The sequence below is a fragment of the Kribbella sindirgiensis genome (assembly GCF_004331435.1).
Taxonomy (GTDB): Bacteria; Actinomycetota; Actinomycetes; order Propionibacteriales; family Kribbellaceae; genus Kribbella; species Kribbella sindirgiensis.
The window spans coordinates 1-54,463 of the sequence record NZ_SJKA01000030.1 but is presented as its reverse complement, the minus strand read 5'-3'; the positions used below and the strand labels follow the sequence as shown (position 1 = coordinate 54,463).

Annotated in this window: 55 protein-coding genes and 1 pseudogene (1 of these 56 cut by a window edge); 31 read left to right on the top strand and 25 right to left on the bottom strand. The window is 69.9% G+C overall.

Annotated features, from left to right (window positions below):
• Both E0H50_RS41135 and E0H50_RS41130 read right to left on the bottom strand, forming a co-directional pair.
• Positions 1-67, bottom strand: the 5' end (the start) of a protein-coding gene (locus tag E0H50_RS41135) for a universal stress protein (RefSeq protein ID WP_131296598.1). Its footprint begins 809 nt before the window's first position; only the first 67 of its 876 coding nucleotides appear in the window; its start codon is at positions 65-67; its stop codon lies off the left edge, out of view.
• Between the two features lie 13 nt (positions 68-80).
• On the bottom strand, positions 81-1,049 hold the full coding sequence (locus tag E0H50_RS41130; RefSeq protein ID WP_165547474.1) for an Acg family FMN-binding oxidoreductase: 969 nt from the start codon (positions 1,047-1,049) through the stop codon (positions 81-83).
• Positions 1,050-1,232: 183 nt separating this feature from the next.
• Here E0H50_RS41130 and E0H50_RS41125 point away from each other — a divergent pair, with 183 nt between their 5' ends.
• The 5 genes from E0H50_RS41125 to E0H50_RS41105 are packed head-to-tail and all read left to right on the top strand — an operon-like array spanning position 1,233 to position 4,429.
• On the top strand, positions 1,233-1,793 hold the full coding sequence (locus tag E0H50_RS41125; protein ID WP_238151687.1) for a hypothetical protein: 561 nt from the start codon (positions 1,233-1,235) through the stop codon (positions 1,791-1,793).
• A 17-nt stretch (positions 1,794-1,810) separates the two neighbouring features.
• Positions 1,811-2,689 carry a universal stress protein gene (locus tag E0H50_RS41120; RefSeq protein ID WP_131296596.1) on the top strand — a complete coding sequence of 293 codons (879 nt, stop codon included), beginning with the start codon at positions 1,811-1,813 and terminating at the stop codon, positions 2,687-2,689.
• Between the two features lie 10 nt (positions 2,690-2,699).
• Entirely contained in the window at positions 2,700-3,620 is a 921-nt protein-coding gene (locus tag E0H50_RS41115; RefSeq protein WP_131296595.1) for a universal stress protein, read from the top strand.
• A 13-nt stretch (positions 3,621-3,633) separates the two neighbouring features.
• Positions 3,634-4,176, top strand: coding sequence for a flavodoxin family protein (locus E0H50_RS41110; RefSeq protein WP_131296594.1), 543 nt, complete (start codon positions 3,634-3,636; stop codon positions 4,174-4,176).
• A gap of 7 nt (positions 4,177-4,183) precedes the next feature.
• Positions 4,184-4,429: an SHOCT domain-containing protein gene (locus tag E0H50_RS41105; protein WP_131296593.1), complete on the top strand. Its 246-nt coding sequence runs from the start codon at positions 4,184-4,186 to the stop codon at positions 4,427-4,429.
• A 52-nt stretch (positions 4,430-4,481) separates the two neighbouring features.
• Here E0H50_RS41105 and E0H50_RS41100 read toward each other — a convergent pair whose 3' ends face one another.
• Positions 4,482-5,123 (bottom strand): helix-turn-helix domain-containing protein, encoded by a 642-nt coding sequence (locus E0H50_RS41100; protein WP_165547473.1) that lies wholly within the window; start codon positions 5,121-5,123, stop codon positions 4,482-4,484.
• Between the two features lie 216 nt (positions 5,124-5,339).
• Here E0H50_RS41100 and E0H50_RS41095 point away from each other — a divergent pair, with 216 nt between their 5' ends.
• The gene (locus E0H50_RS41095) at positions 5,340-5,990 is read left to right on the top strand and encodes a response regulator (protein ID WP_131296591.1); all 651 of its coding nucleotides are present in this window, start codon (positions 5,340-5,342) and stop codon (positions 5,988-5,990) included.
• 41 nt (positions 5,991-6,031) lie between these two features.
• On the opposite strand, the gene E0H50_RS41090 is transcribed toward E0H50_RS41095, so the two are convergent.
• The 3 genes from E0H50_RS41090 to E0H50_RS41080 form a co-directional block, all read right to left on the bottom strand.
• Positions 6,032-6,610: a flavodoxin domain-containing protein gene (locus tag E0H50_RS41090; protein ID WP_131296590.1), complete on the bottom strand. Its 579-nt coding sequence runs from the start codon at positions 6,608-6,610 to the stop codon at positions 6,032-6,034.
• A 68-nt stretch (positions 6,611-6,678) separates the two neighbouring features.
• The gene (locus tag E0H50_RS41085; protein ID WP_131296589.1) at positions 6,679-7,497 is read right to left on the bottom strand and encodes a universal stress protein; all 819 of its coding nucleotides are present in this window, start codon (positions 7,495-7,497) and stop codon (positions 6,679-6,681) included.
• Positions 7,490-9,898 carry a phosphoketolase family protein gene (locus E0H50_RS41080; protein WP_131296588.1) on the bottom strand — a complete coding sequence of 803 codons (2,409 nt, stop codon included), beginning with the start codon at positions 9,896-9,898 and terminating at the stop codon, positions 7,490-7,492. Before E0H50_RS41080 ends, E0H50_RS41085 begins: the two co-directional genes overlap by 8 nt.
• A gap of 174 nt (positions 9,899-10,072) precedes the next feature.
• On the opposite strand from E0H50_RS41080, the gene ppdK reads away from it, so the two are divergent.
• A complete protein-coding gene (gene ppdK, locus E0H50_RS41075) occupies positions 10,073-12,787 on the top strand; it encodes a pyruvate, phosphate dikinase (RefSeq protein ID WP_131296587.1) in 2,715 nt (904 codons plus the stop codon).
• 97 nt (positions 12,788-12,884) lie between these two features.
• Complete coding sequence (locus tag E0H50_RS41070; protein WP_131296586.1) at positions 12,885-15,572, top strand: bifunctional acetate--CoA ligase family protein/GNAT family N-acetyltransferase; 2,688 nt, start codon at positions 12,885-12,887, stop codon at positions 15,570-15,572.
• A gap of 11 nt (positions 15,573-15,583) precedes the next feature.
• On the opposite strand, the gene E0H50_RS41065 is transcribed toward E0H50_RS41070, so the two are convergent.
• The 4 genes from E0H50_RS41065 to E0H50_RS41050 form a co-directional block, all read right to left on the bottom strand.
• Complete coding sequence (locus E0H50_RS41065) at positions 15,584-15,934, bottom strand: hypothetical protein (RefSeq protein WP_131296585.1); 351 nt, start codon at positions 15,932-15,934, stop codon at positions 15,584-15,586.
• Positions 15,931-16,905 carry an Acg family FMN-binding oxidoreductase gene (locus tag E0H50_RS41060; RefSeq protein ID WP_131296584.1) on the bottom strand — a complete coding sequence of 325 codons (975 nt, stop codon included), beginning with the start codon at positions 16,903-16,905 and terminating at the stop codon, positions 15,931-15,933. The genes E0H50_RS41065 and E0H50_RS41060 overlap by 4 nt, the downstream gene beginning before the upstream one ends.
• A gap of 77 nt (positions 16,906-16,982) precedes the next feature.
• The gene (locus tag E0H50_RS41055; protein ID WP_202868563.1) at positions 16,983-18,665 is read right to left on the bottom strand and encodes a GAF domain-containing sensor histidine kinase; all 1,683 of its coding nucleotides are present in this window, start codon (positions 18,663-18,665) and stop codon (positions 16,983-16,985) included.
• A 110-nt stretch (positions 18,666-18,775) separates the two neighbouring features.
• On the bottom strand, positions 18,776-19,222 hold the full coding sequence (locus tag E0H50_RS41050) for a pyridoxamine 5'-phosphate oxidase family protein (protein ID WP_202868562.1): 447 nt from the start codon (positions 19,220-19,222) through the stop codon (positions 18,776-18,778).
• A 166-nt stretch (positions 19,223-19,388) separates the two neighbouring features.
• Here E0H50_RS41050 and E0H50_RS41045 point away from each other — a divergent pair, with 166 nt between their 5' ends.
• From E0H50_RS41045 to E0H50_RS41015, 7 genes are all read left to right on the top strand, one after another.
• On the top strand, positions 19,389-19,982 hold the full coding sequence (locus E0H50_RS41045) for a hypothetical protein (protein ID WP_131296583.1): 594 nt from the start codon (positions 19,389-19,391) through the stop codon (positions 19,980-19,982).
• A gap of 96 nt (positions 19,983-20,078) precedes the next feature.
• Entirely contained in the window at positions 20,079-20,780 is a 702-nt protein-coding gene (locus E0H50_RS41040; RefSeq protein WP_165547472.1) for a CBS domain-containing protein, read from the top strand.
• 187 nt (positions 20,781-20,967) lie between these two features.
• The gene (locus E0H50_RS41035; RefSeq protein WP_165547471.1) at positions 20,968-22,053 is read left to right on the top strand and encodes a DUF3048 domain-containing protein; all 1,086 of its coding nucleotides are present in this window, start codon (positions 20,968-20,970) and stop codon (positions 22,051-22,053) included.
• Positions 22,054-22,170: 117 nt separating this feature from the next.
• A complete protein-coding gene (locus tag E0H50_RS41030) occupies positions 22,171-23,121 on the top strand; it encodes an ABC transporter ATP-binding protein (RefSeq protein ID WP_131296580.1) in 951 nt (316 codons plus the stop codon).
• A 2-nt stretch (positions 23,122-23,123) separates the two neighbouring features.
• Positions 23,124-24,287: an ABC transporter permease gene (locus E0H50_RS41025; RefSeq protein WP_131296579.1), complete on the top strand. Its 1,164-nt coding sequence runs from the start codon at positions 23,124-23,126 to the stop codon at positions 24,285-24,287.
• On the top strand, positions 24,284-25,447 hold the full coding sequence (locus E0H50_RS41020; RefSeq protein WP_131296578.1) for an ABC transporter permease: 1,164 nt from the start codon (positions 24,284-24,286) through the stop codon (positions 25,445-25,447). Before E0H50_RS41025 ends, E0H50_RS41020 begins: the two co-directional genes overlap by 4 nt.
• Before the next feature lie 51 nt (positions 25,448-25,498).
• A complete protein-coding gene (locus E0H50_RS41015) occupies positions 25,499-26,260 on the top strand; it encodes an esterase/lipase family protein (RefSeq protein ID WP_131296577.1) in 762 nt (253 codons plus the stop codon).
• Between the two features lie 56 nt (positions 26,261-26,316).
• On the opposite strand, the gene E0H50_RS41010 is transcribed toward E0H50_RS41015, so the two are convergent.
• Together E0H50_RS41010 and E0H50_RS41005 are read right to left on the bottom strand one after the other, a co-directional pair.
• On the bottom strand, positions 26,317-26,814 hold the full coding sequence (locus E0H50_RS41010) for a flavodoxin domain-containing protein (protein WP_131296576.1): 498 nt from the start codon (positions 26,812-26,814) through the stop codon (positions 26,317-26,319).
• A gap of 16 nt (positions 26,815-26,830) precedes the next feature.
• Positions 26,831-27,724: a hypothetical protein gene (locus E0H50_RS41005; protein WP_131296575.1), complete on the bottom strand. Its 894-nt coding sequence runs from the start codon at positions 27,722-27,724 to the stop codon at positions 26,831-26,833.
• Positions 27,725-27,929: 205 nt separating this feature from the next.
• On the opposite strand from E0H50_RS41005, the gene E0H50_RS44670 reads away from it, so the two are divergent.
• The gene (locus E0H50_RS44670; protein WP_131296574.1) at positions 27,930-28,913 is read left to right on the top strand and encodes an ATP-binding cassette domain-containing protein; all 984 of its coding nucleotides are present in this window, start codon (positions 27,930-27,932) and stop codon (positions 28,911-28,913) included.
• 22 nt (positions 28,914-28,935) lie between these two features.
• Positions 28,936-29,091: a hypothetical protein gene (locus E0H50_RS43345; RefSeq protein WP_165547470.1), complete on the top strand. Its 156-nt coding sequence runs from the start codon at positions 28,936-28,938 to the stop codon at positions 29,089-29,091.
• On the opposite strand, the gene E0H50_RS40990 is transcribed toward E0H50_RS43345, so the two are convergent.
• The 5 genes from E0H50_RS40990 to E0H50_RS40970 all read right to left on the bottom strand — a co-directional run bounded on the left by E0H50_RS40990 (position 29,033) and on the right by E0H50_RS40970 (position 34,633).
• Positions 29,033-31,579 (bottom strand): cation-translocating P-type ATPase, encoded by a 2,547-nt coding sequence (locus tag E0H50_RS40990; protein WP_131296572.1) that lies wholly within the window; start codon positions 31,577-31,579, stop codon positions 29,033-29,035. The genes E0H50_RS43345 and E0H50_RS40990 overlap by 59 nt on opposite strands.
• Positions 31,580-31,607: 28 nt before the next feature.
• Positions 31,608-31,928 (bottom strand): hypothetical protein, encoded by a 321-nt coding sequence (locus tag E0H50_RS40985; RefSeq protein ID WP_131296571.1) that lies wholly within the window; start codon positions 31,926-31,928, stop codon positions 31,608-31,610.
• 115 nt (positions 31,929-32,043) lie between these two features.
• Positions 32,044-32,661, bottom strand: a complete 618-nt coding sequence (locus E0H50_RS40980) for a glycerophosphodiester phosphodiesterase (protein WP_202868561.1) — start codon at positions 32,659-32,661, stop codon at positions 32,044-32,046.
• The gene (locus E0H50_RS40975; RefSeq protein WP_131296570.1) at positions 32,658-33,557 is read right to left on the bottom strand and encodes a lysylphosphatidylglycerol synthase transmembrane domain-containing protein; all 900 of its coding nucleotides are present in this window, start codon (positions 33,555-33,557) and stop codon (positions 32,658-32,660) included. The genes E0H50_RS40980 and E0H50_RS40975 overlap by 4 nt, the downstream gene beginning before the upstream one ends.
• 65 nt (positions 33,558-33,622) lie before the next feature.
• Complete coding sequence (locus E0H50_RS40970) at positions 33,623-34,633, bottom strand: lysylphosphatidylglycerol synthase transmembrane domain-containing protein (protein ID WP_165547469.1); 1,011 nt, start codon at positions 34,631-34,633, stop codon at positions 33,623-33,625.
• Between the two features lie 167 nt (positions 34,634-34,800).
• Between E0H50_RS40970 and E0H50_RS40965 the strand changes: the two genes are divergently transcribed.
• Genes E0H50_RS40965 through E0H50_RS40950 form a run of 4 tightly spaced genes read left to right on the top strand, consistent with a single transcriptional unit; the run spans position 34,801 to position 37,338 of the window.
• Entirely contained in the window at positions 34,801-35,226 is a 426-nt protein-coding gene (locus E0H50_RS40965; protein ID WP_202868560.1) for an Hsp20/alpha crystallin family protein, read from the top strand.
• Between the two features lie 56 nt (positions 35,227-35,282).
• A complete protein-coding gene (gene sqr, locus E0H50_RS40960) occupies positions 35,283-36,512 on the top strand; it encodes a type III sulfide quinone reductase, selenoprotein subtype (protein WP_131296568.1) in 1,230 nt (409 codons plus the stop codon).
• Positions 36,509-36,802, top strand: a complete 294-nt coding sequence (locus tag E0H50_RS40955; RefSeq protein ID WP_131296567.1) for a TusE/DsrC/DsvC family sulfur relay protein — start codon at positions 36,509-36,511, stop codon at positions 36,800-36,802. Before sqr ends, E0H50_RS40955 begins: the two co-directional genes overlap by 4 nt.
• Positions 36,803-36,816: 14 nt before the next feature.
• Positions 36,817-37,338, top strand: coding sequence for a DsrE/DsrF/DrsH-like family protein (locus E0H50_RS40950; RefSeq protein WP_238151686.1), 522 nt, complete (start codon positions 36,817-36,819; stop codon positions 37,336-37,338).
• 23 nt (positions 37,339-37,361) lie between these two features.
• On the opposite strand, the gene E0H50_RS40945 is transcribed toward E0H50_RS40950, so the two are convergent.
• From E0H50_RS40945 to ppk2, 7 genes are all read right to left on the bottom strand, one after another.
• Positions 37,362-38,804 carry a WS/DGAT/MGAT family O-acyltransferase gene (locus E0H50_RS40945; RefSeq protein ID WP_131296566.1) on the bottom strand — a complete coding sequence of 481 codons (1,443 nt, stop codon included), beginning with the start codon at positions 38,802-38,804 and terminating at the stop codon, positions 37,362-37,364.
• Positions 38,801-39,676, bottom strand: a complete 876-nt coding sequence (locus E0H50_RS40940; protein WP_131296565.1) for a 2-oxo acid dehydrogenase subunit E2 — start codon at positions 39,674-39,676, stop codon at positions 38,801-38,803. Before E0H50_RS40940 ends, E0H50_RS40945 begins: the two co-directional genes overlap by 4 nt.
• A complete protein-coding gene (locus tag E0H50_RS40935; protein ID WP_131296564.1) occupies positions 39,651-41,597 on the bottom strand; it encodes a neutral/alkaline ceramidase in 1,947 nt (648 codons plus the stop codon). The genes E0H50_RS40940 and E0H50_RS40935 overlap by 26 nt, the downstream gene beginning before the upstream one ends.
• Positions 41,597-41,995 (bottom strand): hypothetical protein, encoded by a 399-nt coding sequence (locus tag E0H50_RS40930; RefSeq protein WP_131296563.1) that lies wholly within the window; start codon positions 41,993-41,995, stop codon positions 41,597-41,599. The genes E0H50_RS40935 and E0H50_RS40930 overlap by 1 nt, the downstream gene beginning before the upstream one ends.
• A gap of 1 nt (position 41,996) precedes the next feature.
• Complete coding sequence (locus tag E0H50_RS40925) at positions 41,997-42,779, bottom strand: universal stress protein (protein WP_131296562.1); 783 nt, start codon at positions 42,777-42,779, stop codon at positions 41,997-41,999.
• Positions 42,776-43,579 (bottom strand): 2-oxo acid dehydrogenase subunit E2, encoded by an 804-nt coding sequence (locus tag E0H50_RS40920; RefSeq protein ID WP_131296561.1) that lies wholly within the window; start codon positions 43,577-43,579, stop codon positions 42,776-42,778. Before E0H50_RS40920 ends, E0H50_RS40925 begins: the two co-directional genes overlap by 4 nt.
• Positions 43,580-43,675: 96 nt before the next feature.
• Positions 43,676-44,470: a polyphosphate kinase 2 gene (ppk2, locus tag E0H50_RS40915; protein ID WP_131296560.1), complete on the bottom strand. Its 795-nt coding sequence runs from the start codon at positions 44,468-44,470 to the stop codon at positions 43,676-43,678.
• Positions 44,471-44,610: 140 nt separating this feature from the next.
• Here ppk2 and E0H50_RS40910 point away from each other — a divergent pair, with 140 nt between their 5' ends.
• The 7 genes from E0H50_RS40910 to E0H50_RS40880 are packed head-to-tail and all read left to right on the top strand — an operon-like array spanning position 44,611 to position 51,237.
• Positions 44,611-46,134 (top strand): aldehyde dehydrogenase family protein, encoded by a 1,524-nt coding sequence (locus E0H50_RS40910; protein WP_475009289.1) that lies wholly within the window; start codon positions 44,611-44,613, stop codon positions 46,132-46,134.
• 5 nt (positions 46,135-46,139) lie between these two features.
• Complete coding sequence (locus tag E0H50_RS40905) at positions 46,140-46,487, top strand: DUF779 domain-containing protein (RefSeq protein WP_131296558.1); 348 nt, start codon at positions 46,140-46,142, stop codon at positions 46,485-46,487.
• Positions 46,484-47,497, top strand: a complete 1,014-nt coding sequence (locus E0H50_RS40900; RefSeq protein ID WP_131296557.1) for a zinc-dependent alcohol dehydrogenase — start codon at positions 46,484-46,486, stop codon at positions 47,495-47,497. The genes E0H50_RS40905 and E0H50_RS40900 overlap by 4 nt, the downstream gene beginning before the upstream one ends.
• A gap of 12 nt (positions 47,498-47,509) precedes the next feature.
• Positions 47,510-48,592 (top strand): Rossmann-fold NAD(P)-binding domain-containing protein, encoded by a 1,083-nt coding sequence (locus tag E0H50_RS40895; RefSeq protein ID WP_131296556.1) that lies wholly within the window; start codon positions 47,510-47,512, stop codon positions 48,590-48,592.
• Positions 48,589-48,867, top strand: a complete 279-nt coding sequence (locus E0H50_RS40890; protein WP_131296555.1) for a proton-translocating transhydrogenase family protein — start codon at positions 48,589-48,591, stop codon at positions 48,865-48,867. The genes E0H50_RS40895 and E0H50_RS40890 overlap by 4 nt, the downstream gene beginning before the upstream one ends.
• Complete coding sequence (locus tag E0H50_RS40885; protein ID WP_131296554.1) at positions 48,864-50,261, top strand: NAD(P)(+) transhydrogenase (Re/Si-specific) subunit beta; 1,398 nt, start codon at positions 48,864-48,866, stop codon at positions 50,259-50,261. Before E0H50_RS40890 ends, E0H50_RS40885 begins: the two co-directional genes overlap by 4 nt.
• Before the next feature lie 10 nt (positions 50,262-50,271).
• Positions 50,272-51,237 (top strand): Acg family FMN-binding oxidoreductase, encoded by a 966-nt coding sequence (locus E0H50_RS40880; protein ID WP_131296553.1) that lies wholly within the window; start codon positions 50,272-50,274, stop codon positions 51,235-51,237.
• A gap of 144 nt (positions 51,238-51,381) precedes the next feature.
• Here E0H50_RS40880 and E0H50_RS40875 read toward each other — a convergent pair whose 3' ends face one another.
• Positions 51,382-52,215, bottom strand: coding sequence for a sigma 54 modulation/S30EA ribosomal C-terminal domain-containing protein (locus E0H50_RS40875; protein WP_165547468.1), 834 nt, complete (start codon positions 52,213-52,215; stop codon positions 51,382-51,384).
• A 143-nt stretch (positions 52,216-52,358) separates the two neighbouring features.
• Here E0H50_RS40875 and E0H50_RS40870 point away from each other — a divergent pair, with 143 nt between their 5' ends.
• From E0H50_RS40870 to E0H50_RS40860, 3 genes and pseudogenes are all read left to right on the top strand, one after another.
• A complete protein-coding gene (locus tag E0H50_RS40870) occupies positions 52,359-53,228 on the top strand; it encodes a universal stress protein (protein WP_131296551.1) in 870 nt (289 codons plus the stop codon).
• Positions 53,229-53,334: 106 nt separating this feature from the next.
• Positions 53,335-54,186, top strand: a complete 852-nt coding sequence (locus tag E0H50_RS40865; protein WP_202868559.1) for a hypothetical protein — start codon at positions 53,335-53,337, stop codon at positions 54,184-54,186.
• Between the two features lie 19 nt (positions 54,187-54,205).
• Positions 54,206-54,463: pseudogene (locus E0H50_RS40860) on the top strand (fructose-bisphosphate aldolase); the annotation flags it as partial.

The window sequence follows — 54,463 nt, the reverse complement described above, 5'->3', positions numbered from 1 at the left end:
GCAGAGCGCTCTGGCTGCCGGTCGAGCCGTCGTAGCCGACGACGATCGGAGCAGGCTGCTTGGTCATGGAATCCCCTTGTCTAGAACCATCGGTCGAAGGAATCGCGCCAGTCCCGGCGACCGGTGTGGCCGTTGGACTGGGCGGGGTAACCGATCCGCAGCACCATCTGCGGCCATCGGCCGCCGATTACGCCGCGGACCTGAGAACGCGGTGCCGGGCGCTCGAGGAGCTGGTCGAGGAACGATGCGGCGAGCTTGTACGACGTGGCGACGAGCAGCACGCGCTGCACGGCCTGACCGGCACGGACCCAGGCGTCCTCGTCCTCGTCAGGTGTGCTCAGAACGACGATGGCCGGTGCCGTTTCGTAGACGGCCTGGCTGCGATTCGGGCTGTCGAAGCCGGCGGACAGATCGCGGACGAACGATTGCCGGACCGGCTGCGGACCGAGCGCACGCTCGGCGATCCCCTCATCCGATCGGTCACCGCCGATCCAGGTTTCCCGCTCTTGGCGGCGCTCCTCGTCGTAGAGGTCCTCGGCGTCGGTCTGCCGGAGCAAGACCTCGAGGCCGGACACGGACGCCGGTTCGAGCCAGTGCAGCTCGGTTCCTTCGGTGCAGGCGGCTTCGTCGAGTTCGCGCCGGACAGTCAGGTGGATCGGGTGGTCCAGGAGCGGCCCGCGGTACGTGTGCCGCTGCGAGACCTCGCCGTACAGGCTGCTGAGGTCGGGGACCGGTGCCTCGCGGCGGTCGAGGTAGACGCGGGCCTTGATCTCGGGCCGGGCCGGGTCGGGGTGTGTCGCGATCCGGGTCTCGTGACCGAGCATCGCGGCCGCGACACGGATGTTGAAGACCGCGGCGCCGAGACCGACGTGGGTGGCTCGACCGGAGACGTCCTCGAACTGCAGGGTGCGCTCCTCGTCGAGCAGTACGTCGACGACCGGGCCGTGGACCTCGAAGCGCCACGGCTGCGTGTTGTGCATCGACGGCGCGTGGACGGCTGCAGTCAGCAGAATGCCGATCTCGTCGTCGGTCAGTCGGTCGATCGGCATCGGTGCCTCCCTGCGTGGTTCTGGGATTCCAGCGTCGGCCCGCCGGCGGGCGGTCGGCAGCGGCATACGTCCCGGGGGCGGCGGGCCGTTCGGCACCGATGGATGGGTGACAACGGCTCTGACCGGCAGACGCCGCCGAGCCGCAGTATCGAGGTGTCGGAATCGATTGAAAGGAACGACACCATGACCACCACGCCGCACCGGCGCGATCTGCCGGCTCCCACGATGGAGCCCGATGGCGATCGGCACCCGATCATCACTACCGCGGGCGGCCGTGCACTTGCCGTGCTGCGGATCCTCTTCGGCCTGACGTTCCTGTGGGCCTTCTTCGACAAGCTGTTCGGCTTCGGCTACGCGACCCCGTCCGGCAAGGGCTGGATCGACGGCGGCGACCCGACCGCAGGCTTCCTGGGCAAGGGCACCTCCGGTCCGTTCGCGGACTTCTACCAGGGCCTGGTCGGTGACTGGTGGGTGACCCCGCTGTTCATGGTCGGCCTGGCCGGTATCGGTCTCGCGCTGACGCTCGGCATCGGGATGCGGATCGCGGCCGTCAGCGGTGCGCTGCTGTACGTGCTGATGTGGACGGCGAACCTGCCGCCGGAGAACAACCCGGTGCTGGACGACCACATCATCGGCGCCGTCACGATCGTGACACTCGCGCTGGTTGCCGCTGGCAACGTCTGGGGCTTCGGCAAGCAGTGGAGCAGCCTGGACTTCGTCCGCAAGTACCCGTGGCTCCGGTAAGTGAGGGAGTGAGCTCGATGCCCGTCAAGCCGGTCATCTACGTAGGGGTCGACGGCTCCTGGCGTGACACCGGTGCTCTGGAGTGGGCCCTGCAGGAGTCGCTGCTCCTGCAGGAGCCCCTGCAGGCGGTGCACGTGATCGACGAGCGGCTGCGCCACGTCCCCGGCTGGGAGCCGGACGCTGTCGACGACGCGTCGATGCAACTCGTCGGCGAGGTGCAGAAGTACCTCGACGACAGGCGGGGGAGGCTCGATCACGAGGCGGACCTGATGGTCGGGCCGCCGGCTCGCAAGCTGGTCGAGGCAGCCGCGGGGAGCCGGATGCTGGTGGTCGGGCGCCGCGGGCTCGGCACGTTCAAACGGTTGCTGATCGGCTCCACCTCGGAGGCGGTCGTGACCCACGCGGCGCACCTGATGGTGCCGGTGGTGATCGTGCCCGAGCACTGGAAGCCGGCCGACGGTACCGGGCCGGTAGTCGTTGCTGTCGACGACGCCGACGACAACACCGCCGCGATCGAGTTCGCGATCGCGGCAGCCGCCGAGCGGAAACTGCCGGTCCGGCTGCTGCACGTGTGGGATCTGCCGGCGATCTACAGCTGGGACGCGATGAACACCGCCGGTGTCGGCGCCGAGTGGGCCGAGAACGCCCAGCGGCACCTGGAGAACCTCGCCGCCGAGTGGCAGAACAAGTACCCGGAGACGCCGATCCAGTTCGAGGTCCGGCGCGGCCACGCGGTCGACGGTGTCGTCACCGGCGCCGAGGAGACCAACGCCCAGCTCCTGGTCGTCGGCAGCCGGAACCGCACTCGGCTGATGTCCGCCCTGCTCGGCTCGGTGACCCGAGGTGCCCTGCACCACGCGACGTGCCCACTGGCCGTCGTGCCCGTTCAAGTATGAGGTGAGAGAAATGACTGCCTGGAACCGGACCGGGCCCGTCGCGGTCGAGGTCGACGGAACCGCGGAGAACCTCCGCGTGGTGGACTACGCGGCCGCGGCGGCGTTGCGGTCCGGAGCCGAGCTCGTGCTCGTGGCGCCCTACTCGGCACACGGCTCGGCCACCCCGATGACGGCGTACGCGCCGAAGCCGCCGGCCGACCTGGCAGACGCCGCGTTGCGGATCGCCGTCGCCCATCTACGGCACCGGAACGGGTACGCGCTGGAGCTGGTGGCGGTCGCCGGCGAAGGCTCGCGATCGCGGGTGCTGGCGCACGCGGCGCGGAAGGCGCGGATGCTGGTCGTCGGACGATCCCGCAGCCGCGGGCCGCAACGGCTCGTACACACCCAGGCGAACCTGACACTGACCGCGCGGGCCGGTTGCCCGGTGGTCGTCGTACCGCTGTCCTGGAAACCGTCGCTGCTCGACCGGAAGGTTGCCGTCGGCATCGACGGTACGGCGCTGTCGGCCGAGGCGCTCGAGTTCGCCTTCGGGGAGGCGGCGGCGCGGGAGGGTGACCTGATCGTGGTGCATGCCGGGCTGCCGGCCGAGCGCGCGTTCGTCGACGAGGATCCGGAATCTTCCTGGATCAGCCGGGCCGAGTACGTGTTGTCGGAGACGCTCGCACCGTGGACCAGCCGGTTCCCGACCGTGAAGGTGACCCGGTTCCTGAGCAGCCGGCCGCCGGCCGCGGCGCTGGTGCACGAGAGCGCCGAGGTCGGCCTCGTGGTCGTCGGCGCGCACAGCGGACCGCTGCCGATCGACCCGGTGGCACGCCGGTCGACGGCCGCGATGACGTGCCCGGTCGCGATCGTCCCGCATCACCTGACCGAGCCGGAACGGGAGCACCTGCTCGTCGGCCGGCGGACCAGGTCCGTCGTCCCGGCGACCTGAGAGGAGAGGGATCATGGCTGAGACGGATCGTGCACTGATTGTGTTCGAGACGATGTTCGGCAACACCGAGCGGATCGCGCGGGCGATCCGGGACGGGCTGCGGCAGTACGTTCCGGCCGAGACGGTGCCGGTGAACCGGGCGCCCGACGTGGTGCCCGGCGACGTCCGGCTGCTCGTGGTCGGCGGGCCGACGCACGCGTTCTCGATGAGCCGGCTGTCGACGCGCCAGGGCGCGTGGCAGCAGGGCGATGTGGTGATGCCGATCGAGGTGGGGATCCGCGAGTGGCTCGACGCGCTCCAGCCGGCAGATACCGGTCGCCTGCGGGTGACGACGTTCGACACCCGGATCGCCAAGGTACGACGGCTGCCGGGCTCGGCGGCACGGTCGGCGGCGAAGGTGCTGCGCCGGAGGGGCTACCAGATGCTCAGCACGTCCGAGAGTTTCTTCGTCAGCGACACGACCGGACCGATCCGCGACGTCGAGATCGAACGCGCGCAGCGCTGGGGCGAGGAACTCGGCCGGTTGCTGACCGGTTCCGCGCGGGCCGCCGGATAGGAGGCGAATGGCGATGATGCACTCGACGGCCGCCGCGGCCTTCTGGTCGATCGCCGTGCTCGTCCTGTGGATCGCGGCGGTGGGCGGTGCGGCGTGGGCAGCGGTCCGGATGACCCGGCAGCCGCGACGGCGGCCGCCCACGCTGCCGTCCCCACTGGACATCCTCGAACGCCGGTTCGCCGCGGGCGAGATGACCCACGACGAATTCGACGAGGCCCGCGCCCGGCTCCGCGAACACGAGCTGGACGTGTGACGACACAACAGAGGGGCTCACCGGGCAGTCGGTGAGCCCCTCAGCCACGTGGTCACCAGGAGCGGATGCGGCGGCCGGTGATGCGGTGCGGTTCGATGATCATGCAGGTCTCGCGGGTGCCGCCGGCCCACGTGTCGATGTGGTCGCGGGTGGCCTCGGTCTCGGCGTCGGTCGCGGGACGGACCAGGCCGTTGACGAGAACGCTCCAGCCGTCCCGCAGGCCCTCATCGAAGAGGTCGAGCTCGAACGCGATCGGGTCCAGGTCGAACTGCGCGACCGCGCTGTCGGCGGCGGTGCGGAAGACGATCAGTTCGTCGCGGTAGCGGTAGTTGACCGGGATCACGACCACCTCGTCGATCCCGCTGTACGCGATCCGGCCGACCGAGCCGGCGCGGATCAGGACGATGCACTCCTCGCGCCGCATCGGCTCGAGGACAGGCGCCATCGGCTGCCGCGGCGGGTTCGCCGGGTGCCGCGGCCCGGTGAGCTCCTCGACGGTGAGATCGAGGGCGTGCGCCAGCCGGAGCAGCTCGGCCCCGGTCAGCGCGAAGGGCCGGCTCTCGATGTGCTCGATGCGGTCCGTGGTCAGTCCGGCGCGTTCGGCGACCTCCGCGGTCCTCAGACCGAGGGCCTGCCGGCGGTGCCGGATCCGGTGGCCGAGGCTGCTCGGCCCGCGTGCGGTCTGAGTGTCCATCGGGGTTCTGCCTTCCTCTCGAACTGTTGCTCCCAGCCAATCAGCCGGACGGCAGCGTGGGCAGGGTCCGAGGTCACTCCCGGACGGGCCGGACGGCACGCGCCGAAGGTCCCGAACTGGTCGGGACCGAGGTCCCTGGCAGTACCGTGGTGGCAGGGGCATGCTGGAGCAAGCGCCCGGCTGGGGCGGGTACTGTGTGAAGCCAAGGAGACGGCGATGACGATCAAGGTGTTCCTGCTCGACGACCACGAGGTGGTGCGACTGGGGCTGCACCAGCTGCTCGACGCGGAGCCGGATATCGAGGTCGTCGGTGACGCGGCGACCGCGGCGGAGGCGGTCGCGCGGATCCCGGCCGTACGGCCGGATGTCGCGGTGCTGGACGTGCGGCTGCCCGACGGCGACGGCATCAGCGTCTGCCGCGAGGTCCGCTCGCAGATGGACGATCCGCCGGCTTGTCTGATGCTGACGTCGTTCTCCGACGACGAGGCGCTGTTCACCGCGATCATGGCCGGTGCCGCGGGGTACTTGCTCAAGCAGATCAACGGTCGAGCGCTCATCGACGCCGTACGCCGGCTCGCGGCGGGGGAGTCGCTGCTGGATCCGTCGATGACGGCGAAGGTCCTGGAGCGGCTGCGGCACCCGGCCGAGGCGGAGGACCCGAGGTACGCGTCGTTGACCGATCAGGAGCGCCGTATCCTGGCCGAGATCGCCGAGGGCAAGACCAACCGCCAGATTGCCCAGTCCCTGTTCCTGGCCGAGAAGACCGTGAAGAACTACGTCTCGTCCCTGCTGCGCAAACTCGACCTGGAACGCCGCACCGAGGCCGCCGTCTTCGCCGTCGAACACGCCCGAAAGCAACCGCGCTAGCGCTCGTTCACGACACAGCGGGCGCCGTCGTCATCGGGGACTCAGCCGAGGAAGTGACCGGCCGGGGGCCGGGTCGCGTGCTTGCGGGACCGCGTGGTCGCGGGACGATGGTTGGTGCTGTGTTCGGGGGCCTCGACGGCGGTGCTGATGCCGGTTGCCCAGGCGCGGATCTTGGTCCAGTCGCGGGAGTCGCCGGCGAGGTCGCTGCTGGCGAGGCGTCGAGCCAGGAAGCCTCTGGCGGTGTCCGGTTCGAGGCTGCCCGCGAACGTCACCGCGGGCGTTGCCCCGATGTCTTGCGCGAGACGGCGTACGGCCGGCGGCATGTCCTGAGCCTGGTCCTTGTCCGGACCGACAGGACCGCTGTGGAACAGCCAGACCTGACGCCCGCGGAGCGCGTCGGCGTTGTGGCGGAGGAACCGTACGGCGTCCCTGCGCCACCGGCGGATGTACAGCGCGCTGCCGAGGATCACCACGTCGTACTGCGTGACGTTCTTGACCCGGTTGACGTCGAGGACGTCGACGTCGTGCCCGCGCGCCGTGAGCTCGGTGCCGATCGCCCCGGCGATGCCGGCGGTCGCGCCCGCTTTGCTTGCGTAGGCAACGAGTACCTTCTTGGACATCGGGACCTCCTTCGATCGCTCCAAGCACATCAGCCGCGCCGTCGAGGCGGAAGTGCCGAACGCCCCGGCTACGCGGGACCTTCGATGGCGGCGTGCGGGATGACCGCGACCGGGCAGGACGACTGGTGCAGCATCGTCTGGCTCACCGATCCGAGCACGAGACCGGCGAATCCTCCGCGTCCCCGCGATCCGACCACGAGCAGTTGCGCGTCGGCGGACCACTCGAGCAGCAGCTCCGACGGATGACCGGTGACCTCGATCAGCTCCGTGTCGTCCGCGAGGGCGTGCTCGCGAACACCGGCCAGGAGGTCGTGGTCGTCGTCGTCCAAGTCGTCCAGGACAGCGACGATCCGGGCGGTCAGCCCGTGCCGACGTGCGTAGTCGAGTCCGAAGTCGACCGCGGCGTCGGCGGGCCGCGAGCCGTCGTACCCGATGACGACCCGGCTCCCGGCGAGCGCGTCCTCGGTGGGCCGTACGACGACCACCGGGCAGTGCGCATGTGCGGACAGCTCGGTGCCCGACGAACTGACGACGAGCCCGAGCAGGCGTCCGGTGACGCGGCTGCCGATCACGATCAGGTCGGCGTCCCGCGACTCCGCCAGCAGTACGGCGGACGGGAAGCCGTCGACGCGGTGGCCCGTCACGGTCAGCCCTGGCTCGAACTTCCGGGCCAGTTCAACGGCGGCCGCGATGATCCGGTCGGCCTGCGCCCGGAGTCCCGGTGCGACGTCACTGGCCCCGAGCGGCACCTTGAACTCGGCCCACACGAAGGCGTGCACCAGGTGCAGCTGACCGCCTCGCCCGGCTGCTTCGGCCGCACCCCAGCGGATCGCGTTCTCGCAGTCGTCCCGGCCGTCGATGCCGACGACGATCGTGTTGCTACTCATGGCGTCCTCCACTGACGACCCAGTCTCGAATGTCGGGCAGATCTTGCAGGTTGTCGACGACGTACTGCGCGTGTTCGGCCAGCCGTGCCTCGCACCAGGCCTTCAGATCGCTCGCGCCCGGTGGTGTGCGGCGGGCGTTGTTCAGCGCGTCCATGACCAGGTGGTACCGCGAGACCCGGTTGCGTACGACCATGTCGAACGGCGTCGTGGTGGTGCCTTCCTCGATGAACCCGCGGACCCGGAACCGATCCGCGTCCGGACGCCCGTGAACGAGCTGGTGCACCGCACCTGGGTAGCCGTGAAAGGCGAAGACGACGTCCACGTGGTCGGTGAACAACTCGTTGAACAGGGTTTCGTCCATGCCGTGCGGGTGGTCGCGGTGGCGTACCAGCGACATCAGGTCGACGACGTTGACCACGCGGGTCCGGAAGTGCGGCAGCCGCTCGCGCAGGATCTGCGCCGCCGCCACCGTCTCCATCGTGACCACGTCGCCGGCGCACGCCAGCACGATGTCCGGGTCGGCGGTTCCGTCGTCGGTGCCGGCCCACGCCCACACGCCGGCGCCGCGGGCGCAGTGCGCCTCCGCCTCGTCGATCGTGAGGTACTGCAGTTGCGGCTGCTTGTCGATCACGATGAGGTTGACGTACGACGTCGAACGCAGGCAGTGGTCGGCGACCGACAGCAGACAGTTGGCGTCCGGCGGCAGGTAGACACGGCCGATGGTGCCGCGGGTGGTGATCACGTTCTGGATCAGCCCGGGGCCCTGATGGCTGAATCCGTTGTGGTCGTTGCGCCAGGCGGTCGAGGTCAGCAGGATGTTCAGGCTCGGGACGCGCGCCCGCCACGGCAGGTTCTCGGCCTCCTGGAGCCACTTGCTGTGCTGGATCGTCTGTGACGCGCTGACCATCGCGAAGGCCTCGTAGGTGGCGAACAGGCCGTGCCGGCCGGTCAGCGTGTAGCCCTCGAGCCATCCGTGGCAGTTGTGTTCCGAGAGGACCTCCATCACCCTGCCGTCGCGGGAGATGTGGTCGTCCGCGTCGGTCACCCGCTCGGCGAAGCCGCGATCGGATGCTTCGAACACGGCGCCGAGGCGGTTGCTGCTGGTCTCGTCGGGACAGAAGAGCCGGAACCGGTCGGGATTGGTGCGGTAGATGTCGCGGAGCAGTTCGCCGAGACGGCGGGTGGACTCCAGGCGGACACTGGCCGGTGCGGGTACGTCGACGGCGTAGCGACGGTGGTCGGGCAGCTCGAGGGGCCGCATCAACAGGCCCCCGTTGGAATGCGGTGTCGCGCTCATCCGCAGCGATCCCGCCGGATTGGCTCGACGGACCAGTTCGGTGGGTGACCCGTTGTCGTCGAACAGTTCTTCGGGCCGGTAGGAGCGCAGCCAGGATTCGAGCAGGCGCAGGTGATCCGGGTTCTCCCGTACGGTTGCCAGCGGCACCTGGTGAGCTCGGTAAGTGCCGGCCATCTGCACTCCGTCGACAATTTCGGGGCCGGTCCAGCCCTTAGGGGTGCGCAGCACGATCAGCGGCCAGCGTGGCCGGGTGCCGTCCCAGTCGCCACCTCGCGCCGCGGCCTGGATCGCCCGGATCCGGCCCCAGGCGTGGGCGAGTGCGGCGGCGAACCGGTGGTGCATCCCCGGCAGGTCGGCGCCCCCGACCTCGATGACGTCGTACCCGTGACCTTCGAGCAGGGACCGGACCTCGGCCGGATCCTTGCGTCCCAGCACCGTCGGTCCGGCGATCTTGGCGCCGTTGAGGTGCAGGACCGGCAGCACTGCGCCGTCCCGGGCCGGATTGATGAAGGACACGCCCTTCCAGGATCCCTCCAACGGGCCGGTCTCGGCCTCGCCGTCGCCGACCACCGCGAGTGCGATCAGGTCCGGGTTGTCCATCACGGCGCCGAACGCGTGCACGAGCACGTAGCCGAGTTCGCCGCCCTCGTGGATGGAGCCCGGTGTGGTCACCGAGACATGGCTCGGGATACCGCCCGGCGCGGAGAACTGCCGGAACAGCCGCCGCATCCCCTCGGTGTCAGTGGTGACCGCGGGGTAGGTCTCGGTGTAGGTGCCCTCGAGGTACCCGGCCGCGACCAGCGCCGGTCCACCGTGACCGGGTCCGGCGAGGTACAGCATCTGCTGGCCGGTCTCGCGAATGAGCCTGGAGGCGTGTGCGTAGATGAACGACAGACCAGGACTCGTGCCCCAGTGACCCAGCAGCCGCGGCTTGATGTCCGCGGCGGTGAGCTGCTTGTGCAGCAGCGGATTGGCCATCAGATAGATCTGCCCGATGGTCAGGTAGTTGGCGGCCCGCCACCAGGCGTCCACGCATTCCAGCTCGGCGTCGCTCAACGCCGAGACCTGGTCGGAGGTCTCGTAGAGGGAAGCGCTCTTGGGCATAGGTGATGTTCCTCGTCTCTGGCCGGCTGAGATTGATGGCACAGACATCGAATCGCGTGCGCCCTGGTGCCACCAGAGGCATCTGGCCCTGACAACGAAGGACGGCCGGCCGGGACCTTTGGCCCTGTGACGCGGTCGCTGGGCCAAGGAGCGTGGAACACGGAGGTGGCACAAATGACCGAACTACCGACGACCGGCCGCTACGTGTTCGACTTTGCCGAAGGCTCTATGGAGCAGAAGGACCTGCTCGGAGGCAAGGGGGCCAATCTCGCCGAGATGACCCGGCTGGGTCTGCCGGTCCCGCCCGGATTCACCATCGCGACGACAGCGTGTCGTGCCTATCTCGAGACCGGCGATCTGCCGGCGGGCCTGGGTGACGAGATCGCCGCGCATCTCCGCGAGCTGGAGCAGGCCATGGGTCGTCGGCTGGGTGACGCCAATGACCCGCTGCTGATCTCGGTGCGCTCCGGTGGGAAGTTCTCGATGCCCGGGATGATGGAGACGATCCTGGACATCGGACTGACCGACGAGTCGGTCCACGGGCTGGCGAAGCACTCAGGTGATGACCACTTCGCCTGGGACTCCTACCGGCGGCTCCTGCAGATGTACGCGCGCACAGTCCTCGACGTACCGGACGACCTGCTGCAGGCGGCGGTGTCCACGGAGTACGCCGAATGGGGCGTCGCGACGCCCGAGGAACTGCCGGCAGCTGCGATCGAACGCGCCTGTGTCGCGCTGAAGCAGACCATCGCCGACCACGCCGGCCGGCCGTTCCCGCAGAACCCGCTGGAGCAGCTCGACCTGGCGGTGCGCGCGGTCTTCCGCTCCTGGTCCACGCCCCGGGCCCGGCTGTACCGCCGCCAGGAGCAGATTCCGGACGACCTCGGGACAGCGGTCAACGTGATGGCGATGGTGTTCGGCAACCGCGGGCCCGAGAGTGGCACCGGTGTCGCGTTCACGCGGGACCCGGCGTCGGGTGAGCCCGGTGTGTACGGCGACTATCTTCAGGACGCTCAGGGCGAGGACGTCGTCGCCGGCGTTCGGAACACCGTTCCGCTGGCGCGCCTGGCCGAGATCGACCTGGTCAGCCATGACCGCCTGCGGACCGCGATGTCGACGCTGGAACGGCACTACCGGGACCTGTGCGACATCGAGTTCACGATCGAACGCGGCCGGCTGTGGATCCTGCAGACGCGGGTCGGCAAGCGGACCGCCGAGGCTGCCTTCCGGATCGCCGTGCAACTGGTCGACGAGGGCCTCATCACGCTCGACGAGGCGCTGCTGCGGGTCACCGGTGGCCAGCTCGGGCAGCTGATGTTTCCGCGGTTCGCCGAGCGGCACGGCGTACCGGAGCTGGCGCATGGCGTGGCGGCCTCGCCTGGCGCCGCGGTGGGCTACGCGGCCTTCGACTCAGCGGCCGCACAGCGCTTCGCGGCCGATGGCCGGCGCGTGATTCTCGTACGGCGTGAGACCAACCCTGACGATCTGCCCGGAATGCTGGCGTCCGCGGGAATCCTCACCACCCGGGGCGGCAAGACCTCGCACGCCGCGGTCGTCGCCCGGGGACTCGGGAAGACCTGCGTGTGCGGGGTGGAGACCTTGTCCGTGGACCCGGTGGCGCGGCGCGCCGAGACAGCGGCGGGTGCCGTGATCGAGGAAGGCGATCTGGTGTCCGTGGACGGGACCGCGGGCATCGTGTATCCCGGCGAGGTCCCGGTCGTCGCCTCACCGGTGGTGGAGTATTTCGACGGGCGCACTGACCTCCTGGACACGGATGAGCTGGTTCGCGCCGTGGATCGGCTGCTGCGGCACGCCGATGCTCGCCGGCGCCTGGGCGTCCACGCGAATGCCGACACACCCGCTGACGCCGCCCGTGCCCGCCGCTTCGGGGCGGAGGGCATCGGGCTCTGCCGTACGGAGCACATGTTCCTCGGTGAGCGGCGCCAGCTCGTCGAGCGGCTGGTGCTGGCCGCGAACAGCGCCGACCAGCAGGCGGTGCTCGAGGAACTGCTGCAGCTGCAACGTGCGGATTTCGCGATGATCTTCCGGGCGATGGCGGGGCTGCCGGTGACAGTGCGGCTGATCGATCCGCCGCTGCACGAGTTCCTGCCGGACCTGACCGACCTGTCGGTGCGGGTGGCCGTCGGCCAGGCCACGGCCACCCCCGACCCTGAGGCCGAGCGCCTGCTCGCGGCGGTGCGGCGGATGCACGAGAGCAACCCGATGCTCGGACTGCGCGGTGTCCGGCTGGGCATCGTGATCCCAGGCCTCTTCGCCATGCAGGCCAGGGCGATCGCCGAGGCCGCCGCCGAGGTGACGGCGGAAGGGACGGACGTCCATCCCGAGATCATGGTGCCTCTGGTGGCCGGCGAGGCGGAGCTGCAGCTCGTCCGGCGCGAGATCGAGGGCGTTCTCGCCGACGTGGCTGCGCGCACCGGTGGCCTGGTCCCGACCCGGATCGGCGCGATGATCGAGGTACCACGGGCGGCGCTGGGTGCCGAACGGATCGCCCACTCCGCCGACTTCTTCTCCTTCGGCACCAACGACCTCACGCAGCTGACGTGGGCGTTCAGTCGCGACGATGTCGAGGCGTCGATCTTCCCCCGCTACCTCGACGCTGGCATCTTCGCGGTGTCGCCGTTCGAGTCGCTGGACGTCGAGGGCGTCGGCAGGCTGGTCCGCCTCGCCGTCACCGAAGGCCGCACGGGCAATCCGGACCTCGTCATCGGCGTCTGCGGCGAGCACGGCGGCGACCCGGCGTCCATCGCCTTCTTCGCGGAGGCGGGGCTGGACTACGTCTCGTGCTCCCCGTACCGCGTTCCGGTAGCACGTCTCGAGGCGGGCCGCGCCGCCGTAGCGCCGACGGCTGCGACGAGCGACACGCGCTGATGTCTCAGAGCCGAAGGTCCCGGGCCTCGGGACCAACGGCACTAGCTCGGCCGGCCCAAGCTGCGGTGAGCTGGACGGAGTGTCGAAAGGAGCCGGGATGACGGTCGTGGAGCAGCCGGGTGCGGGTTGGGACGTACTGGCGTCGGACGGGTCGGTGGTGCGGATCCGGCCGGTGCGCGTGGACGACGAGCCGGCCCTGCGGGCCATGAACAGCCGCGTGTCGGACGAATCGATCTACCTGCGGTTCTTCGGCATCAACCGGATGATGGCCGACGAGTACACCGATCACCTCGCCACCGAGCACGACGGTCATGTCGCGCTCGTCGCGGAGCACGCCGGCGATGTCGTGGGGATCGCGAGCTACGAGAACCTGCGCAGTGGCGAGGCCGAGATGGCCTTCCTGCTGCAGGACTCGGTGCACGGCAAGGGCATTGGGACGCTGCTGCTCGAGCAGCTGGCCGCGACGGCCCGGGAGAACGGCATCCAGCGACTGCGCGCCGACACGCTCGGCGAGAACGCCAAGATGCTTCGGGTGCTCGCCGATTCCGGGTTCGAGCAGGTCCGCAGGCTCGACAGCGGCGTGGTCGAGCTGGTGCTCGACACGGCGTACCATCCACTGACCCTGGAGAAGATGGCCGACCGCGAGCGGGCGGCCGAGAACCGTTCTCTGCAACGCCTGTTCGCGCCCCGGACGGTCGCCGTGATCGGCGCCGGTCGCACGCCTGGCGGCATCGGCCACGAGGTACTGCGGAACATCGTCAGCGGTGGCTTCACCGGTACGACGTACGCCGTGAACCCGCACGCCTCGGTGATCGCCGGTGTCGCGGCGTACCCGTCGATCGGCGCGGTGCCGGACACGGTCGACCTCGCCGTGATCGCGGTTCCGGCCGAGCAGGTGGCCGATGTACTGGCGCAGTGTGGCGCGGCGGGTGCCGGGGGAGCGGTGGTACTGACGGCGGGGTTCTCCGAGCTCGGCGCGGCCGGTCGTGAGTTGCAGCGTGAGATGCTCGCGGTCGCGCGCCGGCACAGCATCCGGCTGATCGGCCCGAACTGCCTGGGCCTGGTCAACACCGCCGCGGAGATCAGCCTGAACGCGACGTTCGCCGAGGTCTCGCCCAGCCCCGGCGTACTCGCCATCGCGGCGCAGTCCGGCGCGGTCGGAATCGCTGTGCTGGAGCATGCCGGCCGGACCGGACTGGGTATCTCCGAATTCGTTTCCCTCGGCAACAAGGTCGATGTCAGCGGCAACGACGTCCTGCTGCACTGGTGGGGCGACCAACGGACCGCGGTGATCGGGCTGTACCTGGAGTCGTTCGGGAACCCGCGCAAGTTCGGTGGACTGGCCCGGATGATCGGCCGCACGAAACCGATCCTGATCGTGAAGGGCGGCCGCTCGGCGGGTGGCCGGCGCGCCGGTGCGTCGCACACGGCCGCGGCGGCGACGCCGGAGACCGCGGTGGACGCGCTGTTCGCGCAGTCCGGCGTCCTGCGGATGGACACCATCGAGGAGCTCGTCGAGACCGCCCGCGTGCTGGCGGTTCCGCCGTTGCCGCGCGGCCGCCGGCTCGCCGTGGTCGGGAACGCGGGCGGTGCAGGGATCCTCGCGGCCGATGCCGCCGGCCGGCTGGGACTCGAGCTGCCCGAACTGAGTGAGAGCGTGCAACACCGGCTGGAGGAAGCCGGTGCGGTAGCGACCGGGAACCCCGTGGATCTCGGAGCGGCCGCCTCGCCGACGAGCCTGGCCCAGGCGCTGCAGGTGATCATGGACAGTGGTGAGATCGACAGCATCGTTGTGAACTACGCCGTGACCAGAGCCGGCCGCGTCGAGGACATCTACGCCACGATCGCGGCCGCGGCGGCGCCCGCCGAGCTGCCGATCGTCGTGAACTGTGTCGGTTCGCCGCACGCCACCCCGGAGATCGCGCTGCCGGACGGGCGCCGGCTGCCGGTGTTCGCGTTCCCGGAGAGCGCCGTGCGCGCCCTGGCCCACGCCCTTCGGTATGCCGAGTGGCGTGCGCGGCCGCAGGGCGTCGTACCGGAGTTGAGTCGTGTTGACACGGCAGGAACCCGCGGAGTCGTACGGCGGTACTTCGAGCAGTCGCCCGACGGCGGCTGGGTCGACCCGCGGCAAGCGAACCAGCTGCTGCGGCGGGCCGGGATCTCGGTGATACCGGTGGCGACGGCGTCGTCTCGCGCGGAGGCGATCGCGGCAGCGGAGCAGGCCGGGTACCCGGTCGCGTTGAAGACCGCCGCGCCCGGTGTCGTGCACAAGACCGACATCGGTGGCGTGCGGATCGGCCTGGCGAATGCCGTGCAGCTGGGCAAGGCGTACGAAGAGGTCACCTCGGCTGCCGGGGATCCGCACGTGGTCGTCCAGGCCATGGCGCCGAGCGGGACCGAACTGGTCATCGGCACGGTGCGGGACCGTCTGTTCGGGCCCCTCGTGATGGCCGGCAGCGGCGGAACGCTCACCGATCTGCTGGCCGACCGGCAGTGGCGCGGCCTGCCGCTCACGGACCTGGATGCGGCCGACATGGTGCGCTCCCTGCGGTGCGCGCCGCTGCTGGCCGGTTACCGCGGCGCGGACGCTGCCGACCAGGCCGCGGTTCTGGATGTCATCCACCGGATCGCGTGGCTGGCCGAACAGGTCCCGGAGCTGGCCGAACTGGACATCAACCCGCTGGTCGCCGGCCCGTCCGGCGCCTTCGCGGTCGACGTACGGATGCGCCTGACCCCGGCCGTCCCCGAGCCCGACTGGCACGCCCGCCGGCTGCGCGAAGACTGATCAGAGGGCGGTCATCGTACGGCGGTTCGGTCGAAGCGGAGCGCCACGGTGGTGAGCGCCCGGATCGCCGCGACCGTCTCCGCGATCCTGCGGTGCGAGTCGGTGGGGTGGACGGTGCGGAACAGGTCGTTGCGAAGGTCCTCAAGGACGTCGAGGAGCTGCACGATCTCGTCGACCACGATCGCGTCGTGGGCCTGGTCGGTGGTGAGGATCGGCAGAATGCGGCCGCGGAAGGCGACCAGCGTGTGCTGGGCCTCGGCCAGGCGGCGTTCCTCCAGGAACCAGTTGTCGGTCCGGCTGGTCTCGGCGATGTCGGTGAGATCGGCCTCCCACCGGTCGATCTCCTGACGCAGTGTGGTCATGACGGCTCCTTGGGGAGGAAGTCTTCGACCGGGCGGCGGGCGGTCCCGGTGTGGGACCGGCTGTGGCCGAAGCGGATGATCATGTGGGGGTGGCCCGGGTGCCCGGTCAGACGCTGGACCTTGCGGCGCAGGTCGTCGTACTCGAGCGGCTGGTTCAGGAACGAGGCGCTGACCCCGTCCCGGGTCGCGGCGAGCAGGACCCGCTCGAGCGCGGCGCCGGCCGCCACTTGGTCGGCGGGCTCGTCGTAGTCGGTGGAGAGTACGGCGAGGTCCGGGTGTTCCTCGAAGGCCCGCTCGGAGCGCAGCCGGTCGTTCGGCCGGGTGCCGAGATCACGGACCGCGGCGGGATAGCCGGCGGACCGCGGGCCCAGCGCTGAACTCGGTACGCCGTCGCCGGGGCGCTGGCCGCCGACCCAGTGCGCGCGTTCGGCGCGTCGCTGCCAGTCGTGGATCTCGCGCAGGTCGGTGTCGAGGATCAGGTCGAGAACGGCGCGGACCTCGTCCTCGCCCAGCCAGGTCAGCTCGGCGCCCTCGGCGAACGCCGCCCGCAGGAGCCGTACGCGGACGTCCTCGGCGACCGGGATCGCGTCGGACGGATTCCGGTCCGTGTGGCGGTAGGGGATCTGGACCGCGAGGTCGCGGAGTTCCTCGTCCCGGGCGGCGGTGGGTTCGAGCACGATCCGGGCGAGCAGGTCGGGTTCTTCTCTCGGGTACGGCGCCAGCCCGAACCAGGTGCCGTACCCGAGGTTTTCGGCCGCGCACCGCAGGTTGAAGGTGGCGGCGCCGGCGGCGATCCGCATCGCGCGACCGGTCGGGTCCTCGGCGGGCAGCGTGCGGGAGCCGTCCAGGTACACGTCGATCACGTGACCCTCGACCTCGAACCGCCACGGCTGGGTGTTGTGCATGCTCGGCGCGGCCACGGCCGCCGCGAGCAGTACCTCGAGATGCGCCTTCGGCAGTTGATCAGACACGGTGTCCACCTCCGACTCCAGCTTCGCCGGAGGACGGCAGGCTGCGCCGCGGGCAAGAGTCCCGATCTGGCAGGCCGTTAGTCAGTCGGTGCGCTGAACTCCACCACGGTGCCTTGCGGGTCGTTGGCGCCGATCTGGACCGTGCCGCCGAGCGACTGCGCGCGTTCGGTCAGGTTGCGCAGACCGCTGCGCCGGGTGCTGGGCCCGATGCCGGTGCCGTCGTCCGAGACCCGCGTGACCACCTGGCCCGACCCGACCGTCACCTCGACCTTCACCTGCGAGGCGTGGGCGTGCCGGACGACGTTGGACAGCGATTCCCGGACGACGGCGAGGATCTGCGGCCGGACCGATGCCGGAACGCCGGTGTCGAGCGGGCCGGTCACGGTCAGCCGGGGACGGAACCCGAGCCCTTCGGCGTACTCCGAGACGAGCGTCTGGAGGTCGCTGCGCAGCGAACTGGAGTCCGGTGCCTGCTGCAGTTCGAAGATCGCAGCTCGCAGGTCGTGGATGGTGGTGTCGATGTCTTCGACCGCCCGGCCGAGTCGCTCCTGGTGCTCGGGGCGGGCCAGCCGGTGCATACCCTGCAGCTGCAGGCCGGTCGCGAACAGGCGCTGGATGACGAGGTCGTGCAGATCCCGGGCGATCCGGTCGCGGTCCTCGAGGACGGCGAGCATGTCGCGGTCGCGTTGCGCCTGGGCCCGCTCGAGCGCGAGCGTGGCCTGGCCGGCGAACATCCGGACCAGATCGGCCCCGTCGGCCACCCGGTTGTTCGCGCCTTGTTCCAGCGCCACGATCAGCATGCCGCCGGTGTCGGCGCCGCCGGCCGGCAGCGGAGCGATGGTCGTCCGGCCGAGCACCGCACCCTCCGGGAACTCGGTCGCACCGCCCGCGTCCTTGAGGACCTGTGCGAGGTCCTCGAGGATGACGACCTGGCCGTCGTCGGCGACGACCTGGCCCAGGATCGGAAGGCCGGCCGGAACCCGGCGGCCGACGTACCGGCCGTAGTCCGCCGGCCCGTCGACCGCGCGCACGACCAGCTCGTCGCCGTCGGTGATGAGTATTGCGGAGACATGCGCCCGGGAAATCTCGCGCGAGCGCTGCGCGATCAGCTGCAGGGCCTGGTCGGCGTCGAACTCGCCGAGCATCAGCTGGGTGATCTCGGCGTTCACCTCGTGCCAGCGCCGGCGTTGCTCGGTGTCGGCGTACAGCCGGGCGTTGTCGATCACCACTCCGGCCGCCGCGGCCAGCGCCGTGACCGTGCGCTCGTCGTCCTCGGTGAAGTCGGCGCCGCCGGTCTTCTCGGTCAGGTAAAGGTTGCCGTAGGCATGTTCCCGGGTCCGGATCGGGACACCGAGGAAGCTCTTCATCGGCGGATGGTTGGACGGGAAGCCGTACGACCGGGGGTGCTCGGCGAGATCGTGCATCCGCAGCGGCTCCGGGTGCTCGATGAGCAGACCGAGGATGCCGTGCCCCTCCGGGTACGGGCCGATGGCGGCGATCTGCTCGTGGGTCACGCCGTGGGTGATGAACCGGACCAGCCGTTTGCCGTCCGCGCCGACGACGCCGAGCGCGCCGTACTGCGCGCCGGCCAGCTCACAGGCCGCCGAGACGATGCGGTCGAGGGTGCTGTTCAGGTCCAGGTCCGCAGCGATACCGACGACGGCGTCCAGGAGCGCCCGCAGCCGCTCCTGGTACTCCATGATCTCGTCGACGCGGCCGAGCAGCTCCTGCAACAGGGCGTCAAGACGTACCCGAGACAAGCCGGCATATTCCAGCGCCCCCTCGTCCCAGGTCCCTCGTCCCACAGGTGAGTCGCCCGCCACTCGCCCAGCCTAGGGAATGGTTCGGGCAATGGGAAGCTCCTTCCGGTCTAGCCGCCTTCGCGTGGCCTCTTTCCCCAGGGCACGAGACGCCTCCCGTGCACGGACTCGACGCCCACCCGGACGAGCCGGGCGTCCTCGATCGGCAGCCAGGAGCGCACCGGCAGGGTATGGCGCAGCTCGGCGGCCTCCTCGTCGCTGACCACGGACAGATGACCGATCGCGGTGACCGTCCATCCGACGTGCCGGTCGACATCCACCTCGTCGGCCTCGAAGGCGACCACGTCGCCGCGCTCGGCGGCGCGGAACTTGTCGCCGCGCCCGGTGCTGAACACGATGGTGTCGCCGTCCAGGAGGAAGTTGACCAGCCGGACCGCGGGCAGACCGCCGTTGGTGTGCACGAGCCGTCCGACGGGCACGGAACGCAGCAGCCGAAGACACTCGGACCGGTTCACGATCTCGAGGCGTGAGTGATCGAAGTGATGTGCCATGGTCATCGAAGTGCCTTTCAAGCCGCGTATGGCCACTGTCGCCGGAGCCGCCCGGCGGGCAGTAGGGCCGAAAGTCCCGGACCACAGGGACCTCCCGGCCGGGGAACATGTCCACGCAGCGGGTGACCTTCGGCCTCTGTGCCGGTGGTGGGTGCTGCAGCACGCTGGGCAGATGAGCTTGTTCGGCAGTAGATCGGCACAATTCGCGCGGGAGCCTTGGTTCCGGCGCCATCCCGTGCCTGTGCTGTGTGTCGGGGCGGCGCTGTTCGCCTCGGTGTGGCTCCTGCGCCTGCTCGACGGCGACGCCACCGACGCGTCGACACTGCTGTTCACGCTTCCGGTCGCCCTGATCGCCGTCGCGTTCGGGCGGCGCGCCGGTCTCGCGGCAGGCGCAGTGGCCGTAGTGATGGTGGTGGCCTGGGTCGTCGCGACGGCCACCGACCTGAGCCTGGTGGGCTGGATCTCGCTGTGCGTTCCCCAGGTGTTGCTCGGAGGCCTGCTCGGCGACGCGTCGGAGCGGCTGCGTAGTGCTGACGAGGAGCGCCGCCGGCTGGAGTCAGGGGCGCTGCTGTACCGCGAGGCGATCGAGATCAACGACTCGCTGGTGCAGGGGATGGCGGCGGCGCGCTGGGCCCTGGAGGCCGGCCGGACCGAGGACGGCCTCAAGATCCTCGAGGAGACGATCGGCCAGGCCCAGGACCTGGTGTCCGACCTGATCCGCCAGGCCGGCATGGCCGGCTCGGGCCCGTCGATCCGGTCCGAGTAGGGACCTTCGGACCAGGCTGCGGGAGGAGTCGGACCCTGTGGGCCCCGGCGCCGGTGGCGTTCGGTTGTGATGACAACCGACTGTGCTGGAGGAGTCATGAGGCATCCGCTGAAGGTGTCCGATGTGATGACGCGTGACGTGATCACGGTCACGGAGGACACGCCGTACAAAGAAGTCGTGGCGTTGCTGGCCGCGCACCACATCACCGCCGTGCCGGTGATCAACGCGTACGGCGGCGTCGGCGGGGTGGTGTCCGAGACGGACCTGATCCGCAAGGAGGAGTTCCAGGGCGCACGCCGGCTCCCGTGGGCGCTGCGCTGGCGGCAGCACCAGGCCCGTTCGAGGGCCGCGGGCCTGCGGGTCGGCGAGCTGATGTCGCGTCCCGCGGTGACGATCGACCAGACCGCGACGATCCCCGAAGCGGCCAGACTGATGGCGGCCCGCGGCATCACCAGGCTGGTGGTGACCGACGGCGAGGTGCTGACCGGCATCGTGACCCGGTCCGACCTGCTGAAGGCGTTCCTCGAGCCCGACGACCGCCTCCTGCAGCGAGTCCGGCGAGAGGTCGTCGTCCACGCCCTGTGGGACGACCCGTTCGGCATCGAGCTCGCCGTCCAGGACGGCGTCGTGACGCTGTCCGGCGAGGTCGACCGGCACAGCACCGCCGAACTCGCCGAGAAGCTGACGGCCGAGGTGGACGGCGTGGTCGGCGTCGACAACCGACTCACGTGGATGTACGACGACACGATGTCGGCCCCCGCCATCCAGCCTTCGCCGGAGGTCCGGCGCCGTCCGTGAGGCCCTGTGAATCCGGGTCTTCCGGTGCTGGTAGCGCTCACAGGTGAGGACGGCGCTCCGGGCACCGGGTCGAAAGTCCCGAGTCCGGCGGGGCATGGGTCCTGGACGACTCGCGCAGGTCTGTTGGACGGCGACGACGGGGCTTTGGTCGCTGGCCGGGCGAACGACCGACCGCGAAGCTCGACGTATGAACCGTATTCGTCGTGCGCTGCAGTGGCTGTCGGGCCGTCGGGCGCGACTGGTACCGGCCGCCGTCGTGGTGGTGGCACTGGTCGCCGCCGGCGTCGGGTTCTCCCTCTGGAGGGGTGACGACGAACCGGTGCCGCCGGCCGGAACACCCACTGCGCCGGCCGGCGAAGGTCCGGTGGACATGGCCGGCCGCGCGCCCCTGACCGGCGTGCCGGCCAAGGACGCGCTCAAGCGGCCGGCCGTCACCGTCAAGATCTCGAACACCCCCGACGCGCATCCGCAGCGCGGGCTGGGTGACGCCGACATCGTGTTCGTCGAGCCGATCACCGGTGGCACCACGCGGCTCGCGGCGATCTTCCACTCCAAGCTGCCGGCTCAGGTCGGTCCGGTGCGTTCGCTGCGGCCGATGGACGCGGCGCTGATCGGACCCACCAAGGGCATCATCGCCGACACGATGGCCGATCGCTGGGTCCTGGAGTACGTCGACCGGGTCGCCGACCTCGACAATCTGGGCAGCCTGCGGGTGCCGTCCGGGACCTACCGTCTCGACGACACCAGGCGCGCGCCGAACCACGTGTTCGCGCGCCCCGGCGAACTCCTGCGGCTGAGCGATCGCAAGGCCCCACCGTCGCCGTACTTCAGCTACGCGGCCGGCCTGAACCAGTCGACCGCCCAGCGGTCCGGTACTCGGGCGGCCTCGGTCACCATCGCGTACGGCGGATCCGCGACGGCGACCTGGACCTACGACGCGGCGTCGCACCGATGGGTTCGCGCCGAGAAGTGGTCACCGCACCTGATCGAGGGCAACGGTCAGGTGGCCGCCGACAACATCGTCGTACTCACCGCCCAGCGGGACACCAGCTTCCCGAAGGCCAAGCCCACGATGACGATTCTCGACGTCTTCGACGCCTCCGGGACGCTGAAGCTCTTCACCGGCGGCAAGGTGGTCAGCGGCCGGTGGAGCAAGGGCGCCGTGAACGAACCGTTCGAGTTCACCACGGCCGACGGCAAGCCGCTGCTGCTCACCCCTGGCACGACCTGGATCGAATGCGCCCTGACCACGATGCCCGTCCAGGTCAGGTGAGCCGGCCAGGTCCGCAGCCTCGGCCAGGGCTGAAGTGCCTGTCGAGACGGGACTGGACGACCCTGGCGATCGTGCGGTGCACGTCCGGAGTATGGAGCGTGAAGGGAGGCTGCGCAGATGGCCGAGAGCACTGTTCCTGTGCTGGCGGCGTCCCGTCTCGGGAAGCGGTTCGGGGAGCGGGTTGCTGTCGACGACGTCAGTTTCGAGGTCGCGCCGGGGGAGACCTACGGTCTGCTCGGGCCGAACGGTGCCGGGAAGACGACGACGATCCGCCTGGTCTGTGGCCTGCTGCGCGCGGACGCCGGCGAGGTCCGGATCGCGGGTACGCCGGTGGGTACGACGTCGACCGCGGCGAAGCGCCGCATCGGGTACGTTCCCCAGGAGATCGCGCTGTACCCGGACCTGACGGCACGGGAGAACCTGCGGTTCTTCGGTCGGCTCTACGGACTGCGCGGTACGCCGCTGAACCGGCGCGTCGGCGAGGTGCTCGAGCTGATCGGGCTGTCGGACCGGGCCACCGACCGGGTGGAGTCGTTCTCGGGCGGGATGAAGCGGCGCCTGAACATCGGCGCCGGGCTGCTGCACGAGCCGACCCTGCTGGTCCTCGACGAGCCGACCGTCGGAGTCGATCCGCAGAGCCGGCACGCCGTGATGGAGAGCGTGCGGTCGTTCGGCGCGACGGGGATGGCCGTCCTCTACACGACGCACTACATGGAGGAAGCGGAGCGGCTGTGTGACCGGGTCGGCATCATCGACCACGGCAAGCTGGTTGCCGAGGGCACCCGTCGGGAGCTGGTCGCCAAGCTCGGTGAACGGGACCGCATTACGTTGTCCGCCGCCGGTGACCTGGGAGTGCTGGCGGATCGTTGCCGGGACCTGGCGGGCGTCGACCGCGCGGATGTGAAGGACGGAGAGGTGCAGTTGCTGGCTGCGGACGGCCGGCGGTTGCTGCCCGGCGTACTGGAGGCCGCTGAGCGGTCCGGACTGTCGCTGCGGTCGGTGGAGGTGGACGAGCCCGATCTCGAGGCGGTCTTCCTGCATCTGACCGGTACGGCGTTGCGGGAGTGAGCATGTTCGCGGCATTCGTGATCGCGGCCAAGGATCTGCGCCAGCGCTTCCGGGACCGGTCGGCACTGGTCTTGGGGTTCGTCGCGCCCGTGGCGGTCGCGGCTCTGATGAGTTTCGCGTTCTCCGGTGTGGAGTCCTTCCACGCCGATATCGCCTTGGTGGACAACGACCGGGGTCAGATCGCCGTCGCGCTGCGCGGGGCGCTGACCGGTCCGGAGCTGTCCGACGTACTGACAGTCCGGGACGCCGCCGACGACGCCGAGGCGCGCAGGATGGTGGACGCCGGCGACGCCGGCGCCGGGCTGATCATTCCGGCGGGCTTCAGCGCGGCGGCGGTCGGTGACAAGCCAATCGGCCTCCGGGTGCTGGGTAATCCGGACGAGCCGCTGCAGGCACAGGTGGCACGTGCCGTCGCCGACGCGTACGTCGCCCAGCTCAACGCGGACCGGCTGTCCGTGACCACCGCGCTGGCCGCTGGGTTCCCGGAAAGTCGTGCCGCGGAGCTCGCCGCTGCCGTGGCGAACCTGCAGCTGCCCGAATCGGTGCAGGCCCAGCCGACCGGGTATCGCCAGTTGCGGACCGCGAGCTACTACGCACCCGCGATGGGGATCATGTTCGTGCTCTTCGCGATCGGCTTCACCGCGCGGGACTACTTCACCGAGCAACGCACCGGGACGCTGGAGCGGATCGGTGCGGCGCCGGTGACGCGTGGCGTCGTACTGCTCGGCAAATCGCTCGCCGCGTTCGTCTACAGCGTCGTCAGTCTGGGCACGCTGGCGATCGTTTCGTCGTTGGCGTTCGATGCCGAGTGGGGGCCGCCGGCCGCGGCCCTCGCACTGATCCTCGCGTTCTCGGCGGTCCTGGTGGCGTTGACGGCACTGGTCGTCGCGATCGCGCGGACGGAACGCCAGGCCGACGGGCTGGCGACGATCGTCACGTTCGTGCTGCTCCTGCTCGGCGGCAACTTCGTGCTGCTCAGCCAGGCGCCGGAGATGCTGCGGCGGCTCGCCTTGCTGACGCCGAACGGGTGGGCGTTGCGCGGGTTCACCGACCTCGCGACCGGGGCCGGCGCGACCAGCGCGATCGTCCCGGTGCTGGTCATTCTCGGTATGGCGGCGCTGCTGGGGACGATCGCCGCGGTCGTCGGACAAAGGAGGCCGGCATGAGAGCCGCGCTGGCTGTTGCGGGTGTCTCGTTGCGCCGGATACTGCGGGACCGGACCGCGCTGTTCTTCATCGTGGTGCTGCCCGTCGTCATCATCACCGTCATCGGCACCGTCGTCCAGAATCCGGGTGGCTTCCGGATCGGGGTGCTGGCGAGCCAGATCTCGGGTCCGCCGCTGGCGACCAGCCTGGTCGACGAGCTGAAGTCGGTCGGGCCGCTGCACACCCTGGCCGACGAGTCGACGGCTCGTACGGCGTTGCGCCGCGGAGAGATCGACGCGGTCGTACTGGTTCCAGCAGGCTTGGACGCGGACCTGCTCGGTGGTCAGGACGTGCGGATCCCGGTGCTCGCGGGTGGCGCGGAGTCGACGCAGAGCGCCGTACGTTCTGCTGTCGCGGCCGCGGTGGCCCGGCATGCGGAACGAGTCCAGGCGGCGGCGTTCGCGGCCCGGACGACGGGGACGACCACGGCCGAGCAGTTGCCTAGGGCAACCGCGGTGCAACGGGTGACGCCACGGATCGGGATCAGCACCGAGAACGTCGCCACCGGGAGTGACTACCTGCCGCTCGGCTTCAGCTACAGCGCGCCGACGATGCTCGTGCTGTTCGTCTTCATCAACGCGCTGGCCGGCGGCGCCTCGATCATCCAGACCCGGCAGCTGGGCATCTACTCCCGGGCCCAGGCCGCGCCGATCCGCGTGCGCAGTCTGGTGCTGGGGGAGACGCTGTGCTATCTGACCTTCGCGGTGCTGCAGTCGATCCTGATCGTCGGTGTCGGTGCGTTGTTGTTCGGTGTCAGCTGGGGCAACTCGCTCGCGGCCGTCGCGCTGATCGGCACCTGGGCGCTGGTCGGTACGGGCGCCGGCATGCTCAGCGGAGCGCTGTTCAAGACACCGGACCAGGCGTCCGCGATCGGCCCGGTGATCGGCATCGCGTTCGCGATGCTCGGCGGCTGCATGTGGCCGCTGGAGATCGTCCCGGACGCGGTCCAGACGCTCGGGCACGCCACCCCGCATGCCTGGGCGATCGACGCCTGGATCACCGTCCTGTCACGGGACGGCGGCCTCGCCGACATCGCCACCGACCTCGCCGTACTCGCGGCCTTCGCGACGGCGATGCTCGGCCTCGCCTCGATCGTCCACCAACGCAGACTCACCAGCTGACAGCCCATCGGGGCCAGGAGTGCCTACACTGCGAAGAGGAGTGTGGGAGCTATGGCCACTGTAGGAAGCTGGGAGCCGTTCAACCCGCCGGCCGCGCTGCGCCGGCGAGAGATGCTTGGCTGGCTGGGGTATGTCCAAGCCGTGGGCCCGCGGGTTCCGGCCGTGGATGCCCGCCGGTCGGCGCCGGTTCCGGTACTCACCGTTCCCGGGTTCTTGACCGGCGACTGGTCGATGATCCCGCTGGCGCGACACCTTCGCCGCTCCGGGCATGCGACCTTCACGAGCGGGATGCCGCTGAACTCGGGGTGTACCGAGATGCATCTCGAGCTGCTCGAACGCCGCCTTCAGCAGGCCGTCGACGATGCGGGCCGCCCGGTGGCGCTGGTCGGGCAGAGCCGGGGCGGCACGTTGTGCCGGATGCTGGCGGTCCGGCGACCGGATCTGCTGGCCGGCGTGGTCACGTTGGCGTCGCCGCTGCTGCACCAGCTCGCGACCACGCAGGCGCTGGTCAGTCAGGTCACGCTGATGGCTCGTCTGAACGTCTGCGCCTGGCCGTGGTTGCTGACCGCGGACTGCCTCACCGGTGGCTGCGCGGAACGGACCAGCGCCTTGCTCGAGTCGCCCTGGCCTGCCGGTCTGCCGTTCGTGTCGATGTACTCACGGCAGGACGCGGTCGTCGACTGGCGCTCGTGCCTCGACCCTGCCGCCGAGCACATCGAGGTCGGCGGCACGCACAACGGGATGGGTACGGACCGGCACGTCCATCGGCTGCTCGCCGCCACACTGCGCGAGATCGGTACCCAGCGGACCTGACCGGCAACCGTTGGCCACGCCCGGACGAGGAGCTCTTCGGCGTGTGACAGCTGTCGTCAGGTGGGTTGCCGGGTGGGTTCGAGTGTTGTGGCGATCTGGTGGGCCCAGGCGCGGATCTCCTGCCAGTCGCGGGAGTCGCCGACCAGGCGTTCGAGGTCTCGGTGGTGTGTCACGGCGTCTGCTTGGAGTTCACCGGCGAGGGTCTTGACCGGAGGTGCCTGGATGAGGCGAGCGAGGCGGGCGACGTCGGGTGGGACGGGCTGCTCCTGGTGCCGGCTCGGGCCGATCGGGCCCGAGTGGAAGAGCCAGACGGGCCGGTTGCGGAGTTGGCGTTCGTGCCGCCGGAGGAAGCGGACCGCCTCGGGGCGCCACTGACCCTCGTAGATCGCGCTGCCCAGGACGACGGCACCGTACGGCGTCACGGCCTGGACCGCGCCCAGCTCCTGGACGTCGACCTGTAGTCCGGCAGCTCGGAGTTCGGACCCGACGGCGGCCGCGATGCCGGCGGTCGCGCCCATCTTCGTTGCGTAGGTGACAAGTACCTTCTTGGACATCAGACACTCCTAGGGTTCAGCAGGCGGACAGTTCCACGTGCCACTCGTCGTGCGAGTCGAGGTCGGCGGTGAACAAGACACCGCCGATGGTTCCGTCGCGGTGCGGTTCGGCTTCCTCGTGGTGCCAGACGATCGGCGGCAGTGTGGTGACGACGGCACCGCCGCGGCTGTCGCAACCGCCGTTGAGACCGTTGACGTACTGGACCAGCAGCAGCGTCTCGGCCGTCTGGCGGGAGCTCCTCGGCACCACGCTGATCGGTGGCGTTTCGCTTGCCAGGGACTTGGTGGCCGCGAGGTCCCGCTGGAAGCGGTTCGCGGCGGCGTGGCCGTTGCCGAGTTCACGCAGCAGGTCGGCAGTCGTCCGGGGCTGGAGCGGCCCGGCGAAGGCGAAGGATTGCAGGGCGTACCGACGCGAGGCGAGGTCGCTGTAGATCAGGATCGCCGCGGTCCGGAGGTCTGCCGGCAGCCCGGACGGAATCGTGCGGGCGACCGGTCGCAGGTCCGCGGCGGTCACGAGCCGAGCTGTCCTGGACGTGACGGCGGGCCAGGGTGGGCCGCTGGAGTTGATGGCGGATGCCGCGCTGCGGAGCCGGCCGTCGAGCGTCCTGGCGGCGGCGAAGAACGGTGCGAGCGCGTCAACGGCACTCGGCTCTCGAGTGGTCGGAGTTCGGGTGCTCGGCGGGGCGCTACTCGGACGCGTGGTGGTCGGCTTGGGCGTCACCGTGCTGGTGACAGTTTCGGTCGGTACGACGGGACTCGCAGGACCGCCTGCCGTGTCCTGGCGTTTCGTGATGATCGCGGTCGCGGTGACCGCGAGTGCGACCGTGACAACGACCGACACGACCACGAGCGCGATGTGCCTGCGACGATGCCGGTCCGGCCTGTCCGGGCCCGGAAGTGAGGTGCCCATACCCTCAGCGTCGCTCTGGTACGTGACTGTCTTCAGGGCCGACCGGCCCGGATCGAGCAGGTCCTACGGTCCGTGAGCGGTCGGGAGTTCAGCCGCACTGCGGCGTGCTTGTCCGGGGACTTCTGTCGGCCGGGGTCGGGCCGGACGTCTGTGGTGCGAGTCACAGCGGGAGACGGAGACTCGAACCAATCGACAGGAGGCTGTGATGAGCACGATGGGGCGCTTGGACGAGGCGGTGCGATTGACCGGTGCGTCGGCGTACGGCGCGCGGTTCACGGATCTGGTGGTGCGGTACGGCGAGGTGGTCGTGCTGACCGGCCCGAACGGGTCCGGGAAGAGCACTGTCAGCCGCGTGGTCGTCGGCGAGCTGACAGCCGCCGGCTCGGTCCACGTCCTGGGCGCGGCTCCTGTCATGGCCGACCTGAAGGGGCGGATCGGCTACCTGGTGAAGGATCTGGAGACCATGGGCTCGCTGACCTCGCGCGACGTGCTGGACATCTGCGCGGCAGTCCGAGGCTGCACCACGGCGTACGCCCAGCTGCTCGCTGACCGGATCGGCCTGGAGCTCGATCGTCCGATGGCGCAGCTGTGCCGCGGCCAGCTCCGGCGGCTCGGCATCGTCCAGGCGCTGATGCACGAACCCGAGCTGGTCGTCTTGGACGACCCGATGACCGAGCTGGACGACGAGGCCCGTCGCGTGCTCCCCGTCCTGCTGCGGGAAGCCGCCGACCGAGGTGCTGCCGTCCTGGTGACCGCGCAGGCCGAGTCCGGCGCTGGGCTGTCCGCGGACCGGATCGTGCCGTTGAGGAGAGATGATGACGTCGACAGTCGGAGCAACCAAGCGGGTGCGGAGCGAGCCGAGCCGGGCCGAGGTCTGGAGGCAGCTCGCCCGCGCGTCGTTCGCGGTGATGAGCTACGTGACGCCGGGCGGCCGGCCGCGATCGAGCGGAGTCGGCTACGCAGCCGGTTCGGGCCGGCTGTACGTCGCGGTCGCGCCGAAGAGCTGGAAAGCGTTGCAGATCCCTGCGATCGGCCAGATCGCGGTCACCGTACCGGTCCGGCGCGGTGGGGTGCTGTCGTTGCTGTTCCCGATCCCGCCGGCCACCATCAGCTTCCACGGCTGGGCGGTCGTGCACCCGCCGGGCGTCGACCCGCCGGTACCAGCGCTGGCCAGGCTCGTCCCGGCTGACCTGTTGGCGAACTGCCGCATCGTGGAGATTGTCCCGGACGGCGAATTCCGCACCTACGGCATCGGCACCTCCCTGCTGAAGCTGCTGAAGTCCCGCGACCCGGTGGCCGGTGCGGAGGTCACCGCGCGGCAGTCCGTTGGTCGTGACGTCGTCCGGCCGCTGTCCGGCGGGCGATGATCGCGAGGGCGGGAACGACCGCCAGTCCGAGTGCGACGAGGAACTGCTGTGCGCTCAGGAGTTGCAGTCCCAGCAGGTTGCGGAGCGGGGTGACGAAGAGGGGGAGGACCTGGAGCAGCAGGGCGCCGGCGACGGCGGTGTCCAGGAAGCGCGGCCGGCGGCGGGTGCCGGGGAGGCCGGGGCGGCGAAGGGCGAGGGCGACGCCGAGTTGGGCGAGGCCGAGGACGAGGTAGGCCATGGTCTGCCAGGGGCCGCCGGTGTGGTGGGTCCAGGAGGCGGCGACCAGCGTGACGATCGCGATCAGCGTGCCGGTCCAGGCGATTCGTTGCCAAAGGCCCGCGCCGAGGACCTGTTCCTGGGGCGAGCGCGGCGGTTGCCGCATCGTCTCGGGGTCGGCGGGCTCGGCGCCGATCGCCACGCCGGGGACGCCGTGCGTGAGCATGTTGATCCACAGGATCTGGGCGGGCAGCAGCGGTACGGCGAACCCGAGCAGCGGACCGACCAGCATCACGAGGACCTCGGCGAGCCCGCCGCTGAGGGCGTACCGCAGGAAGGTGCGGATGTTGGTGTAGATTCGCCGGCCCTCCTCGATCGCGGCCTCCACGGTGCCGAGGTCGTCGTCGGTGAGGACGAGGTCGGCAGCCTGGCGGGCGACCTCGGTGCCGCCCTGGCCCATCGCGACGCCGATGTCGGCGCGGCGCAACGCCGGCGCGTCGTTGACGCCGTCGCCGGTCATCGCGACGACGTGACCCGCGTCCTGCCAGGCGCTCACGATGTCGAGTTTCTGCTCCGGCCGGATGCGGGCGAACACGTGGCCGCTGGTCGGGTCCTTGCCGTCGTCGATGTCCGCGCCGGTGACGACGTCGCCGTCGTGGACGCCGATCCGGTCGGCCACCGCGAGCGCGGTGCCCGGTGCGTCGCCGGTGATCAGGAGCAGCCCGATACCGGCCCGGCCGAAGGCGGCGACCACGTCGGCGGCGTTGTGCCGGAGCGGGTCGGTGATCGCGATCAGGCCGGCTAGATGCAGCTGGTCCTCGGTGCGGGGACCGCCTGGCGACATGAGCTTGTCGGCGACGGCGAGTACGCGGTAGCCCGCCTCCGACAACTCGGCGGCGACCCCCTTCGCTCGGGTGATATCGCCGTACGGCGTGACGTCGGGGGTGAGCATCACTTCGGGTGCTCCCTTGCCGATCACGAGGATGTCGTCGCGGCCGGGCTGCTCGTGGAACGTGGTCATCCGCTTGCGGGTGCTGTCGAAGGGCACTTCGTGGGTCCGCGGGTACGCGGCCCGGTACTCGTCCGGGTCCACGGCTCCGCGGTGCGCGAGGGTGAGGAGTGCGGCCTCGGTCGGGTCGCCGATCGCCCGCCAGACGGGGTCGTCGTCGGTCGGTAGCCGCAAGGCGGCATCGTTGCACAAGGCAACGTCACGCAGCAGCCGCCGGACAGTGGCGCGATCGGCTGGACGATCAGCCAGTGGCCGGAGATCCCCGGCCGGGTCGTAGCCGGTGCCGGTAGCGATAGACCAGCCGCACTCGGTCCAGAGGCGGTCGGCCTGCATGATGCCTTGGGTGAGGGTGCCGGTCTTGTCGGTGGCGACAATGGTGACGGCGCCGAGGGTTTCGACCGCGGGGAGTTTGCGGACGACGGCAGCGCGCTGCGCCATCCGGTGGGCGCCGATCGCGAGGGCGAGAGTGACGACCGCGGGCAGGGACTCGGGTACGGCGGCCACGGTCAGGCTGACCGCGGTGACGACCATGTCCGGCAGCGGCAGCCCGCGGATCAGACCGGCGACGGCGACGATCGCGGACAGCGAGACCGCGACGATGCTCAGCACCCGGCTGAGCGAGGCGAGCCGGCGTTGCAGCGGGGTGGCTCGCGGTCGTTGGCCGGACAGGAGCGCGGCGATCTTGCCGAGTGCGCTGTTCGATCCGGTGCGGAGTGCGAGGCCTGTTCCGCGTCCGCGGGTCACGACGGTTCCGGCGTACAGCTGGTCCGCTGTGTCCTTCTCGACCGGGACGGACTCGCCCGTGAGCGTGGACTCGTCGGCCTGCAGCTGGGCCGCATCGAAGACCTGAAGATCCGCCGGTACGACGTCGCCCGCCTGGAGCAGGACGACATCGTTCGGGACGACTTCGGCCGATGCGATGAGGGTCGCGCGCCCATCGCGCCGTACGGTGGCATGCGGTGCGGCCAGCCGGCTGAGGGCGGCCAGTGCGTGTTCGGCCCGGATTTCCTGGACGACACCGACGGTTGTGTTGAGTACGACGACGACCAGGATCACTGCGAGATCGGTGAAGTCCCGAAGGCCGGCTGTGAGGACTGCGGCAGCGATGAGCAGCAGGATCATCGGATCCCGCAACTGCACGAGGACGCGCCGCCAGGCCGATGGCGGGCGGGGGGCCGGAATCGTGTTCGGCCCGTGTTCGGCCAGCGCGAGCGCGGCCTGGTCCGTGGAGAGACCGCGCGGCGAGGTCTGCTGAAGCGTCATCGGTCACCGGCCCGCGGTCGCACCGCGCTCACTTCGGGGACGACTTGGGCCGGGGGAGCGAGACCAGGGTCCAGACGACGGTGAACAGAACCACCAGCGTGACCCGGAGCCCCTCGGACCAGTCGCTGGTCCACACCGCGGTAGCCAGGACCTGGGGGAAGAACACGAGCCAGACGAGGAGCTCGACCACGATCGGCAGGTCGCGGATCCACGCGGCGAGGTCGTCGAGCTCACCGGACTGCATCAGGACGTAGAAGATGATCCACAGCCCGGTCATCCACACGAACCAGCCCTTGGAGGACGCCGGAGCCCGGCGTACCTCGGTACTGCCAATCGCTGACTTGGACATAGCGGCTCCTTCCACAGGCAGGTTCCTCAGTTCGAGCCTGTGTCAGTGCGCACCTGAGCGCATGGGCCGTTCGCCCCGCGTCGGCCGGGCCGTTGAGCGGGCCAGAGCAGGACGTTCAGAGCAGGACGATGAGGTTCTTGCCGATCACGCCGTCGACACCGAGGCGGCGGGCGTCGGCGAGGTCGGCCGCGGTGTCGACCGGCCAGGTGAAGACGACGTCGGTGGCCCGGCGCAGTTCCGTGACTGTCTCGGGAGTGAGCAGTCTCCGATGGACGCAGGCGCCGTACGCCGGTTCGCGGCGCAGCCGGGACCGCAGTCGCCGGAGTCCACGCCGGCTGCCGGCGGACAGGACGAGCCGTACGTTCGGGGCGTCTCGGAAGGCTCGCAGCATCCACCAGTGCTGAGTGCAGATGGTCGTGTCCGGCGCTGCGGCCAGCGCGGCTGCGAGCCGGCGCGCGAGTCGCGGATGGATGCCCTTGAGGTCGAGCATCAGGCGCGGATCGCCGTCGGCGGCCGCCAGCAGTTCGTGAAGTTGGAGCACGTCGCGGCGCCGGACGAGTTCGCCACGGTCCCAGAGCCACCACGGGCCGAGCGTCTTGCGGTGCCGGACTTCCAGGCGGCCGCGGTACGCGTGGACATCGGCCTCGACGAGGTCCGCGCCGCGCTCGAACGCGGTCCGGAGCGCGACGAGGTCGTTGCCCGCCCGGTGCGCGATGGCGAGCATGCGGGTCACGCGGCCCGCGATTCCGTGAACCAGCCCCGCCAGCGCAGGAACAGGAAGGTGCCGCCGATCAGCAGGGCCGGGATCCAGTACAGCAAGGCGGTCAGCGCGACCGCGCCGAACGCCTCCCGCCAGGCGATACCGATCGAGGCCAGCCCGGCGACCAGGGCTCCCTCGCGTGGGCTCGCGCCGTGGACGCCGGGCAACGCTCCGGCGATCTGACTCGCGCCGAACACCGCGACCAGTTGCAGGCCCGGCGCCGGACCGCCGACCGCGTTGATGGCTCCGAACAGCAGACCGAGAATGGTTGCCTGGTAGCCGATCGACAACAGGACTCCGAGCGCGAAGACCTTCGGCGACGGCCACGGCCAGCGACCGGTGAGGGCCGGTCGCCGACGACGTACGACGAGTGCCACGGTCAGTACGGCGGCTGCGGCCCCGAGGGCGACGGCCAATACGGTCCACGGCAGTGTCACTCCGCAGACGGCCACCGCGACGACCAGACCGACGGCGCCGACGAAGCGGTCGAGCGCGACCTCGGCCACCCCGCTGGACCGCCGTACGCCAATGGTCTCGAGCCGGTGCACCCGCCACAGGTCCGCACCGGCATGCCACGGGGAGATCAGCCCGAGAATCTCACTCTCCGCGTACGCGCGCAGATGCCAACGCCGGGTGCGGCCACTCGTCGAGATCGCGTGCCAGCGCAACGGGCACAGGATGTATTTGCCGATCGCGAAGGGCAGCAGCCCCAGCAAGGCCGGGACTACGGCGGTGTGGGGCACGCGGTCGACGTTCCACAGCGAGATGCCGACTGCCGCGATCAACGCGAAGACGCGCACGCCGCGGTGAGAGACGAGTCTGTGTACCGCCCGCGCCAGGCGCGCGAGGTGCTGTCGGCCCAAGTGCATGAGGGGTCCTTCCGGGGCCTGTCCGATGCGGAGACCATAACCGGCCGGTTCAAGGGCAGCAATCGCTACCGCCGGGCCATCAGGCCGCTCTGGGCCCGGAGACTCAGGTAGCACGCTCCGGCGAGTGGCACCGGGGCCCAGAACTGGAGGAGGCGCCAGGACAGCACCGCGAGAACGGCGGTCGGAGCGGACACCCCGAAGCCGATCAGCGTCGAGATCGCGATGCCTTCGACGACAGCGATCCCTCCCGGAGTGAGCGGGAGGGCCGAGGCGAGGTTCGCGACGCAGTACGCCAGCAGCAACGGGACCGGGCTGAGCGGTTCTCCGTAGGCGGCGAGGAACGTCCAGAGGACGGCGGCGTCGAGGAACCAGTTCAGCGGTGCCCAGACCAGGAACGCCCTGCGGACCGCGCGGTCGGCGAGCAGGTCGCGGAGCCGGAGCGCGACCGACGCGATCCACGGACGGACGCGGCGGGGGAGATGCTGGAGCAGCGATCTCAGCAGCCGCGCGGCGAAGCGCTCGAGCGCGGATCGCTCACGGACGGCGAGGACTCCGCCCGCCAACGCGACCAGCCCGATGCCGAACAGGAGCAGGTACGACGACGTGGCGTGCTGCAGGAAGAGGGCAGGGATCGAGGTCAACCAGGCCATCAGGACCAGCGCGAGCCACGAGCCGATCGCCTCGGCCGCGATGGTCGCGGTGACCTCGGTCGGTAGCGCGCCGCCGGAGACGAGCAGCCGGAACCTGAGTGCGGTCGCGGTCGCGGCACCTCCCGGTATGACGTGACTCACGCCGTACCCGGTGATGTCGGAGCGCAGGATCCACGAGAACCGCACCCGGCTCCCGGTCAGCAGCACGCGGGTGAACAGCGAGTAGCTGACCAGGCTCGCCGCCTCGAGCGCGACCGCGGCGATCACCCACAGCGGATGGAGATGGGTGACGCGGTCCAGGGACTCGCCGGCGATGGCGAGCTTCGGGAGTACGACGTACTCGACCAGCGCGACGACGATCAGTAAGGACGCCGCGGACCAGGCCCCGCGATACCGAGCCGGCCCGGACCGGGTCGAACCGTCCATCGGCCGCGCCTCTCCCATAGGACCGCACTTCCTCCCAGTTTTCCCGCGCCGATCGGCGGTCGGGCAGGGCCGAAGGTCCGGGGTGTTCCGGTGCGGAGGGCCCTGCTGTGCAGGCGCGTCGCGCGGTGAGGTGGAGGTACAAGGACGGACGACTGGAAGGAGACACGATGATGACCACGCTGCAGCACCGGGACAACCGGCGGCAGTTCGTGGACCTGTTCGACTGGGCCGAGGGCCTGCCGAACCTGTTCACGATGCCGGCCGCGATGCGGGGCGTCCGGATCGAGGAGTTCGCCGACGACGACAAGTACGTCGTGCGCGCGGAGCTGCCCGGCCTGGACCCGGCGAAGGACATCAAGGTCGAGGTCGCGAACGGGATGCTGACCATCTCCGCGACTCGTCAACAGGAGGAGCACGACGGTGGCCGCTCCGAGTTCCACTACGGCACGCTCACCCGCCGGGTGCTGCTGCCGGACGGAGCCGACGAGCAGGCGGTCGTCGCGAAGTACGCGGCCGGGATCCTCGAGGTCACCGTGCCGATCTCGGCGAAGGCTGCCGAGGCGCGCACGATCACCATCGAGCACACCGACTGACTCCCCGGCCCGGCCGGCCGCATCCGGCCGGGCCCACTTCTGGAAGGGACACGATGATGAGACGGTTGGTGATCCTGGGTGGCGGCACCGCCGGCACGGTGGTGGCCAACAAGCTGCGGCGTCGCCTGTCGCTCGACGACTGGCGGATCACGGTGATCGACCGGGACCGTGACCACCTGTACCAGCCGGGGCTGCTGTTCGTCCCGTTCGGCGGCCGGGAGGATCTGCTGAAGCGGCGCCGCCGGCTGCTGCGAAACGGCATCCAGTTGCTGATCGGCGAGGTCGCGACAGTCGACCCGGAGCGGAAGAGCGTCCGGCTCCTCGACGGCGACGTGGTCTCCTACGACTACCTCGTCATCGCCACCGGCACCAGTTCGCGACCGGAGCAGACCCCGGGGATGCTGGGAGCCGAGTGGCGGCGCAGCATCCATGACTTCTACACCTACGACGGCGCCTTCGCGCTCCGCGAGGCGCTGCAGGGATTCAGCGGCGGCCGCCTCGTCGTCCATGTCGTGGAACAGCCGATCAAGTGCCCGGTCGCGCCGCTCGAGTTCACCTTCCTCGCCGAGGCGTTCTTCCGCCGGCGGGAGATGCGGGACCAGGTGGAGCTGGTGTACGTGACGCCTCTGGACGGCGCGTTCACCAAGCCGATCGCGTCCCGGTACCTGGGCCGGCTGCTCGACGACCGCAAGATCGTGGTCGAGACCGACTTCATGGTCGAGCGTGTCGACGCGGACCGGAAGGTCCTGGTCAGCTACGACGAGCGTGAGGTCGGCTACGACCTGCTGGTCACCGTGCCGCTGAACATGGGCGCCGACTTCGTCGGGGCGTCCGGCCTCGGGGACGAGCTGAACTACGTGCCGGTGGACAAGGCGACCCTGCAGTCGAAGGCACATCCGGACATCTTCGCGGTGGGTGACGCCAACGATCTGCCGACGTCGAAGGCCGGCTCGGTGGCGCATTTCTCGAGCGACATCTTCGTGGCGAACTTCTGCCAGTACGTCGAGGGCCTGGCGATGACGCACCGCTTCGACGGGCACGCGAACTGCTTCGTCGAGACCGGCGACGGCAAGGCTCTGCTGATCGACTTCAACTACGACACCGAACCACTGCCGGGACGCTTCGGTCCGCTGAGTCTCCTACGGGAGACGAAGGCGAACCACTGGGGCAAGGTCGCGTTCCGCTGGATCTACTGGCACCTGCTGGTCAGGGGCCGTTGGCTGCCGCTGCCCAGCCGGATGTCCATGAGTGGGAAACATCGACCGAAGGAGGAGGAGCTGCCATGACCACAGTCCACGTCGATGCCGAGGGTTTCATGACCGAGTACGGCGAATGGACCGAGGAACTCGCGGCCGAGCTCGCGGCCCGGATCGGGATCGAGCTCACCGACGAGCACTGGAAGGCGATCCGGTTCCTGCGGGAGGACTACCCGACGCACGGCGAGACCGCCACGTTGCGCCGGGTGTCGACGCTGGCCGGCATCCCGATCAAGCAGCTGTTCGTCCTGTTTCCCGGCAAGCCGGCCAAGAAGATGGCGTACGTCGCCGGCCTGCCGAAACCCCGCGGATGCGTGTGAGAGAAGGCCCTGAAATGACCACTGACATGACCACCGCGATCCCGCAGGTCGTCCCGGATTTCGGTGACGAGGCAACCGAAGGCCGCAAGCTGGCCATCATCTGCTCGAAAGGCAACCTGGACATGGCCTACCCGGGCCTGATCCTGGCCAACGCGGCGCTCGGCGAAGGCGTGGAGACGCACCTGTTCTTCACGTTCTGGGGCTTCGACATGATCACCAGGTCGCGGATGCACGACCTGAAGTTCACGATGCTCGGCAACACCGCGACACACCTGCCCCAGGGCCTCGGCGGCCTGCCCGGGATGACCGCGATGGCCACCCACCAGATGAAGAAGCAGATCCACGACATCGGCGTGCCCGACGTACCCGAGTTCCTGGAGCAGATCGTCGCCTCCGGCGGCCACCTGTGGGCCTGCCGGATGTCCGCCGACATGATGCACCTCGACGAGTCCGACCTCTACGACGACGTCGAAGGCATCATCAGCGCCGCCGACTTCATCGAGAAGACCGAAGGAGCGCAGTTGCTGTTCATCTGACGCCTCGGCGGACCGGGAAGGCGTCAGTGGGCGACGAACTTGACCAGCGCGGCGAGTTCGTCGCCCATCCAGTCGGCGATGCGTTGCACGTCGGGCATCTGGTCCCGGTCGGCGACGACTCCGACGGCGAGCCGGTCACGATAGCTCAGCACGGTGAGGTTCAGTCCGAGGCCGTCGGTGATGCCGGCCAGCGGCACGATGGACTTCACCTCGGCGCCGGCCAGGTACAGCGGTTCCTGCGGCCCCCGGACGTTCGAGATGTTCACGTTCATCGCCGGCGTACGCGGCGCCCAGGTGTTGAGGCGGCTGAGCAGTTGGACGGTCCGCACGGCGAACGCCGGGGGGACCATCCGGATCGTGTCGACCAGCGCGTCCGGAGCGGTCGTGCCGAGGTCGCGCAACGCGGCGAGCATCGCCCGGTGCGCGACGGCCAGCCGGGCCGCCGGATCGTCTACATCGGTCGGGATCGGTACGACGACGGCACTGAGATCGTTGCCGAGATCCGTCGAGCGGGGGTCCCGGAGCGCTACGGGCACGACGGCGGTCAGGGACTGCGCGGGAAGTTCCGCGTGCTCGAGCAGCCAGCGACGCAGGGCACCGGCCGACATCGCCATCACCACGTCGTTGACGCTCACCGCGAAGTGATTCTTGACCAGCCGCACGTCGTCGAGTGCCACGGTCGCGAAGCCGATCCGCCGCTGCCGGGAGATCCGCCGGTTGAACGACGTCCGCGGCGCTCTCGCGATGGCGGTGTGCCGGCGCTTGCGTCGTACGAATGCGGTGGTGGCGCCGAGCAGGCGTACTCCGGGCATGGTGCCGAAGACGGGCAGCTCGTCGATGCCGGTCAGCGCCGCGGGCAGGCCGGAGACTGCCCGGACAGGTTGGCGGACGGCGCCGCGCAGGCCTCGGAACAGCATCGTCAGGGACGCGGGTGGCGGCGGCGCGGAGGGGTGTGGCGGTGACGCGGCGCGACGACGAGGCGACGGGGTGGTGTCGGTCAACGCGGTGAGAATCTGGACACCGGCCCGGGCGTCGGCGATCGCGTGATGAATCTTGGTCAGTACGGCGGACCGCCCGCCGGTGAGGCCTTGGATCAGGTACATCTCCCAGAGCGGCCGGCCACGATCGAGCGGGCGGGAGAAGATCCGCGCCACCTGTTCGCGGAGCTGTTCGTCGTTACCCGGCGCCGGGAGCGCGACCTCCCGCACGTGGTAGTCCAGTTCGACGTCGCTCTCGATCCAGTACGGCCGGTCCAGCCCGAGCGGAACGCCGGCGAGCCGGCGGCGGAACGCCGGCACGAGATCCAGGCGTTCGAGCACCAGTTCGCGGAGCTGGGCCACCGTCAGCGCGCCGCCGGGGAGGGCGGTCGCGTCGAGCAGGACCAGGGCTGCCGTGTGTGTTCGCACCCGCTCGTTCTCCGCGGCCAGATAGGTAGCGCCGAGGTCGTCGACCTGCTGCATCGTCATGGGCCCTCCTGGACCGCTCGGTGATGTACGGCGTCCTCCGGCGGACCGAGATACCGGAGCGGATCCTCCAGCCGCCCGCGCAGGAGCTCCGCGGATCTCGCGGCGTACAGACCGTCCTCGATCCGCTCGTCGAACGTCCAGCGCAGTGGGAGGACCTGCCGAATCCGGATCTGCCCGTCGTCGGCGACCGGCGTCGGCCGGATCCTGCCGACGACCAGGAACAACGGACAGTTGCCGTGCTCGTAGAGATGGTGGAAGGCGGCGTCGGTCTTGAGGCTGCCCAGGTTCGAGACGACGGCCGACGCGTACATCGGATCCGAACGGGTCAGCGCGGACGGCAGGACGCCGCGTGCGTCGAGCCAGCGGAACACGGAGACCGCGACGTCGAGCAGCGGCGTGGGCAGGGCGAGGAAGAGCTTCACTTCCTTGTCGACCTCGGCCACGCCGGCCGTGCGTGCCGTACGGATCTCGGTGTCGAGGCTCCGGATCACCGAGGCGAGGCTCTCGCCGGGTGCGAAGCGCCGCTTGATCATCTCCAGCGACGCGTTGTCGGCGAACTCCTTCATCGCACCGAAGGAGAGATAGACACCGTCCCGCTCGTACAGCCGGCGGCCGGCGACGAAGCGGTTCATCCGCGGCCGGTCGTGCAGCAGTGCGGCGAGCTGGTGCAGGACGAGGACGAACAGGCTCAGCCGCGGCCCACCGGCCGCGTTCCACCGCTCGATCCAGGTCTGGGCGGCGGCGATGTCGACGAGTTGCTCGAAGTACACCGTCGACTCGGTCCGGCGGCGCATGATGAACGGCATGATGGCTCGCTCGTCCGGAACGTCGGTGACGAGCCGGCCGTCACGGCGTCGCGGTCCGTTCAGCATGATGTCCTCCCTCGCTCTCGATGGTGAAGACCCTCGAGGTTCCCGAGTAGGGCCGAAGTACCCGCTGATGAGCCTTGCCGTAGTGCCGGATGCGGTACGGACCGGCCGCGTCCGCCGGTACGGTCCAGGTCACGATGGCGATCTGCCCGGAACGGGCCCGGCGCCAGCGGAACGTCGTGGACCAGTCGCCGTCGTCGGCCACGGTCAGCCAGCCGTCGGCGATCCGGCGCTGGATCTCCAGGTAGCTGCCGTTGCGATGCAGGTCGTTGTTCGGGTACGCCGCCGCGAAGACCGCTGTCACCACGTCGCCGGGTCGGTAGCGGCGTCGTGGCTCGACCAGTACGTCGCCGAAGTCATGGGCGGCCGGCGGCTTGTCGCGGGGGATCCGCGGCCGGGCGGGTCGTTGGTGCCCGCTGAGATCCGGCGCCGCTTCGCCGTACGGCATCGGCCGGCCGTCACGCATTGCCTCGGCCAGCTCGCTCGCGACCTGTTGCAGCGCGGGGAGCGTCCAGCGGCCGAACAGGGTGCTGCCGCCTTCGTACTGCTGGGTGTCGTACTCCTCGGGGGTCGTGACGTAGTGCAGATAGCCGTTGCTGTAGCCCGCGACCAGCACGTCGGCCAGGTCCGCGCCGACGATCGAGGCGACCCGACGACGCAGCCGGAGACCGGCGACGATCGTGACCTCGGCGGGTACGCCGAGAAGGTATAGCTGCCCGATCCGCAACAGCTGGACCGGTGCGTGCCGCGCGACGTAGTGCCCTCGCAGGCCGCCGACGACCAGTGCCTTGGGTGCCTGAACGTCGCGCAGCCCTGGACTCCGGCGGTAGATCCTGCGCGAGATCGCGTCCCACACCGGATTCCGGCCCTCGTGGAAGCCGCGGAACGCGGGTCCGTCCTCCTCGCTGCCGGCGAGCGCCGAAGCACCACCGATGGGAGGACCTGTCCGGTGCTCGCGGCCGTCGCCGGTGTGCTCCGGGGCCACGGTGGCCGAGCCCAGGTCCACGTGCGTCAGCCGATGGTCGATGGCGCCCTCCAGCACCGACCCCGGCACGGTCATCAGCCGGGCGGCGGCTTGGTACTGCCGCAGTCCGATGATCCGCGTGTTCTCGACCTCGTCGGCGGTCGGGCCGCGGCCGGGTCGAAGGTCGAGATTCGGGGTGAGGTCGCCCGCGTTGGTCTGCGCGAACGCTGCCACGAAGGCGTGGCGCCGATGGTCCCGGTAGTCGACCCCGGTCACGAGACGTTCCCAGTGATAGGCGGCGTACCCCTTGTTGTCGCCGCTGATCAGGGTGTTCGTGTTGGTCATGCTGGTGTTGTGCACGCCGAACCAGTTGATCGCGCCGACCGGTGTTCCGTCGCGCTCGATCCGCAGCAGTGTCGTCTGCGCGTCGACGGCGTCCGGGAAGCAGCGCCGGTCCGGCTCCGGATTGTTGTCGAAGGCCACTTTCGAGCGATTGGCGCTCGCGTCGTGGAGCTCGCCGTGCGAGAGCGTGAGGACGGCGGGTGCGAGATCGTCGTGCGCCCGGACGACGGCCTCGGTCATCCCGTCGACGATCGCCGCGAACGTCTTCGGGCGGAACCCACCGGTGTTCGAGTGATACAGCCGGTGATGCGAGTAGCCGCCGGGCCCGCAGTGGGTGTGGGTGGCCGTGACCATCGTGTTGTGCTCGGTGTAGAGCGTCCCGTACGAACGCTGCAGCCGGTCGAGCAGCGCGCGCCACACGCTGTCGAACACCATGGGAAGTTCGTTCACGACGAGCAGTACTCGACGGTCGCCGGCGGCATCTGCGATGACGAAGGCACGGGACCGCAACCGCAGGTGAATGCCGTCGCTGCGCTGCCACGACTTGCCGTAGCCGAGCATGCCGGTGTCGGCCGGCTCACCGGTGATGTCCGCGATCCCGCGACCGCACAGGAACATCAGCGGTTCTGGAACTCGTGGTAGGCCGCCGGAACGGCGAAGGCCAGGGCTGGGATGCACCAGAGCCAGAAGCCCCAGCCGAAGAGCAGCAGGGCAAGGTGGAAGAGGACGACCGCCAGGTAGCCGACGAGACGTGCCTTGACCAGGAGAACGGCGATGGTTGCTTCGGCGGCCGCGAGCAAGAGGGCCCACATGGTGGGATGGGCCATGAAGATGTTCTCCCAGCCTCGCTGAACCCAGCCGAACAGGGCGGCATCGGCGAAGCCGTCGTACGAGCTCGGGGTCGCGAGAGCCAAGGTGACGTGGATGGCGGCGCCGGAGGCGAAGAGTGTGGTGAAACCCCAGAGGATCGCTCGCCAGATGGTTGCCGAGGGTATCTGTGTGGCGGGAGTGGTCATGTCAGCCTCCGATCGCGGCCGCGGGGATGATGGCGACGGGGCAGTCGGCGTGGTGCAGGACGGTCTGGCTGACCGAGCCGATGAGCATGCCCGCGAAGCCACCGCGCCCGCGGGCGCCCAGCACGATCAGCGCGGCGTCCGACGACAGGCGCAGGAGGTGTTCCGCCGGGTGGCCGGTGATGTGGATCAGCTCGGCTTCCTGCGCCCCGCGGGCGTGAACGGCCTCGCGGAGTTCTTCCTCGGTGATCCGGTGCAGTTCGGTACCGGTGGGCTGCGCGGCGACAACGCGGACGGCGAGATCGTGCCGGCGTGCGTGCTCGATCCCGAAGTCCAGGGCGCTGTCGCCGGCCGGTGACCCGTCGTACCCGATGACGACCCGGGTGCCGGCCATCGAGCTGAGATCGGGCCGTACGACGACCACCGGGCAGCGGGCGTTCGCGGCCAGGTCGAGGCCCGTGGAGCCGACGAGCGCGCCGATCATCACGCCCAGACCACGGCTGCCGATCACCACGACCGCCGCGGAGCCGGACGCCTTCACCAGCGCCGCCGACGGCGAGCCGGCCTCGATCCGGGAGTCGATGGTGATCCCCGGCTTCAGTCCGCGCGCCTGGGCGACCGCCTTGTAGACGACCTCGCCGGCTTGCGACGGCGGATTGCCCGCGGTGACGGCGTACACCAGGTGCAGTGGACTCCGCAGCGCGGCGGCCTCCGTCGTGCCCCACTTGATCGCAGCGTCCGCCGCGGGGGAGCCGTCGATGCCGACGACCACGGGCCGGTGTTTCATACGAGTCTCCTGGAGTGAACGGGTGCGCTGTCCGGTACGGGGATCCCGTCGCCGGTCGTCAGCAACTCGCGCACCCGGGCCACGAACCGGGCGGCCGGGGCGCCGTCGACGATGTCGTGGTCGACGCTGATCGTCAGCTGCAGGAATTCGCGCTCGACGAGGACACCCTGGAAGAACACGGGCCGACGGGCGGTGCCGCCGACGACGATGCTCAGGGTGTGCAACTGGAAGGCGATGCCCCAGCCCGCGCCGGCGCCGAACATTCCGACCGCGGTGACGCCGATCGTTCCGGCGAGAGCCTGCTGACGGCGGGGGAGTCGGTGCAGCGCCCCGAGCAACGCGACGCGGAGGAAGCCGGGGAGCAACAGGTACGCATGGGCCCACCGAGCCTTGCGCACCGACGGGCTGAGCTGCGGATCGGTCTTGACCGCGTGGATCTCCTGGTGGAGGTCCTCGATGGAGCGGCGGCCGGCGTCGCGGAGTACGTGCGTGAACGCGAACGGCTTCCCGTCGACCTCCACCTCGACCGGCAGCCCCACGTCGACCTGGTCGAAGACCACCTCCCGGCCGCGCAGGTCGCGGTACGCCTGGACTGTGGGATCCGCGCCGACCGCAGCGGCGACGCAGTGGATCACGAACGCCGTGAACTGCTCGGCGGCCTGCCCGCGGTCGAGGGCGGCGCGGGCCGAGGTCACGTCGGCCTCGAAGAGGCCGTGTACGGAATGCCTGCGCCGGGCGGCACGACCGGTGTCGATCACCAGTTGCCGTACCCACGGCACTGACTTGATCTGTACGCCCACGGTCCACCTCCTGGAGCCGATCTGACCTCAGCATCGGCTGACCGGGCCGCCGTTCGCACCGGCCGATCGGTCCCTTCCGTGCGGGACCTTGGACTCTCAGCCGCGCAGGCTCGCCGCGTGGTCGGGGACCTGGGTCTGCATGTCGCGCGGTGTCCGCTCGTAGCCCTTGGACGGCGGCCGCGGCGGCAGACCGAGCGGCGGGCGCTGGACCTCGTGGTACGGGATCGTCGACAGCAGGTGCGCGACCATGTTGATCCGGGCGGAGCGTTTGTCCTCGCTCTCCACGACGTACCAGGGCGCCTCGGGGATGTCGGTGTGCACGAACATCTCGTCCTTCGCGCGCGAGTAGTCCTCCCAGCGGGTGATCGACTCCAGGTCCATCGGCGACAGCTTCCAGCGGCGCATCGGGTCCTCGAGGCGGCTGCGGAAGCGTTTCTCCTGTTCGCCGTCGCTGACCGAGAACCAGTACTTGCGCAGCAGTACGCCGTCCTCGACCAGCAGACGCTCGAGGATCGGGCACTGGTGCAGGAACCGCGCGTACTCCTGGTTGGTGCAGAACCCCATCACGCGTTCGACCCCGGCGCGGTTGTACCAGCTGCGGTCGAACAGGGCGATCTCGCCGGCCGCCGGCAGGTGTTCGACGTACCGCTGGAAGTACCACTGCGTGCGCTCGCGCTCGGTCGGCGCGGGCAGTGCGACGATCCGGGCGACGCGGGGATTGAGGTACTCCGTGACGCGCTTGATCGTGCTGCCCTTGCCGGCCGCGTCCCGGCCCTCGAAGACGATCACGACCCGGGCCTTTTCGACGCGCACCCATTCCTGCAGCTTGACCAGCTCGGCCTGCAGGCGCAGCAACTCCCGCTCGTAAGCCTTCTTCGGCAACTTCGTCATTCCCCAACGATGCCGCAGCTGTCGCCCACATCACAGCGGTCACACGCGGGACGGGTCTTTCGGCCCTACGAGCGTTGCACGGACCGGGGTTCGCTCGAAGGGCAGTTTGTACGACTGGCTCGTCGAGTCGAAGGAGAGGGATCATGCAGTACGTCGCACCCGGAAAGCAGGGAAGTCCGGTCGAGGTCAAGCCACGGTACGAGAACTTCATCGGCGGCGAGTGGGTGGCGCCGTCGGAGGGGCGCTACCGGGTCGATCTCACACCGGCCACGGCCGAGCCGATCACGGAGGTCGCGCACTCGACCGAACAGGACGTCGAGCTGGCGCTGGACGCCGCGCACGCCGCCAAGGACGCCTGGGGTGAGAAGTCCGCGGCCGAGCGTGCCGAAGTACTCAACGCCGTCGCCGACGCTGTGGACGCCAACAAGGAGATGCTGGCCGTCGCCGAGAGCTGGGAGAACGGCAAGCCGGTCCGCGAGACGCTGAACGCGGACATCCCGCTGGTCGTCGACCACTTCCGGTACTTCGCCTCCGCTGCGCGCGCCGAGGAGGGCCGGACGACGGAGATCGACAAGGACCTGGTGGCGTACCACTTCCGGGAGCCGCTCGGTGTCGTCGGTCAGATCATCCCGTTCAACTTCCCGCTGCTGATGGCTGCCTGGAAGCTTGCGCCGGCGTGGGCCGCCGGCAACTGCTCGGTGATGAAGCCTGCCTCGCCGACGCCGTGGTCCATCCTCAAGCTGGCCGAGGTGATCGGCGACGTCGTACCGCCGGGCGTGCTGAACATCATCACCGGCCCCGGCGCCGAGATCGGCAAGGCGCTCGCCACCAGCCCGCGGATCGCGAAGATCGGCTTCACCGGTGAGACCGTCACCGGCCGGCTGATCATGCAGTACGCCGCGCAGAACCTGATCCCGTCGACGGTCGAGCTCGGCGGCAAGAGCCCGAACATCTTCTTCAACGACGTGATGCAGCGTCCCGACAAGTTCCTGGACAAGGCGATCGAGGGGCTCGTGCTGTACGCGTTCAACAAGGGCGAGGTCTGCACCTGCCCGTCGCGGGCGCTGATCCAGGAAGACATCTACGACGCGTTCATCGAGCGCGCCCTGGACCGGATCGGCTCGATCAAGCAGGGCAACCCGCTCGACACCGAGACCCAGATCGGCGCCCAGGTGTCGCAGGCGCAGCTCGACAAGATCACCTCCTACGTCCAGATCGGCCGCGAGGAAGGCGCCGAACTCCTGATCGGCGGCCAGCGGGCGAAGATCGACGGCGACTTCGCCGAGGGCTACTACTTCGAGCCGACCGTGCTGCGCGGCCACAACAGGATGCGGGTCTTCCAGGAGGAGATCTTCGGCCCGGTGCTCGCGGTCACGACGTTCAAGGACGAGGCCGAGGCCCTCGAGATCGCCAACGACACGCTGTACGGCCTGGGCGCCGGCGTCTGGACCCGTGACGGCAACCGCGCGTACCGGATGGGCCGCGCGATCAAGGCCGGCCGGGTGTGGACGAACTGCTACCACCAGTACCCGGCGGGCGCGGCGTTCGGCGGCTACAAGATCTCCGGCATCGGCCGGGAGAACCACCGGATGATGCTCGACCACTACAGCCAGACCAAGAACCTGCTCGTCAGCTACAGCGACCAGCCGCTCGGTCTGTTCTGAGTCCGATGCCGATCTCACGTATCACAGCCACCGCGGCCGCGCACTCGGCGATCCTTCGCCTGTGCGCGGACCGCGGCCCGGTCATGTTCGTCCAGTCCGGTGGCTGTTGCGCCGGCAGTACGCCGATGTGCTATCCGGCCGGCGAGTTCCTGATCGGCGCGGGCGACGTCCTCCTCGGCAACATCCAGGGCTGCCCGTTCTACATCGACTACGCCCTGGATCAGGCCTGGGGCGAGGACTCGTTCCAGCTCGACGTCGCGCCCGGTGAGCCGGAGGGCTTCTCCCTCGCGGCCGGGCCCGGCATCCATTTCGTCACGCGATCCGCAACCTGTTCCCTGAAAGGACAGTCATGAAAGCAGCAGTCGTCACCGACTTCACCAAGCCGCTCGAGATCCAGGAGGTGCCGATTCCCGAGCCGGGGCCGGGGGAGGTGCTGGTGCGGATGGAGACCAGTGGGCTCTGCCACACCGACATCCATGCCGCGCACGGTGACTGGCCGGTCAAGCCGACGCCGCCGTTCGTCCCCGGCCACGAAGGGATCGGGATCGTCGAGAAGCTCGGCGAAGGCGTGAGCGACCGCGCGGTCGGTGACCGGGTCGCCATCGCCTGGCTCGGATACGCCTGCGGGAAGTGCCGTTACTGCATCGGTGGCTGGGAGACGCTCTGCCTCGAGCAGCGCAACTCCGGGTACTCCGTGAACGGCAGCTTCGCCGAGTTCGCCGTACTGCCCGCCGCGTTCGCGAACCCGGTGCCGGACGAGGTCTCGTCCCGGGACGCCGCACCGCTGACCTGCGCCGGAGTGACGACGTACAAGGCGATCCGGGTCGCCGGCGTGGCGCCGGCCGAGACCGTGGCGATCTTCGGCGTCGGTGGGCTGGGACATCTGGCGCTGCAGTACGCGCGGATCGCCGGCGGCGTGACGATCGCTGTCGACATCGAGGACAGCAAGCTGGAGATGGCCAAGGAACTCGGTGCGGATCATGTCGTCAACGCGGCGACCACCGACCCGGTCGAGGCGATCCAGGCGCTCGGCGGTGCCGATGTCGCGGTCGCGCTGGCGGCGAACCCGCAGTCGTTCGACCAGGCGTTCCGGTCGCTGCGGCGCGGCGGGCGGCTGGTATGCGTGGCATTGCCCGCCGACAACGGCGCGCTCAGCCTGCCGATCTTCGACACGGTACTGAACGGCAAGACCGTGATCGGCTCGATCGTTGGCACTCGCAACGATCTGGCCGATGTGTTCGCGCTGCACGTCGCGGGGCGGACCAAGGTGATCGCGGTCGACCGGAAGCTCGACGACGTCAACCAGTCGATCACGGACGTGCTGGCCGGTGACATCCCGGCCCGCGTGGTGTTCCAGTTCTGAGAGGGATCCGAGATGAGCCTGTTGATCGGCTGCCCGGCGGCGACCGAGTGGCACGAGAACCGGGTGGCCGTCACGCCCGAAGTGGTGGGGCGCCTCGGCCGCGCCGGCCTCGACGTCGTCGTCGAGGCCGGCGCGGGACAGGAGGCCGGCTTCCCGGACGAGACCTATGTCGCGTCCGGCGCCCGGATCGCGGAGCGACCCGAGGTCTTCGCCCAGGCGGACATTCTGGCGGTCATCCACCGGCCGGACTTCCGGCGCCTGCGCCCCGGGCAGATCGTGATCGGTCTGCTCCGTCCCGACGACGCTCCCGAGGAGCTCGCGGACGTCACGGCGCTCAGCTTCGAGGGGTTGCCGCGGACATTGAGCCGGGCGCAGTCGATGGACGTGCTCACCTCGCAGGCCAACGTGGCCGGCTACAAGGCCGCCGTACTGGCCGCTGACACGTTCGGCGGGTTCTTCCCGATGATGATGACCGCGGCCGGGACCGTGCGCCCGGCGAAGGTTCTCGTACTCGGCGGCGGGGTCGCCGGACTGCAGGCAATGGGTACGGCGCGACGCCTGGGTGCGCTCGTCACCGGGTACGACGTCCGGGAGGCGGCGCAGACCGATATCGCGTCGACCGGCGCCGCTGTGCTGGACCTCGGTGTCTCGGCGAGCGGGGAGGGCGGCTACGCCCGTGCCCTGACCGCCGAGGAGGAGGCGGTTCAGCAACGCGCCATGGTTGACGCGATCCGCGGCTTCGACGTGGTCATCACCACCGCCCAGGTTCCTGGGCACCGTCCGCCGGAGCTGGTCTCGGCGCAGGCACTCGCCGGCATGGCGGCCGGCTCGGTCGTCGTCGACCTCGGTGCCGGCCCACTCGGTGGCAACGTGGCCGGCTCGGTACCCGACGGCCGGACCGTGACTGAGAACGGTGTCGTCGTCCTCGGCGCCGGTGACCTCCCGGCCCAGGTGGCGCGGGCCGCGTCGTCCGCATGGGCGCGCAACGTCACCGCCCTGCTCGAGTATCTGATCCACGACGGTTCCGTCGTACTCGACCCTGACGACGAGATCACCGCCGGTCTGCTGGTGCATCCGAAGGAGACAGTGTCATGACCCCTGTGCTGCTCGCGGACATCACCGTCTTCGTGCTGAGCGTGCTGGTCGGATTCGAGGTCATCTCGAAGGTTCCGGCGACGCTGCACACGCCGCTGATGTCCGGCGCGAACGCGATCCACGGTGTCGTCGTGATCGGCGTGATGATCGTTGCCGCGAGCCTCGACACCACGATCGGCTACCTGCTGCTGTTCGTCGCCGCGGCGTTCGCCGCCGCCAACGTGGTCGGCGGGTACGTCGTCACCGACCGGATGCTGGAGATGTTCCGCCGATGAACACCACGACGCATCTCCTCTACCTGGGTACGGCGATCTGCTTCGTGCTCGGTCTGCACCTGATGAACTCGCCCGCGACCGCGCGCCGCGGCAACCAGCTGTCGGCGTTCGGGATGGCGGTCGCGATCGTGCTCACGGTCGTCGTGCTGATCGACGACGGGATCATCACCGCCACAGCGGCCGTCGTCCTCGCGGTCGGAGCAGCGGCCGGGGCGGGCGCCGGTCTGGTCGCGGCGCGGCGCGTGAAGATGACCGCGATGCCGCAGCTGGTGAGCCTGTTCAACGCGGTCGGCGGCGGGGCGGCGGCGCTGATCGCGTTCGCGGACGCCTTACCCGAGTCCGTGGATCAGCCGGTCAGTACGACGCTGACAATCTTCCTGGACGTGCTCATCGGTGCCGTCACGTTCTCCGGTTCGCTGATCGCGGCGGGCAAGCTGGCCGGCGTCGTACCAGGACGGCCGTTGACTTTCGCCGGTGCTCGGCCCCTCAACCTGCTGCTCGCCCTGACCGCGCTGGTCGCGGGGATTCTCTACACGACCGGCGTCGGCGGGCTCGGAACCCTCGGCCTGCTGACCGGTGCCGCCTTGGTCGTCGGCGTCCTGATGACGCTGCCGATCGGCGGAGCCGACATGCCGGTGGTGATCTCGCTGCTGAACGCCTGCACCGGTACGGCAGTGGCCATGGCCGGGTTCGTGATCGGCAGTACGCCGCTGATCATCGCGGGCGCGCTCGTCGGCGCGGCTGGTGGCATCCTCACCAAGTTGATGGCCGTCGCGATGAACCGCTCGCTGCTGAACATCATCGCGGGCGGATTCGGCACCGGTGACGAGCAGGGATCGCCGGCTGTCGCGGCGACCGGCACGGTGCGGACTGTGACGGCCGACGACGCGGCACTGCAGCTCGCGTACGCCGGAAAGGTCGTCATCGTGCCCGGGTACGGGCTGGCGGCGGCGCAGGCGCAGCACGAGGTGGTCGAGCTCGCCCAGGCGCTGACGTCGCACGGTGTCGACGTGAGTTACGGCATCCACCCGGTCGCGGGCCGGATGCCCGGGCACATGAACGTGCTGCTGGCGGAAGCGAACGCGCCGTACCCACAGCTGAAGGACCTGGACGAGATCAACCCGCAGTTCGCAGCGACCGACGTCGTCCTGGTCGTGGGCGCGAACGACGTCACCAACCCGGCCGCGCGCCGGCCGGGCAACGCAGTGTCCGGGATGCCGATCCTGGACGTGGACAAGGCCCGGAGTGTGATCGTGGTCAAGCGTTCGCTCGGCCACGGCTACGCGGGCATCGACAACGAGCTCTACACCAACCCGCGGACCGCGATGCTGTTCGGTGACGCGAAGGTCGCGCTGACGTCGTTGGTCAACGAGCTCAAGGCTTACGTGCGCTGAGGCGATCGCCATGAGAGAGAAGTTGACCGACGCCGACCGGACCGCCATGTTGTCCGCGGCGGTGCTGGCGCCGTCGATGCACAACACGCAGCCGTGGCGGTTCCGGTTCGTGGGCCGGACGGTGGAGGTGTTCCGGGACCGGGAGCGCGAGCTGCCGGCCGAGGACCCGTCGCGGCGGATGCTGTTCGTGTCACTGGGGGCGGCGATCTTCAACCTGCGGGTAGCGGCCGCGGCGCGAGGGATGGGCTCGGAGGTGCGTCACCTGATGGATCAGCGACGGCCCGATCTGGTCGCCGTTGTCGAACTCGGTGGACCGTCCACCCCGGCGATGGCCGGGCTCGCGCCGCATCTGACCAAACGCCGGATGAACCGGGAGCCGTTCACCGACGAACTGCTGTCCGCTCAGCTCCGGGTGGAGCTCGACCTGTGCGCCCGCGTCGAAGGCGCTGTTCTGCAGTGGATCGACACGCCGATCCGGCGCTGGTGGTTGCGAATGGCAACGAACGAGGCGACGACGGCGGACGATGACGACCGGGCCCGTACGGCGGAGCGCCGGCAATGGGTCGGTGGCGACCGAACGGCTGACGGCGTTCCGTCGAGCGCGCTGGGTTCGCGGTCCGCCGGCGGAGATGCGGTGGTTCGGGACATGGCCGCGACGGAGGCCGATGCGGCGCGTCCGGTGGCCGGCTTCGAGGCGAACCCCCAGCTGGCCGTCCTCGCGACCCGGTACGACGGCCCGATCGAGTGGCTGCGGGCGGGACAGGCGCTGGAACACGTTCTGCTGGAGGCCACCGCCCGGGGAGTGTCGACGTCCTTGCTGAATCAGGCGATCGAGCACGAGGAGCTTCGCGGGCAGATCAACGATCCGCTCGGTCCGTGGCAGCGGCCGCAGGCCGTGATCCGGTTCGGCTACGGGACGGCGGCGGTTCCGCCGACGCCGCGGCGCGCGATCGAGGACGTGCTGATCCGCGAGTGACCGGGCCGGGTGGTCCGCTGTGACGGGACCTTGGGCCCTGACCGCCGTGCCTCGGACGGGCGAGTCTGGAGTTGCAGGGGAGCTGACCGGCTCGCCGGAAGCGGACCGACAAAGGGTGGCCAGCGGCCACGAGACCCACCGTCGTCAAGACGGACCCGGTCCGGCGAGCCGGTCCCCTGCGGCCCGGCGGAACCCGGGCCTGATCGTGGCGTCGCATCCGAGGAGGCCATAGTGGCCGTCGTAGCGGGCGTAGAGCGCGTGCAGACGGCCGGTGGACTTGTCGGTGAAGATGTCGACGGGCGCTCCGGTGAGGTCGAGCTTTGCGGTTGCGTCAGCCAGGCTTCGCCGCTCTGCCGCGGCGAGGGTGATCGGCGGTGAGGTGATTTCGAGGCCGATCGGGTTCGGCCGGGGCTGGATGATCCGGTAGCGGCCGGGGCTGGTTCGCACCACCATGCTGTCCTGACGGCTGTACTTCTCGCGGAACAGGTGGAACCGGTAGTCCATCGCTTCCAGGATCACAATGGCGTCGGCCACCGTCATCGCCGCCGGACGGCAGAGCTTGCGCCGGACGATACGGCGTACGGACGGCGGCAGCAGCTCGGGCGGCGACGGCGGGGGCGCCGTGGTGAACCGTTCGCGCAGGCACTCGGCCAGCGCGGTCGGGAACACCTGGAGTTGCTCGATGGTGCGCGACGCGAGAAATCCGACGGCGTCCGACATCGTGGCGGCAGCCACCTGCGCCCGGACGCGACGGCCGGCGGTCAGTTGCACGTCGACCTGCGCGACCAACGGCCTCCGCAGGCCCGGCTCCGCGAGCCGGGTGAGCCGCACCCGGCTGTGCGCCGCCCATGGCCCGACGATCGGTGCGAGGTGTTCGCGAATCGCTGTCGCGGCGTCGGTCGGCAGAATCCCGGCGGTGCTGACCGGAATCGACGCGCCCGGCCTCAGCGGCGGCGCGAACTGGCTCTGTGTGCTCATGTTCCCCCCTGACAGCTTCAGGCTGGCAGCTGAAACACGCTCGGGTACAGGTCCGTTGGGCCCCGAAACAGGGCCGTTGGTCCCTGCCGTGCCCGGTGCCGAGCGCGTGACGATCATGCGAAGGAGCTTGAGAGGAGATCGTCGTGGACAAGCCCGTCGTGATCGGGTACGACGGCTCACCGGCGAGTGCTGCGGCGGCACGCTGGGCCGCATCTGCGGCGCAACGCCTGGGTCTGCGGGTCCGGATGATCCACGCCGTGCACCGGCCGGTTGTGCATAGCTCCGGCGGTGCGGCGGCCGGTCTCGGCATGGACGTACTCGTGCGCCCCGCCGAGCAGTTGCTGGACAGGGCCTGCGAAGAGCTGCGGGCAGGCTACCCCGGCGTGCTGATCGACGCCGACGTGAGGATCGGGGAGGCGGTGCCGATTCTGTTGCGGGCAGCAACCGAGGCGTCGCTTCTCGTGCTGGGTTCCCGCGGTTTGGGGGAACTGCGTGATCGGGCCGAAGGATCGGTGATGGCACACCTGGCGACGGGCGCGTCCTGCCCGGTCGTCGTTGTGCCGGAGGGCTGGACGGCGCAGCCGGACCGGCACGCCCCAGTGGTTGTCGGCATCGACGGATCGGAGCTCAGCCGGAAGGCGGTCGCGTTCGCGTTCGCGTACGCCGAGCGGACCGGCGCGTCGGTCACTGCCGTGCTCGCGTGGCGTGACTCGCAGAGCACCGGCCCGGGCGACATGCTGTTCCCGGTTCAGGACCTCGAGGTCGTCGAGGAGGACGGCGCTGCCGAACTGGGTGAGGCGATAGCCGGGCAGGCAGTCGATCATCCTGACGTGCAGGTCACCGAGAAACTCGTCCACGGCACGGCCTCGACGGTGCTGGTGGGCGAATCCGAGGGAGCGGAGCTCCTGGTCGTCGGGTCACGTGGCCGAGGACCTGTCCGTGGTCTGCTGCTGGGTTCGGTCAGCCGGGCGGTTCTGCGCCACGCCGCCTGTCCGGTGGCAGTTGTGCGCTGACGAACGCATGGCCGTGGGGCCCACCGTCCGCGGGACGTTCGGCCCTGCTCAGCTCGCGATCCGTGACCGACCGTGGAGACATGAGGATCGGCGGAGGAGCGGGCTCATGACTGATGAGGGACGGCCACCGGAGCGACTGGTACGGGATGTCCGTGCGCGCTGGGCGATCGCTGTCGCCTGCCTTGCGATCATCGGGCTGGCCGTCGCGATGCTTGTTGTCACCAAGGATTCCGGGCAGCCGGAGGGTACGTCGCCGGCGCCCAGCACCACCGTTACCCAACCGGGGCCGACGGTGACGGTCACAGCGACTCCGACCACGTCTCCGAGGCCTTCGCCGAGCCCCACCCGGATCTTCCGTTACCAGCCGCTGTGGCCGTTCACGTCCGCTGCGGACGCCGCCGCGTGGCAGCGTGCGTACCGCTCCGACGGCAAGCAGCCGTGGCACCTCGACGCAGCGCAGACAGCGTTGGCGTTCACCACCGGGTTCCTGGACTTCGACGAGATCGACCTGGTGGTAGCGAAGTCGGTCCGCGGCGACGAGGCCTACGTATCAGTGGGCTACCGCGCCGAGGGCAATCGGCCGTCGGTGGCCGCGGTACTCCACCTGGCCCGGCTGGGGCAGGGGAGCGACGCGCCCTGGGAGGTTGTCGGCAGCCGGGACAGTTCACTGACCTTGACGAGGCCGCGGTACGGCGCAGCGGCCGGGTCGCCGTTGTCCGTCGGTGGACGGATCACCGGTGTGGACGAGGCGATTCGCGTCGACGTACGGCAGGCGTCGTCGGACGCCCGGCTCGGGACCTACTGCTGCGTCGCGGCGGGCGGCGAGAACCAGCCGTGGTCCGCGCAGGTCTCGTTCCGTACGCCGGCGGATCCCGTTGTCGTGATCGTGGCGTCGACCGGGGGTCACTACCAGGGCGTCGAGGCCTTCGCGGTCACGGCGATCCGATCCACCGACTGATCCAGGGGAGATGAGAACCATGCAGAAGCGAGCGGCGTTGAGCGAGCTCGGGCTGAGTGCCGGTAAGAAGGCGCGGTTGCACAGGATTCTGTTCGATCATGGCCTGCGTAACGGTACGGCGTTGTTTCTTCCGTACGATCAGGGTCTCGAGCACGGTCCGCGGGATTTCTTCGCGAATCCGGTTGCGTCGGATCCGGCGTACGTCATGAAGTTGGCGATCGCGGGTGAGTTCAACGGGGTCGCGATTCAGATCGGGTTGGCGGAGAAGTTCTTTTGG

Bases quoted from the DNA above. Each gene is read 5' to 3' on its own strand.
- E0H50_RS41130 (WP_165547474.1), bottom strand. From the start codon at position 1,049: ATGCCGATCGACCGACTGACCGACGACGAGATCGGCATTCTGCTGACT.
- E0H50_RS41125 (WP_238151687.1), top strand. From the start codon at position 1,233: ATGACCACCACGCCGCACCGGCGCGATCTGCCGGCTCCCACGATGGAG.
- E0H50_RS41120 (WP_131296596.1), top strand. From the start codon at position 1,811: ATGCCCGTCAAGCCGGTCATCTACGTAGGGGTCGACGGCTCCTGGCGT.
- E0H50_RS41115 (WP_131296595.1), top strand. From the start codon at position 2,700: ATGACTGCCTGGAACCGGACCGGGCCCGTCGCGGTCGAGGTCGACGGA.
- E0H50_RS41110 (WP_131296594.1), top strand. From the start codon at position 3,634: ATGGCTGAGACGGATCGTGCACTGATTGTGTTCGAGACGATGTTCGGC.
- E0H50_RS41105 (WP_131296593.1), top strand. From the start codon at position 4,184: ATGGCGATGATGCACTCGACGGCCGCCGCGGCCTTCTGGTCGATCGCC.
- E0H50_RS41100 (WP_165547473.1), bottom strand. From the start codon at position 5,123: ATGGACACTCAGACCGCACGCGGGCCGAGCAGCCTCGGCCACCGGATC.
- E0H50_RS41095 (WP_131296591.1), top strand. From the start codon at position 5,340: ATGACGATCAAGGTGTTCCTGCTCGACGACCACGAGGTGGTGCGACTG.
- E0H50_RS41090 (WP_131296590.1), bottom strand. From the start codon at position 6,610: ATGTCCAAGAAGGTACTCGTTGCCTACGCAAGCAAAGCGGGCGCGACC.
- E0H50_RS41085 (WP_131296589.1), bottom strand. From the start codon at position 7,497: ATGAGTAGCAACACGATCGTCGTCGGCATCGACGGCCGGGACGACTGC.
- E0H50_RS41080 (WP_131296588.1), bottom strand. From the start codon at position 9,898: ATGCCCAAGAGCGCTTCCCTCTACGAGACCTCCGACCAGGTCTCGGCG.
- ppdK (WP_131296587.1), top strand. From the start codon at position 10,073: ATGACCGAACTACCGACGACCGGCCGCTACGTGTTCGACTTTGCCGAA.
- E0H50_RS41070 (WP_131296586.1), top strand. From the start codon at position 12,885: ATGACGGTCGTGGAGCAGCCGGGTGCGGGTTGGGACGTACTGGCGTCG.
- E0H50_RS41065 (WP_131296585.1), bottom strand. From the start codon at position 15,934: ATGACCACACTGCGTCAGGAGATCGACCGGTGGGAGGCCGATCTCACC.
- E0H50_RS41050 (WP_202868562.1), bottom strand. From the start codon at position 19,222: ATGACCATGGCACATCACTTCGATCACTCACGCCTCGAGATCGTGAAC.
- E0H50_RS41045 (WP_131296583.1), top strand. From the start codon at position 19,389: ATGAGCTTGTTCGGCAGTAGATCGGCACAATTCGCGCGGGAGCCTTGG.
- E0H50_RS41040 (WP_165547472.1), top strand. From the start codon at position 20,079: ATGAGGCATCCGCTGAAGGTGTCCGATGTGATGACGCGTGACGTGATC.
- E0H50_RS41035 (WP_165547471.1), top strand. From the start codon at position 20,968: ATGAACCGTATTCGTCGTGCGCTGCAGTGGCTGTCGGGCCGTCGGGCG.
- E0H50_RS41030 (WP_131296580.1), top strand. From the start codon at position 22,171: ATGGCCGAGAGCACTGTTCCTGTGCTGGCGGCGTCCCGTCTCGGGAAG.
- E0H50_RS41025 (WP_131296579.1), top strand. From the start codon at position 23,124: ATGTTCGCGGCATTCGTGATCGCGGCCAAGGATCTGCGCCAGCGCTTC.
- E0H50_RS41020 (WP_131296578.1), top strand. From the start codon at position 24,284: ATGAGAGCCGCGCTGGCTGTTGCGGGTGTCTCGTTGCGCCGGATACTG.
- E0H50_RS41015 (WP_131296577.1), top strand. From the start codon at position 25,499: ATGGCCACTGTAGGAAGCTGGGAGCCGTTCAACCCGCCGGCCGCGCTG.
- E0H50_RS41010 (WP_131296576.1), bottom strand. From the start codon at position 26,814: ATGTCCAAGAAGGTACTTGTCACCTACGCAACGAAGATGGGCGCGACC.
- E0H50_RS41005 (WP_131296575.1), bottom strand. From the start codon at position 27,724: ATGGGCACCTCACTTCCGGGCCCGGACAGGCCGGACCGGCATCGTCGC.
- E0H50_RS44670 (WP_131296574.1), top strand. From the start codon at position 27,930: ATGAGCACGATGGGGCGCTTGGACGAGGCGGTGCGATTGACCGGTGCG.
- E0H50_RS40990 (WP_131296572.1), bottom strand. From the start codon at position 31,579: ATGACGCTTCAGCAGACCTCGCCGCGCGGTCTCTCCACGGACCAGGCC.
- E0H50_RS40985 (WP_131296571.1), bottom strand. From the start codon at position 31,928: ATGTCCAAGTCAGCGATTGGCAGTACCGAGGTACGCCGGGCTCCGGCG.
- E0H50_RS40975 (WP_131296570.1), bottom strand. From the start codon at position 33,557: ATGCACTTGGGCCGACAGCACCTCGCGCGCCTGGCGCGGGCGGTACAC.
- E0H50_RS40970 (WP_165547469.1), bottom strand. From the start codon at position 34,633: ATGGACGGTTCGACCCGGTCCGGGCCGGCTCGGTATCGCGGGGCCTGG.
- E0H50_RS40965 (WP_202868560.1), top strand. From the start codon at position 34,801: ATGATGACCACGCTGCAGCACCGGGACAACCGGCGGCAGTTCGTGGAC.
- sqr (WP_131296568.1), top strand. From the start codon at position 35,283: ATGAGACGGTTGGTGATCCTGGGTGGCGGCACCGCCGGCACGGTGGTG.
- E0H50_RS40955 (WP_131296567.1), top strand. From the start codon at position 36,509: ATGACCACAGTCCACGTCGATGCCGAGGGTTTCATGACCGAGTACGGC.
- E0H50_RS40950 (WP_238151686.1), top strand. From the start codon at position 36,817: ATGACCACTGACATGACCACCGCGATCCCGCAGGTCGTCCCGGATTTC.
- E0H50_RS40945 (WP_131296566.1), bottom strand. From the start codon at position 38,804: ATGACGATGCAGCAGGTCGACGACCTCGGCGCTACCTATCTGGCCGCG.
- E0H50_RS40940 (WP_131296565.1), bottom strand. From the start codon at position 39,676: ATGCTGAACGGACCGCGACGCCGTGACGGCCGGCTCGTCACCGACGTT.
- E0H50_RS40935 (WP_131296564.1), bottom strand. From the start codon at position 41,597: ATGTTCCTGTGCGGTCGCGGGATCGCGGACATCACCGGTGAGCCGGCC.
- E0H50_RS40930 (WP_131296563.1), bottom strand. From the start codon at position 41,995: ATGACCACTCCCGCCACACAGATACCCTCGGCAACCATCTGGCGAGCG.
- E0H50_RS40925 (WP_131296562.1), bottom strand. From the start codon at position 42,779: ATGAAACACCGGCCCGTGGTCGTCGGCATCGACGGCTCCCCCGCGGCG.
- ppk2 (WP_131296560.1), bottom strand. From the start codon at position 44,470: ATGACGAAGTTGCCGAAGAAGGCTTACGAGCGGGAGTTGCTGCGCCTG.
- E0H50_RS40905 (WP_131296558.1), top strand. From the start codon at position 46,140: ATGCCGATCTCACGTATCACAGCCACCGCGGCCGCGCACTCGGCGATC.
- E0H50_RS40900 (WP_131296557.1), top strand. From the start codon at position 46,484: ATGAAAGCAGCAGTCGTCACCGACTTCACCAAGCCGCTCGAGATCCAG.
- E0H50_RS40895 (WP_131296556.1), top strand. From the start codon at position 47,510: ATGAGCCTGTTGATCGGCTGCCCGGCGGCGACCGAGTGGCACGAGAAC.
- E0H50_RS40890 (WP_131296555.1), top strand. From the start codon at position 48,589: ATGACCCCTGTGCTGCTCGCGGACATCACCGTCTTCGTGCTGAGCGTG.
- E0H50_RS40885 (WP_131296554.1), top strand. From the start codon at position 48,864: ATGAACACCACGACGCATCTCCTCTACCTGGGTACGGCGATCTGCTTC.
- E0H50_RS40880 (WP_131296553.1), top strand. From the start codon at position 50,272: ATGAGAGAGAAGTTGACCGACGCCGACCGGACCGCCATGTTGTCCGCG.
- E0H50_RS40875 (WP_165547468.1), bottom strand. From the start codon at position 52,215: ATGAGCACACAGAGCCAGTTCGCGCCGCCGCTGAGGCCGGGCGCGTCG.
- E0H50_RS40865 (WP_202868559.1), top strand. From the start codon at position 53,335: ATGACTGATGAGGGACGGCCACCGGAGCGACTGGTACGGGATGTCCGT.